The following is a 57,671-nucleotide window of genomic DNA, read 5'->3' as shown; positions in this document are numbered from 1 at the left end:
GAAGACGAAGCAAGGCCTGCCGCTCCCATATCTTGAATTCCTACGAGAGAATCCAACTGTACAAGTTCAAGACAGGCTTCGAGTAGCAGTTTTTCCATAAATGGATCGCCAACTTGAACGGATGGGCGCTTACTTTCTGATTCTTCGCTCAATTCCTCAGAAGCAAACGTAGCTCCATGAATTCCATCTTTTCCTGTGCTTGCACCTACGTACATAACCGTATTGCCGGTTCCTTCAGCGACACCTTTTTGAATATCTTTATGATCAATCAATCCGACACACATCGCGTTCATTAGCGGATTTCCTTCATAGCATGGGTCAAATTGAACTTCACCGCCAACCGTAGGCACGCCAACACAATTTCCGTAACCTGCTATACCTGCAACAACTTCTTCGAATAAATAACGTCCTCTTGCTGATTGAAGTTCTCCAAATCTTAAGGAGTTCATTAGTGCAATGGGCTTTGCTCCCATCGAAAAGACGTCACGTAATATGCCCCCGACTCCAGTGGCTGCTCCTTGATATGGTTCTATCGCAGACGGGTGATTGTGACTCTCCATCTTAAAAGCTACCGCCTGACCATCACCTATATCGACAATACCTGCACCTTCCCCTGGTCCTTGGAGAACTCTTTCACCTTTACTAGGGAATTTTTTTAATAGTACTTTTGAATGTTTATAGCTGCAATGTTCCGACCACATGACGGAAAAAACGCCCGTTTCTGTATAGTTTGGTGCGCGTCCGAGAATTTTTTCCACCATGGCAAATTCTTCGTCTTTTAAGCCCATCTCTTGATAAATTTTGTCATCTTTTATTTGCTGCGGTGATGGTTCAAGGAGTAAGGACATAAGATTCCCTCCAATGCTTTAACATGGATTTAAATAGCTTTAAGCCGTCTGCACTTCCTAACAGGTCTGATGTTGCTCGTTCAGGATGCGGCATCATTCCGAGTACATTGCCTTGTTCATTTACAATGCCTGCTATATTTGCTGTCGAACCATTAATATCGTTGCGGTACGTGAATACAATTTGCTTATTGCGTTGAAGTTCTTTCAATGTTTGTTCGTCACAATAGTAGTTTCCTTCTCCGTGAGCCACAGGAATCGTCACAGACTCCCCTATTTCATAGGCATTCGTAAATCCGGTTTGATCGTTTTCTACTATTAGTTCAGTCGGTCGGCAAATGAATTTTAAATCTTTATTCCGCTGCATGGCACCTGGTAGAAGACGCGCTTCAAGCAGCACCTGGAATCCATTACAAACACCGAGAACAGGCTTGCCTTTGTCTGCCTCTTCGATAACACTTTCCATAACAGGGGCAAATCTTGCAATCGCACCGGAACGGAGGTAGTCTCCATACGAGAATCCTCCCGGCAATAGAATAGCGTCGTATTTAGATACGTCCGTTTCGGTATACCACACTTTATCGATTTCTTCTTCTAGTCCTTCTTCGATTGCATAATACATATCGTTATCGCAATTAGATCCTGGAAAAACAATAACTGCAAATTTCATTATGAAACAGCCTCCCCAATCGTGTACGTGTAATCTTCAATAACCGGATTGGATAGTAGCTTCTCGCACATTTCTTCTACACGCTGTTCCAAGTTTTTTGTATTTTCTACTTCTAATTCAATGAATTTCCCTGTGCGCACGCTCTGTACTTCATCATAGTTCATCGTGTGAAGAGAATTGGTAATCGCACTCCCTTGCGGATCAAGCACTCCTGCTTTTAATGTCACGTAAACGTGGACTTTAATCATGAACAGAACCTCCCAGTCTTTTTAATATTTCTGTATAACCATCCTGCAGGGAACCAAGGCCATAACGAAAAACATCTTTATCGAATTTTTCTCTTGTTTTTTCATCCCAAAGGCGGCAGGTATCCGGCGAAATTTCATCGGCTAGTATCAATGTACCGTCCGCCGTTGTTCCAAATTCCAACTTGAAATCGACAAGGATAAGGCCACAGCTTTGAAAATGCGCCTTCAATGATTCATTCACCGCTAAAGCTTTTTCTTTCATGCTCTCTACCTGCTCAGGAACAGCTGCTTGAAGGATGCGTATGTGATCATGGTTAATCAGCGGATCACCTAATGCATCGTCTTTATAATAAAACTCAACAATGGGTTGGTGGAGCTCTGTTCCTTCTTCTATCCCTGTTCTTTTGTGAAGACTCCCCGCAACAACATTACGAACCACTACTTCCAAGGGAATAATGTCCGTTTTTGTCACCAATTGTTCTGTGCTGGACAGCTTTTTTTTAAAATGACTAGGAATTCCGTTTTCTGCTAGCTTCTCAAACAGCAAAGAAGATATTTCATTGTTTAATAGACCTTTTCCTGATAAAATTTCTTGTTTTTCTCCATTAAATGCAGTCGCATCATCTTTGTATTCGACCCACAATAATTCAGACTCATTCGTTTGATAAAGTTTTTTTGCTTTGCCTTCATACAACAGTGCTTGTTTTTCCATCCAGGATTGCCTCCCCTTTTCCTTATTCGAGCCCCGTTCTTTTGAAAACCGTATCAATCTGTTTCAAATGGTGATTGTAATCAAAACAGCTATCGATTTCCTGCTCTGTCAACGTTTCTGTAATACGTGGTTCTTGTTCAATAATAGAGCGGAACGATATTCCTTTTTCCCAAGCTTCCATAGCTTTTGGTTGGACAAGATCATAAGCCTGTTCTCGGGCCATTCCTTTATTAATAAGGGTGAGCAGCACTTGTTGAGAATACGTTAAGCCGAAAGTTCGCTCCATGTTCGACTTCATATTTTCAGGAAATACGGTCAACTTATCGACAATGTTGCCAAAACGATTCAGCATGTAATTCAATGCAATCGTTGCATCCGGCAAAATGATTCGTTCAGCAGAAGAGTGAGAAATATCTCTTTCGTGCCAAAGGGCAACATTTTCGTAAGCAGTCATCATGTGGCCTCGAATAACTCTAGCAATTCCGGTCATATTTTCTGATCCGATAGGATTTCGTTTATGTGGCATAGCAGACGATCCTTTTTGACCTTTTGCAAAAAATTCTTCCACTTCCCGTGTTTCACTTTTTTGAAGACTGCGAATTTCTACTGCCATTTTCTCAATCGATGTTGCTATCAAAGAAAGAGTGCTCATATAGTGGGCATGGCGGTCTCGTTGCAACGTTTGTGTAGAAACAGGAGCTGGTTCAAGTCCTAGCTTTTTGCAAACGTGTTCTTCAATAAACGGTGGAATATTAGCAAATGTCCCAACCGCACCGGATAGTTTTCCGACCCGGACTGTTTCAGAAGCTGCCTTGAAACGTTCAATATTACGTTTCATTTCTTCATACCATAATGCGAGTTTCATCCCGAAAGTTGTCGGCTCAGCATGTACTCCATGTGTCCGTCCCATCATGACAGTGTATTTATGCTCTATTGCCTTGTTTTTTAAAATGGCAAGAAAATTTTCAAGATCGTTTAGTAAAATATCATTTGCTTGTTTCAACAAATAGGACAAAGCAGTATCGACCACATCGGTTGAGGTCAACCCGTAATGAACCCACTTTTTTTCCTCTCCTAACGTTTCTGACACCGCCCGAGTAAAAGCGACAACATCGTGACGCGTTTCGGCTTCAATTTCGTTGATGCGATCAACATCAAACCCCGCGTTCTCTCGAATCTTCTGTACATCTTCTTTTGGAATGTCTCCATACTCTGCCCACACTTCACAGGCGGAAATTTCTACTTCTAACCAGGCATTAAAGCGGTTTTCTTCTGTCCAGATGGCTCCCATTTCGGGACGTGTATACCGTTCAATCATTTGATTTCCTCCACTCTTTATCTATCTTTTCTTTAAGACTGCGATGTCTTTATGTTCCAAATATTGTTTGTCTTTTTTATCGCTTCTGATTTCGTTGCAGCTAGAACGGTCCAATGGCCCATCTTTCTACCAGTTTTAGCTTCCTGTTTCCCATAAAAATGAACATGACCTATGCCGAAGTCTTTAAGATTATCCATCACAAACGGCACGTCCTGCCCTAAAATATTAGTCATAACTACTGGTTTTAATAGTTCCGTAGAACCAAGCGGCCAACCGCAGACAGCGCGGATGTGCTGTTCAAACTGCGACGTTTCACACGCTTCTATCGTATAATGACCAGAGTTATGGGGACGAGGCGCCAACTCATTAACATAGACCGTTTCTTCATCAACGACGAACATTTCTACCGCCAGCGTTCCGACAAGTTCGAGTCTTTCTGCTATGTTATAGGCCTTTTCGAGAGCTATTTGCTCTGTAGTAGAAGATATGGCCGCTGGAACAATGGTCTGATGCAGAATATTATTCTTATGTATGTTCTCTCCTACTGGAAAAGTTGAAATATCTCCGGTTGTGCTCCTTGTCACAATAACCGATATTTCTTTTTCAAATGGAATCCATGATTCAAGTACAAAATCGTCCGTGTTACTAGATACCTCACGAAAACAAGCTTCTGCCTCTGCTTCTTCATTAATTACCACTTGGCCTTTTCCGTCGTAGCCACCTTGGCAAGTCTTTAATACAGCAGGATACCCCAAGTCTTGAAGAGCTGTTTTTAACGATTGCAAGGAATGTACAGCACGATACGGCGAAACATCTACGCCAGCATTTTGAATGGCTTGTTTTTCGCGAAGGCGGTGCTGCGTTGTGTAAAGAAGGTTGCTTCCTTGCGGTAAATACATCGTTTCTTCTAAAAACGAAGCGGTATTTGAGTCAATATTTTCGAACTCATAAGTGAGCACATCACAATGTTCAGCAAGTTTCTCGGCAGCTTTTCGATCATCATACGGAGCTTCGACTGTAACATCGGCTATTTGAGCTGTTGGAGAATCGGCTTTTGCTTCAAGCACAGCAATGCGATAACCCATGGCTCTTGCAGCCAAAGCCATCATACGCCCGAGTTGACCGCCTCCTAATATTCCTATCGTTTTTCCTGGTGACAAAAAAGTAGTCATGATAAATCCCCCGTTTCAATGACTTTTTGACGTAAAGCTTCTCTTCTTTGCTCCAATCGACTTGCCAATTCGTCATCGAAAGCTGCTAAAAATTGAGCTGCTAATAATCCAGCATTCACTGCTCCTGCTTTTCCTATAGCAACTGTTGCAACCGGTACTCCTCCCGGCATTTGAGCAATAGATAAGAGAGAATCCATTCCGTTCAAAGCTTTTGATTGAATCGGCACCCCAATGACAGGAAGGGTTGTCTTTGCAGCAACCATACCCGGAAGATGGGCAGCTCCTCCTGCTCCCGCTATAATTGTTTTGAGCCCTCTCTCTTTTGCTGATTCTGCATATTCAAACATAAGATCAGGCGTCCGGTGCGCTGAGACTACTTTTTTCTCATAAGGGACAGATAACTCATCAAGCACTTCCGTCGCATAACTCATCGTATCCCAATCAGACGTACTTCCCATTATGACACCTACTTGAGCTTCCATCTTATCCTTTCTCCTTCCTTTACACATTAAAACACCCCGGCCTTGACAGTTTCCTCCTATAAGAGAAAGCTGCCAATTCGCCGGGGTGGAATGCACATTATACAGTCATGAACAGGCAATAACATTCAATTGCCTTTCCGGCTGGTCTACATATCCGGTTCCTTGCCATACTTCCCCTCATAGTCCGGTGATTTAGGGTCTCCGGGTAGAAACTGTTCAGGCCGTATTCCTGATAATATATGAGGTAAGAACATTTCACTTTTTTCTTTTGATTACATATACAGCTTAACAAGATGTCATGAAATCTGTCAAACAAAAATCGAACATTCTAATTAAACGAACTTATAATGTTCGGTTATTGTAAAGTTGCTTCAAATATGATCCGTTGTTTCAGCGGTATATGCTCTGTTTTTCCGTCTTTGGTTACTTCTTGAAAAACAGGTTCCTCCATTCGCCGCACAGGGATATACCCTTCAGCTGCTATTCTGTTTAAGCAGTCATCAATTGTTTCCTTTTCTTCCACTTCAAATTTTTTCTTTTTTTGTTTTTTTGACAACGATGATCTCCCCTATTTGTCCCTTGTGTTATTTTGTATAAGACTCTAGTGCTTTGGCTTCAATCGGAATCCTGACAAGCAATAGTAGCAATCCATTTAAAATAGTAAAAACAATAGCCGTTACCCATGCACCGAATATAAGTGGCAATATGGCTATTTCCAGTGCAACGACAAGATAATTTGGGTGTGGCATCCATCGAAACGGTCCCTTTTTCACTCGTTTAGAACCTGGAAGAACGATAATCTTTGTATTCCAAAAACGTCCTAAAGAGGCAAGAGTCCACACTCTTAGAAGCTGAACAAAAAGATAGACAGCTAATAAAATACCCCAGCCTGTCCCTAAGAACTCTGGTCGAATCCATACTTCGACTAAAAGGGATAGAAGAAATAACGTATGCAGTATTACAATCCACTTGTAATGAGAAACACCAGCTTCGATCGCCCCGTTTTCCTTCATTCTTTTTTCATTGTAACGAGCGTACGTTATTTCCCCCAACCTCTGTAAAACAATGATAACAAATAAACCGATAAATAAAGTCATGATTTTTCTGCTCCCCATTCAAGCCACAGCATCTCCGAACTGAACCCCGGACCCAAAGCTGTGACGAGCCCTTGTTCTCCAGAACTAGCCTCATGCTCGATAATATCTTTTAACACGTACAATACGGTTGGTGAAGACATATTACCATGACTTTTCAACACGTCTCTAGCAGGCCTTGTTTTATCCTCGGAAAACCCTAATGATTTCTCATAAGCTTGTAATACTTTCCTTCCACCAGGATGAGCGACAAAATGATCAATATCCGACGGTTGTCTTTGAAGTTTAGCTAAAAACTCTTCGACATTCGGCTTCAACCAGCTTTCAATAATGGAGGGGATGTCTCTCGAAAATATGACATGCAGTCCTTCATCCAGCACATCCCACCCCATCACTTCTTCAGAATGCGGCATTAAAGTGGAGTGACAATCGATAACACGAGGGCGGTTATTTTCTGGTTTCACTTCCTCTCCTGTCATCAAGACACAAGCACAACCGTCAGCAAAAAGCGAAGTGCCAATTAGGTTACTTTTTGATATATCTCCTCGTTGAAATGTAAGACTGCAAAGCTCTATACAAAGAACCAACACTTTCGCATGTGGGTAAGCTAACAAAAACTCATAAGCCCGACTTAAACTAGATGCCCCTCCTGCACAACCTAATCCCCACAGTGGCATTCTTTTCACATGAGTCGAAAAATGAAGCTCATTCATAATTCTCACGTCCAAAGTTGGAGTAGCCATTCCAGAGCTTGAAACCATGAAAAAGGCATCAATCTCCTCCGCAGAAGTTTCCGTTTCTTTTAAACATTGTTTCACTGCCTGAACTCCCATACGCACCGATTCTTTTATATATAAATTATTTTTCTCCGCTAAGCCATGTTCGGATTGAAACCAGTCCATAGGTGCAGCAAAATAACGATTCTCAATTTGACCATTTTTAAATATTTTTAATAAACGGTCAATATCAGAAAAATGATGACCAAATAATTCACGAACAACAACCTCCGTTTCCTCTTGTGAAACAGAGTATGGGGCATTTTGCGTTGTGACATGCTGAATATATGGCACACAATTCACCTTCTTTACAAAAATAGTTTCTCCATTTTCCAGAAAAACAAAACCAAGCATGATTTTTGTTTTCGTGTTCTACTTTTGCTAGGATTTAACTATACTCTACTACTTCATGCTCATAAGAAGGCACTCAATGCAAATTTCTGAAAAAGGAGTAATTCACATGGACTCAATCGGACTTGTACTTGAAGGTGGAGGAATGCGCGGTGTATATACTGCTGGCATATTGGAATATTTGCTTGAAAATGATATTTACTTCCCCTACGTACTGGGCGTATCATCTGGTGCTTCAGTGGCGTGTTCCTATTTATCAAGACAAAAAGGGCGTAATAGGAAAGTGAATATTGGTTTAATTGGGGATTCCCGATTTATTAGTCTTCGAAATTTGTGGCGTGAAAAAAGCTTGTTTGGGATGAACTTTTTATATGATGAAGTTCCGCGGCACCTCATTCCACTTGATATGAGTAAAATCAGTAACAGCAATCAAAAGTTTGTGATAGGTACAACAGACATCGAATCCGGCAAACCGTATTACATAAATCATGAACAAGAAGATGTACTAAAAGCCGTAAGAGCATCAAGTAGTCTTCCGATGCTGGCCCCGATTGTTGACTACAAAGGATATCAATTATTGGATGGAGGGGTTGCTGATCCAATCCCTGTTAACAAAGCAATCGCGGATGGCAACAAAAAAAATATCATCGTATTAACTCAAAAAAAGGGATACAGGAAAGAGCCATTTAAATTCAAACGTATTGCCCGTAAATACTACAAAAAGTATCCCAACTTTGTCCAAACTCTTATAGATAGACCTACCGTGTATAATCAAACCCTCGATCAAGTCGAAAACATGGAAGAGCGCGGGGAAATAAAAGTACTGCGTCCAGACCATTCATTAACAATCAACCGAACAGAAAAAGACCCTGCAAAACTGGAAGCGTTGTACAATGCCGGGTTTGAAGATGCCCGTTCTCTCCATTTAGAAGCACCGGAATGGTTTAACGTCAGTTACTCCTCTTCCTTGTCATAATTTGAACATGGTGATAGGCAGGAACTTATCACGATTCTTCCCCTATCGCCAGTAACGTTTCATGCAACATCGCTACTCCGTTAAGGCAATCACTTAATTCTGTAAACTCTTCGGGAGTATGACTTTTTCCATGAATACTAGGAACGAACAGCAACCCAGATGGAATGTACTTTCCAACAATCATCGCGTCGTGACCAGCTCCGCTAGGCATATGCATATAAGGCAGGTCTAATTTTTTCGCTGAGGCTTCCATTTTGTCTTGAATCCATTCTGGAACAGGGACTGGTTTTATACGAATTTGCAAGTGAGATTCAACATTTAGCCCTCTTTTATCAGCTATACGCTGCGTTTCTTTTTCAATAGCTTCCAACATCTTATCTCGATTGTCTTCTTTAATATCCCGTACATCTACAATCATTTCCGCTCGACCGCCTATGACATTTGAACCATTAGGATAGAAATTAACTTTTCCGACCGTCGCAACTGCTGTCGAACTTATTTCCCGGGGAATACTCTCTATAGATGTAATTAATTCAGCGGCACCTGCAACGGCGTCATGACGCATATCCATCGGAGTGTTTCCCGCATGATCTGTTTCTCCATCGATTTTTATTTCCAACCAAGAGGGACCAGCAATACCGTTCACAATGCCGATACTATCCTTATGTTGTTCCAGACGTTTTCCTTGTTCAATATGAACTTCTATAAACGCCTTAATATCTTCTTTATCCAACCAACATTGTTTTAATTTATTCGGTAACAAACCTTGACGTTTCATGGCTTCAGCAGCTGTCGTATCATAATCGTCACGTAGTTGAAATAAGTCCTCTTTTGTCACTTCTCCCATTGCAATACGACTCCCTAACAATCCACTCCCAAAACGCGAGCCTTCTTCATCAGCAAATACGACAATTTCCACCGGATGCGTCAAACGTCCTTGCTCTTGTATGATAGCTTCTACCGCCATCAACGAACTTATACAGCCAAGTGTTCCATCAAAAGCGCCTCCATTTGGAACGGTATCTAGATGAGAACCCGTAAGGATAGCTGGTAAATATGGATCAGTCCCTTCTAATCGTCCATATATATTTCCCGCATAGTCTTCACGGACGGCGAGACCCGCTTTTTCCATCCACGATTGAAACAACCGTTTCGCTTCTTCCTCTTCTTTCGTATAAACATACCTTGTAATACCCCCATCATCGGTTTTTCCGATGTTACTTAATTCAGCTAACCGGTCCGCCAATTTTTCAGAATCTAAATATAGGTATTTTTTACAATTATCCTGACCCTGCATCAGTCTCTCTTTTAACCATTCACTCATTTCTGTTCCCCCATTCTTATACAGAAATAATAAAATTCATCGCAAACGTTGTATCGTTTACCACAGTGTATTAAAAAGTTACCGAAAAGACAAAAGGTTTTTCCCGTTTTTTCCAAAATTCGGGATGGATTCCACAGAATCGTTCTCCCATCAATAAAAGAGGCTGATCTCTATTTGTTGGACCAGCCCCATGTCATATATTACAGTTCTACAATTTTACGGCCCCGAACTTGGCCTTCCAAAATTTGATCAAGCGTCTTTGGAAGTTCTTCGAGCGTCACCGTATCGGCAATGGTTTCAAGTAAATTGTCTACTTTCAAGTCTGAAGCGAGCCTGTCCCATACTTCTTTACGACGAGGAATTGGACAATACACCGAATCAATTCCCGTCAATGTAATACCTCTTAAAATAAACGGAAAAACAGTTGCCGGCACCTTCGTCCCACCAGTTAAACCACTTACAGCAACAGCCCCGTCATAAGCAAGACAACTTAATACATGAGCAAGTGTTTCTCCACCAACCGGATCAACAGCTCCAACCCAACGCTGGTTGTTGACAGGACGAAGTTTTTCCGGTTGTAGTTCTTCTCTGGAAATGATCTCGGTTGCCCCTAGCTGTTTCAAATACTCATGTTCTGATTGTTTGCCTGTACTTGCAGCAACATCATAGCCTAGTTGGGCAAGCATTGCTACAGCCATACTTCCGACACCACCAGTAGCACCGGTAACAAGTACAGTTCCATCTTCTGGTTTTATCCCTTCTTCTTGTAAACGCATAACAGAAAGTCCGGCTGTAAAACCAGCAGTTCCATAAATCATTGCTTCTTTTAAATCTATATTTTCAGGAAGGGGAACAACCCATTCAGCTGGTACCCTTGCGTATTCTGCAAATCCTCCGAAGTGAGAAACTCCAAGCTCATAGCTCGTAACGATTACTTTATCCCCTTTCGAAAAAAGAGAGTCTGATGAATTTTCTACAACTCCAGACAAGTCAATGCCAGGAACCATTGGATACTCGTTGACGATGTTTCCATTAGCCATTGCCGCCATTCCATCTTTAAAGTTCACGCTAGAGTAATGAACTTTCACTAGTACCTCTCCTTCAGGTAAATCAGAAAACGACAAGTTCCGAATTTCTCTTGATACACTATTATTTCCTGTTTCTTCGACCATTAATGCTTGAAATTGGCTCACTATATTCAACCTCCTGCTCATTTTTTTATTACGTTTCATATGTTATTCCCTTTGATTTCCTATTTCAATCAATCAGCCTAAAAGAGAAACAATACGTAAATACTACACTTATATTGTTCAACGGCTGCAAAAATGACCAACAGTCTTATCTTGACTTGACAATGTATTATCCATCCGTAATACTGTCAAAAGTTTCATTTCATATTAAAACAGGAGGTACAACATAATGATCAATTGGTTTCAAGGCATACGTCTCACAAACATCGCGATTATCTGTTTTGGGGCAGTCATTTTCGCATTTGGTATTATCCATTTTAATCTTCAAAATGGACTCGCACATGGTGGATTCACAGGGTTAAGTCTTATCATCTATTACTTACTCTCCATAGAACCTTCGGTGTCTAACTTACTTTTAAACGTCCCTTTATTCGTCATCGGTTACAAATTATTAGGACGAAGAGTATTCATATACAGCTTGTTTGGAACTATTATGGTTTCTGTCGCTCTTCATATTTTTGAAAACTATTGGCATGCAGAGGTCCTTTTGCAAAACGACATGATTCTTGTATCTTTGTTCGCCGGTGTGTTTGCTGGAACAGGTTTAGGAATTATTTTTCGAGCCGGGGGGACGACAGGCGGATCCGACATAATAGCACGGTTGGCTGAAAAATATTTAGGAATGGGTATCGGAACATCTATGTTTTTGTTTGATGCATTTGTCATCACTTTTTCCCTCGTTCACTTATCTCTACCACAAGCCATGTACACTCTTGTTGCAGTATTTATAGCAGCTCGGGTCATAGACTTTATTATCGAAGGTGCCAATGCCGCAAAATCCGCTATGATTATATCCAATCATACATCTTCTATTTCAGATGCCATTATTAAAAGAATGCGAAGGGGATCTACCGTCTTAACAGGAAAAGGAAGCTTCACCAAAGACGAACGTAACGTGTTATATTGTGTTGTCAATCGGAATCAGCTCATTCATTTAAAAACCATTATTTCTGAAGTCGATCCTTACGCATTTGTATCCGTTCATGATGTAAAAGAAGTAGCGGGAGAAGGATTTACATTTGATCCGGAAAAACATAGCACTCAAGAATAAGGCCAAATTTTCAACAATACGACTTTCTTCCAATATACCGAGTCCCATATCGGTCCTACAAGTTTAAATTTGTCGACTTCGCCCGTAGAAATATGTAAATAACTCGGGCGAATGTCGTATAAAAATTTAACGGTTTACATTGTGCGACTTGCCGTTCATTCTGATTGCCTGCTTCCTAGTCGTTTGACTAGGTTTAACACAAGCAGTACTTTCCTTTTTTCTTTGCACGCTATGCCATTTCGCCTCAAACCACAAGCCTATTTCACCAATCAGTGTGAAAAGCACAATCCATGCCCACCACGTCAAAAATTCCTCATGAAAATGATACATCGCGTTCATATAATAAGGATTCTCGTGCATTGTCATCGTAAAAGCATAGAACATGCCAAAAGTGAAATTCCGTGACCATTGACTAATATTATACGTAAATATTCCTTTTCTCCAACCGTACTCACGAATTCTTGTCACAGCTCTCATTATCTCTACAGTCTCCACCACAAGCAGTAAACTAAACACCATTACCCAAAATATCATGATAAACAAACTCGACATTAACTGCGTTGAAACGATAGCCAGTCCAGTAATAGATAAGGCGCCATGAATAATACAGTTCGTATTCGTCCAATCTTCTGTGAGGGTCCATTGTTTTTCCCTTTTATAACGAACCCCAATCAAGTAAACACCGCACAAGTAAAAGAAAAGACCAAAATACAGTACTGAAATGACCACCATGTCAGTTAAAAGAAAAGGCAGTGATTCCGACCAAACAATGACGAGAGACTGAGTAGCAACAGTTGATAGCAAAATAACCCCGTGGATGGAATAGCTTGCCTGCCATTTCCATAATTGTTGAAAATTATACACACAAAACCCTAAGAAAACGAACCAACACAATGTATTAACTACCGCTATCACTTGGACCCATACAATCACTTCAGGAAAATATTTAAGAATAACATTACACAAAACGGAAATACCAGCAATCCAAGCTCCCATCACAAAAGAGTTCACAGGATTACTTAAAAAAGGAAGCAGGAAATCCTTATGTAAAAACTGACGAGTAAGTGATGTATAAATGACCACACCTATTATTCCAAGCAGAATCGTTAATATTTCACCAAGCATTTGATCTAGCAACGGAAATGCTTCAATCCCAGCGTACAGGAAAATTCCAAGCGCCATCACAATAGCACCTGCCGCTGGATTGATAATTTTCACATTCTTCATACCGACTTCACCTGTTTCGAATTATTACACATTTCTACATTATATGACTAATTTCTTAACAGGAAAAGCCCTTAGATATATGAATTCGGGAAGCAAATTCTCGTTTTACTAGTAAGCAGCGTTTATTTTTTCCGATATTTCTATACGCGTACAGATTCAACTAAAAACCGGTTCTTTTTCAGCTAAACCAAGCGTCTCCGATGTGGATCTGTGAATGTCATCAAGAAGTTCTGGATTTTCCATTAGCGATTCGCCATAGGAAGGAATCATTTCTTTGATTTTCGGTTCCCATTCTTCCATATATTCCGGGAAGCACCTATGAAGTACATCAAGCATAACGTGGACGGCTGTAGAAGCTCCTGGAGAAGCGCCTAGTAATGCTGCGAGCGACCCATCCTCAGCTGTGATCACTTCCGTTCCAAATTGAAGTGTTCCTTTTCCTCCTGCCTCTGTATCTTTGATTACTTGCACACGTTGGCCCGCTACCACTAAGTCCCAGTCCTCGCTCTTGGCACTCGGCATGAACTCACGTAACTCTTCCATACGCTGTTCTTTCGATAACATCACTTGCTGAATCAAATATTTTGTTAATGACATTTCTTTGGCACCCGCGGCGAGCATCGTTAATACATTATTCGGTTTTACAGAAGTTAGTAAATCGAACATGGAACCAGTTTTTAAGAAATTTGGGGAAAACCCAGCAAATGGTCCAAACAATAAAGATTTTTTGTTATTAATATATCTAGTATCAAGATGCGGAACAGACATTGGCGGAGCACCTTTCTTCGCTTTCCCGTACACTTTTCCATGATGTTGTTCTATCACTTCTGGATTATTACATGCCATAAAGATTCCGCTTACTGGAAACCCGCCAATATGTTTACTCTCAGGTATGCCGGATTTTTGCAGTAAATGAAGGCTTCCACCCCCACCCCCGATAAATACGAATGTAGCCGAATGGTGTTCAACACTGCCATTGTCATTATTCTTTACTTTCAATTCCCACGAACCATCGCTGGCACGTTTCATATTCTCAACACTACGTTTGTATTGGACATCGACATTTGTAGCCTCTAAGTTGTCAAACAGCATACGTGTTAAAGCACCGAAGTTAACATCCGTTCCGGAATCGACTTTGGTTGCTGCTATTGCTTCATTCAGTGAACGATCCTTCATTATAAGTGGAATCCATTCCATCAGTTTTTCTGGATCATCGGAAAATTCCATTTCCTTGAATAAAGGATTGTTTGACATCGTTTCAAAACGCTTCTTTAAAAAAGCTACATTTTCTTCCCCTTGTACCATACTCATGTGAGGAAATCTTCTGATGAAGTCTTGCGGATTATGTATCAGCTTACTGTTTACGAGATAAGACCAAAACTGCATTGAAACGTGAAACTGTTCATTAATTTTTACAGCTTTATTAATATCTATCGATCCATCCTCTTTTTCGCTTGTGTAGTTCAATTCACATAGTGCCGCATGCCCAGTCCCTGCATTATTCCATTCGTTTGAGCTTTCTTCTCCTGCCTTTGAGAGGTTTTCAAACACTCTAATCTTCCAATCCGGTGCTAACTCTTTCAATAGTGTCCCTAAAGTCGCACTCATAATTCCTGCACCAATTAAGATGATATCTGTTTCCGTTTCTGTGTTGCTCATTTTTACCAACCTTTCCCCTAAAATTTACTAAAAAAACGTAGGTGTCACACCAAGTTAAGATACAACTTGGTCACATATTTTCTATCTCAATTATAAACTTATCATAGTATATTACAATTATTTTTAGATAATAAAATCTATCTCCTGTTCTATAAGATTTTCGAGCATGACATATATATAAGGAAAATTTGCATTGGAAAGGCAAACTTATCATTATTTATTTTCTCATTCATATACATTTTACAAAAATATCCCATATAACTTGCAATACGATGCACATCGTTTTACAATGGTTCCTATGAATACAGTGAAAGGGGTGAAATGATGGATCGAGAAATTATGAAAGGCAGCATCGATATCCTTATGCTCAGCTTAGTTTCTAAAAATGATATGTATGGTTATGAAATCGTCAAACATTTAAAAGAGCAAAGCGAAAATCTTTACAATATGAGTGAAGGAACCCTGTATCCTGCATTGAAGAGATTGGAGAAAAAACAATATTTTATTTCCTATTGGTCGGAAACGACAAATGGACGAAGGAAATACTACAAAATCACCGACGAAGGACGGACGATTCTCAATCAAAAGCTTGACCAATGGAAAAGTGTAAATGAATTGATTATGAGAACATCGGAGGACTTTTTATGAACCGTTTGGAAAAGCACATAAATCAAGTCTTGGATCAAATGCAAAGCCCTCCTGATGAACGGGAGGACATTAAAGAAGAACTAATGAGTCATTTAGAGTCAGCAAAACACCATTATATGAGTCAAGGAATCGCTGAAGAAAAAGCAGAAAAACAAGCGATAGAAGACTTTGGAAATTCCGACATTATCGGTCACGGTCTTCAAGAAACGATGTACCCACATCAGCGCAGCTTATTGTATTTCATTGGGATTGCTTCTTTGCTGTTCGGAGCCCTTTTCTATATAAATATGAGTTTCGTCTCCGGTGAGGACGAACCGATTTGGCTGTTGATTCAAATGATTATCGGGAGTGCCGTCACGTTATCTGCAATCAACATCGCCTTTATGGGACGTTATTACTGGTCATTAAATGTCATTGTACTTATCGCTGCTATGTGGAACGGACTAAATCTTAGTGTAGTAGAACAAACCCCCGGAAAACAAACGATTGTCTTCTGGGTCTATTTGGTAATCATGGTTCTTTTATGTATCTTTTTTGTCATAAGAAATTCTTACTACTCTGCTGGTCAAACACCCATTGCCAAAAAACGTAGGACCATCATGAAAGTGAGTTACACCGTAAACGTCACTTTCGGAATCATGATATGTGCAGCTGCCTTGTTTTTCATATATGCCATGATGATATTCGGTGGCTATGATTGGATCTTATTGATTCCCTTATCTAGTATCATCGCATGGCTGATTTTCTTTAAATTTCAGATGAAACTTATACAAAACCGTCCCTTAACTGCCATTGCCATCGGATTCGGCTTTTTAATCATTGCTGCAGTATCTCCATTTGCGATTGCTTCAGCAATATAATAAGAGGAATTATTTATACCAGAAAAGGTGATGACATGTCCTTGAAAAAGAAAAATACTATTTTTTTATCGATAATAGTCACTGCTTTCGCCTTGTTGTATTGGGCCGGCACATTTGCAGAGGAAAATCCCAATAAGCATACAGGGTTCGGTCGCTCTCCTGCCCTTTCTGCCAACGGGGAAGAAATGGCCTTTTCGTATTATAAAGAGGGAGAGTCCGGTCTCTATACTGCTCCTGCTTCCGGCGGAGAGGCGAAGCAGCTCCTTCCACCACAGACTGTTGGTTCTTATGCTCGACCAGCCTACTCTCCTGACGATACAAAACTATTGTACATCAAAGAATGGGAAGAAGAAGAAAAGCCTTACAATCAACTAATGATATATGATTTTGAAACAGAACAAAGCGAGCCTTTGAAGAGTCCTGATCACTACATTCAAGAAGCTGTATTTGCACCAGACGGGAAACATATTTTCTTAATTAAAGCTGGAAGCTACGTAGAAAATTACTATGGAGACGGTGAAAGCCCCCAGGATTTTGACATTTATAAAATGAATCTTGAAAATAAAGAAACCAAACGCATTACCAAGTTTAATTTTTACAGCCTATCATCCCTGCAAGTCACGGACGACGAAAAGTATTTAACGTACTCATTCTATAATGAAAAAGATGTCATACAACGACTAAATTTAAAAAATAAGAATACAGAGACGATTTCGTCCGAACCGCAATATGAATCAGATACAGGGGATGTCTCCGTTGTCGGTTCTCCTGCCATTTCTCCAGACGGGAATACTATCGCTTTTTCAGAAGTAGCAGATACATCAGACATAGGAACCTTCCAATATGAAGTCTTTACGATGAAAACGAATGGAAAAGATGTGGAACAAATCACGAATTTTCATGAACATGTAACAGAACCTGTATTCTTCCCTAATGGCGAAGAATTACTGGTTACGGTCGACCAGAATTTTGCTGGCCGCCAAACGGATTATGAATACTGGAAAATCAGCGATAATGGGAATGAACAAAAACAAATTATTATCGAGATACCTGACCACAGTCAGCAGGAGTAAATGAAATAATAAAAGCGCAAGCGCCCTGTAATGGAAGTTCGGCTAAGAACGCCATGTCCTGTGGCAACGCCGAACGGACCTGCATCCTGCCAGACCTCATATGGGCTCCGAGCGGCTGACGCTGAAGCTGGATCCCGAAAACGCTAAAATTTTATACCTTCTTATCTTTTAATAAAACACAAACCACGGACCAAACCATGGTTTGTGTTTTGATTTAACCTAAAAACGCAAAATATATAATAAAGACAAAGAATAACACATACATAATCGGATGGATTTCACTTCTTTTTCCTTTCAACAACATCGTAATCGGATAAAAGATAAACCCTAGTGCTATCCCTGTTGCAATACTGTATGTCATTGGCATTGCAACAACAGTTAAAAACGCCGGTAAGGCAATTTCTAGTCGGTCCCATTCAATCAATCGAAGGGAAGATGCCATCAGAACACCTACGATAATAAGAGCCGGAGCAGTAACTTGATCGGTGACGACGACAAGAAGCGGTGAAAAGAAAAGAGCCAATATAAACAACAGTCCTGTTACTACAGACGTAAATCCTGTTCGTCCGCCTGCCGCAACACCAGAGGACGATTCAATGTAAGCTGTTGTAGTCGAAGTTCCAAATATCGCACCAATGGATGTGGCCGAAGAATCAGCCAATAAAGATCTTCCGGCTCTTGGAAGTTTATCATTCTTTATAAAACCAGCCTGATTCGCCACAGCATACAAAGTTCCCGCTGTATCAAAAAAGTCGACAAATAAAAATGTCAGCACAACAATAAACATTTGCCCAAATAACTGTCCGGTCCAATCTACCTCCCCAAGGAACGTAAAGGCCGAGCCAAACGTCGGACTCACACTAGGAATCGAGCCGATAATCCCTTGTGGAAGACCGATAATCCCAACAATAATACCAGCTATTGCTGTAACCACCATACCGTAAAAAATACCACCGCGAAATCCAAGCACCATAAGCACAACAGTAACAACTAAGCCAAAGCAGGCTAATACTGTCGTCGGTTCTGTCATGTTACCTAATGCTACTGCTGTGTCTTCATTTGGAATAACAATACCAGCATTTTGCAACCCTACAAATGCAATAAACAACCCAATCCCGGCGGCCGATGCGTATTTTAACTGAGCGGGAATAGCGTTAATAATTTTTTCTCTAATGCCAAACAACGTAATAATAATAAAGATAATACCTGAGACAAATACACTGAATAAAGCCAGTTGCCACTCAATCCCCATATTCAAAACAACCGTGTACGTGAAAAAGGCATTTAACCCCATGCCCGGCGCCAGTGCGATAGGATACCTTGCTAAAAGTCCCATAATAAGTGTTCCTATCGCAGCAGACACAGCTGTTGCCGTAAAGACAGCACCTTCATCCATCCCCGCATCCGACAAAACACTTGGGTTAACAAATAAAATATACGCCATTGCGAGAAAAGTTGTTAACCCTGCCATACTTTCTTTTTTATAACCTGTGTTCCATTTTTTAAATTCAAAATAACGATGCAACAGTCATTCCCCCATTTTATATAAATAAAATGCTTCAGGTAGTATTATTACCACCTGAAGCATTAACTAAAAAAACAACACATCATCAACATGAAGCCAAGACTGGAAATACACCAGCTTCTTATTGATAGCGTTCCTTTTCGTAGTCAAGCTTTTTACGGTAGCCTGTAGAAACTAGTGGGCCCTATTCCCACTATTATACGAAAAAACATATTCATTTTTTGATTATTAGCGCTGAATAATTATTCCCACTCAATGGTGGAAGGCGGCTTAGATGTAACATCATACACCACTCGGTTCACATGCTGTACTTCATTGACAATTCTAGTAGAAATCTTTTCAAGTACATCATAAGGGATTCTTGCCCAATCTGAAGTCATACCATCAACAGATGTTACAGCACGAATACCGACCGTGTAGTCATACGTTCTTGCGTCACCCATTACTCCCACACTGCGCATATCCGGCAGCGCAGTGAAGTACTGCCAAATTTCACGATCTAAGCCTGCGTTCTTTATTTCTTCACGCAGGATAGCATCAGATTCGCGGACAATTTCTAGTTTTTCATCGGTAATTTCACCAAGTACACGAATACCAAGTCCCGGTCCTGGAAACGGCTGGCGCCATACAATTTCATCAGGAACACCGAGTTCTTTACCGAGTTGACGGACTTCATCTTTAAAAAGGGTATTCAGTGGTTCGATTAAATCTAAGTTCATATCTTCTGGGAGGCCACCAACATTATGGTGAGATTTAATCGTTTGCGCTGTGTCCGTGCCGCTTTCAATTATATCCGTATAAAGCGTTCCTTGTGCCAAGAAGTCCATATCAGTAAGTTTCCCAGCTTCTTCTTCGAACAAATAAATGAACTCATTGCCGATAATCTTACGCTTTTCTTCCGGATCTGATACTCCGTTCAATTTGTTCAAGAACCGATCTTGTGCATCTATCTTTACCATGTTCATGTTAAAGTCACCGGCGAAAGTCTGCATGACGCTTTCTCCTTCTCCTTTACGGAGCAACCCGTGGTCAATGAACATACACGTCAACTGATCCCCAATTGCACGGTGGATAAGAGCTGCGACAACAGAGGAGTCAACACCGCCGCTTAAGGCACAGAGGACATTTTTATCCGCTACTTGCTGTTGAATGAATTCAACCTGTTCATCGACAAAGTTACTCATCGTCCACTGTCCTGCGCATTCACATATAGCAAAAGCGAAGTTTTTCAACACGTCATCGCCATACTCTGTGTGGCGAACTTCCGGGTGAAATTGAACACCGTACATGTTGCGTTGATTATCACTCATGCCAGCTACCGGACAAGAAGGGTTGGTTGCATCGGTTTCGAAGCCTTCGGGCGGTTCTACGATTAAATCACCATGACTCATCCAGACAGATTGTTCCTTAGGCAGTCCTTTATATAACAAAGAGTCATTTCCTATTTGAAGGGTAGCCTTCCCGTACTCTTTTTGATTGGAAGCTTCGACCTTTCCACCAAAGTGTTGTGTTAAAAGCTGCATTCCATAACAAATGCCGAGAATGGGAACGTCTAACTCGTAAATTTTCGGGTCTGCCATTGGAGCTCCTTCGGCATATGCACTGCCGGGTCCACCGGAAAAAATAATTCCTTTTGGCTGTAACTCCTGCAGCTTTTCTGCGCTCGTTGAACCAGGATACAATTCACTGTAAACACCAAGATCCCTAATTCTGCGGGTAATCAGCTGATTGTATTGCCCTCCAAAATCGAGAACAACAATCATTTCATTGTCATTCGCCATGCTCTATTCCACCTTACTCTTCATAATCAAGATTACTTCCACAGGTTGTTCTATCCTTTAACAACTCATTATTTCTTCGTCCATTTGTTTTAAACATGCCTATAATTTTAGCAGTAGGCTATAAGGCGGTCAAGCCTTAATCCTGTTCACCAAGTTAGTCCAAGCCGTCAATGATTCCGACCAATTTGTGGAATCTCTTTGTCCATAATGCAGTCTCTCATATTCTTGAACCAAGTAACTCATGTCCTCTGTTTCAAATAAATAGTCTATTCGTTCCCCATATTCGCGCAACGTTTCTCCATCTTCACGACCAGCCCCTGCATATCGGAGAAACGTTAACAAGGAGTGAAATGCTTTTGTGAAAGAATGAGAATCTTGCAAATGCCTGAATCGATAAATCATGCCTTTTTTAATAAGAGTAAAACGTAGGCCATACAAGGTACCAAGGACAATAAAAACTGCCCCTAGGAAAATCGGCCACATCGGAAAATTAAAGCCCGCTGCATCCGTGTTATCTTCTTCCTCTTCTTCTTGTTCCTCTTCTGATTCTTCTTCCTCTTCTTCCTCTTCTTCTTCTGTTTCTGCTTCCATTTCTTCATCTGTCTCATCATTATTCTCTTCATTATAAGTGTAATCAAATTCAGAACCAAAACCTTTAGTAGGTTCAAAAGGAACCCAACCTACTTCCGGAAAATAGACTTCCACCCAGGAATGGGCATTGGCACTCGTTACCTCATACACTTGTTCCTCTCCATTTCTATCTACTTCTTCCCCCTTGGTAAAACCTTTCACCCATCGTACAGGAATATCAAGGGTGCGAAGCATCACAGCCATAGAGGTCGAGAAATTATCACAATAGCCGCGCTGTGTCTCAAATAAAAACTGTTCAACGTAGTCTTCCCCTTCTTCCGGAACAGCAATATTCGATGTATCATACGTGAAATCAGGTCCATTCAAATAACTTTCTACCGCTCGCACTTTGTCATAGCGGTTGTGTTCACCCTCTGTCAGTCCTTCTGCTAATTCACCAATAGAAGATGGCAAATCATCGGGCAATGATAGATAATGCTCTTCTATTTCCTCTGGGTCCTCTAGAGAGTCATCTTGCATCTTCTCAATAGGAAACTCAGGATTTTCATAAGTTAGGGTGTACGCATTTGCTTCGTAAGCGTCACTTTCTTCAAACATACTCGCTTTGCCGGAATAACGATCCACTTGTAACTCTATATCTTCTTCGGCTTCGAGGCTTTGTAAACTGCCAGGATAAAAAGCAAAAGCAAAATTTCTATCATCTGCTATTTCGACGTCGATATCTATTTCTTCCGTTTGCACGGAATCTTCAAAAAAATCACTTTGATTACTAGATTCTTCCGGGGTGTCGGATTCCCAGCCAAGTCCAGTGTATACATTTTTTGATTCACCGCGCCAATATCCGGCATCTTCCCCTCTTGCCGTCAAAACGGGAGTTTCATCCATCTCAAAGCCGCCACCCAGTCTTTCGTCATTGTCCCCGTAACCAATCTTTCTCACTCGATCTTCTGCATTATTTCCGTCTCTATCTATACCGGTAGCAGATTCTATGAATGGAACTGGGTCCTGCCATTGTGGTTCGGGTTTTGGCATCATCATCCCTATACCTGCAGCAATAACCAAAATAAAGATAGACAAAAAGGTCCACTTTATCCAAGTAAATTTTTGTTTTTTAACACCTGAAAAATGAATGGAAAGTCTATCCCAATGAAGCAGCGCCATCAATATAAAACCTAATAAAAAAACGCGTACCATTGCGAATCCACCATTATACGGAAGAAAAGTATCCATAACGGCTATATAAATAACCGTGAACACAAAGAAAAACGTTATTCGACGGGCATGGATAATCCAAAAAAAGATTAAATAACTCATAATCCCAAGCAATACTAAGAAAAGTAAACTACGAAATAAATCGCTTAATCCATACCACTCACCGTTCAACATATATTGAACATTTTGACTGAGATCCGTAAACAATACGGACCACCATTCTGTTCCCAAAAAAGGCACATCAAAAAATATAGTATGAATTCCAAATAATATCCCGCCTGTGAACAATAAAAGGCAGATCCACCATGAAAATTGCAAAAACATAACCAAAAAAAAGAATGCTGATGCTACCATGAACACAGTAACATAGCCGGTTTGCGTTACTTCAGGTAGAGGTATCAACCATTCCATTAGTATAAGATAACCGAGCATATAAGTTAGAAAGAGACGCGGGGTTTGTTCTTTAGAGCTTGCCATCAGAAACCTCCTTCTAAGAAGTCACGTCAAACACAGACGAATCCGACTGGATAAACACAATGTTTGCACCCTGTTTTTTCAATGTAAGTATCGAATCCTCTAAGCCTCGATTTGTAACGTCTTCATATAAACATAGCGCAATCACTAATTCGTTTCTATATTTTAAAAGAGATTCCAGTTCATTCATTCGTTCAGCCGTTATATCGGACGTAATATATACAATCGAGCGGTTTCGAACAGATTGTTTGATAAAGGAAAAAGTATCAGAATCCATATCAATTCTTTCTAATCTAGCAAGCTCACGATAAATGGTTTGAAAATGATTAAGTTTTGCCCCTTCTTCTACCAATAACGCTTCTCCCGTTGAAACACCAAATCCTACTGGTATGGCCTGTTTATAACAATCATCAATGAGAGATGCAGCAAATTCTATTCTCTCTTCAAACATCTTGTCCAATTCGAACTTGCCAGTGTTATCCAAAATCACTGTGTATCCTTTGCCTGATTGTGACTCAAATTCTTTTGTTACTAGTTTTCCAGCCCGTGCTGTTACCTTCCAATCGATGCTCGTCAGTTTGTCTCCGGGGACATAATCACGTACCCCCGCCACAGAAAAAGTATCTTCCATTAATTTTGCAGTAACGGGTGTTGTCTCCTGATTGTCATTCCACAATGTTTTCCATCGTTTCAAAGGACGCAAACGTGGTAAAACAGTCAGTGAATCTTCTATATCAACTTGGTATTCTTTATGAAAAAAACCAAATAAATCTCCAGTCTTTAACGTAATCGGAGAAAACCAGTACTCTCCACGTTTACCGCCCCGAATATCGTATGCATACGAAAACTGCTTAGCACCAGTAAAGAAAAAAATCGTTCCAGGGGTCTTCCCCATTCCTTCCAAACCTGAAGGTACTGTATCCATAACGCTGATATACAGTAAAGGAAAGGGGATTTTCTTTTTTAACAGTAGGGTAATTTCTATTTTTTCATCGTACGAAAGAAGTTTTTTATCAAACCGGCGCTCCACTTCAATCCAACGTAATGGATAGAGCATAAAAAGCATATTACAGATTATAATGCTTGCGACACTATAAAACAAAAACCAGCTGACAAATCCTCCCTGAAACATAGCATAAGCGTACAACGTCCCTATAACAATAATTAAACTTAGGAGTTTTCCGGCTTTCACGAACAGACGGCCGACACTCATTTATTGCACCGCTTCCTTTTTTGTCAAAGGAACGCGTAACGTCGACAATACGTCACGAATGACATCTTCTCCATCCTTTTCCACAACCTGCATGTCAGAGCGCAGAATCACCCGGTGAGACAAAGTGACAGGGGAAAGATGTTTAACGTCATCTGGAATGACATAATCCCGCCCTTTTAAATAAGCAAATGCTTGGGCAGCTTTCATTAATGAAATCGAACCACGTGGACTTACACCTAGTTGCACGTCACGATGCGTCCTTGTCTCATTTACAATGGAAATAATGTACTGCTTGACCGCATCATCCACATAAACAGACGTGACGTCCTCCTGCATTTTCAAAATTTCTTCTAAAGAGAGAACTTCCTCTAATGCCTCAATTGGATGCTTTTGTTCCACACGTTTTAACACTTCAAGTTCTTGATCGTACGAAGGATATCCCATTTTTAGTTTAAAGAGAAAACGGTCCAGTTGCGCTTCCGGCAAAGGATACGTCCCTCCATATTCAATTGGATTCTGGGTAGCCATCACGAAAAAAGGATCCTCCAACGTTCGAGTCTGTCCGTCTATAGTTACACTTCCTTCTTCCAAGGCTTCTAACAACGCAGATTGTGTTTTAGGTGACGTTCGATTAATTTCATCGGCAAGGACGACATTCGACATTACAGGTCCAGGACGAAAATCAAATGATTGTGTTTTTTGATTATATATAGAAATACCGCTGACATCGGATGGCAATAAATCAGGAGTGAACTGAATCCGTTTAAATTCAGCACCGACAGAACGAGCGATAGCCCGAACCATCATCGTTTTCCCTACTCCTGGCACATCTTCAAGTAAAACGTGACCTTTTGCTAGTAGAGCGGTTAAACTTAATTCTATTTCTTCGCGTTTTCCAACGACGACGCGTTCAATATTTTCAATTACATCATGTAAGGCAGAACGTTCCTTCTCCACTGCTATTCCCCCTATACCTACTCTTTCTGCTACTGTTCCATTCACTCCATTTCATATTATCATATATTGTCTTCGTTTGTGTGAATGGCACGTTCATTCCATAACTTGTCTTTATTTTAAGACAGGAACCTGTTTCATCAGGTACATTTTTATGAATTTTTTTATCTTATAAAAAAAATTAGTGCCCCTAAAGGTCACTAATACATTATCAATATAATCAAGAAACACTCGTTATCGGAGTATTTCTTGATTATATCACTGTTACTATTTCACGTTTTTAATCACCATAAATTTCTTCTTCGGTGAGGTGACCTTCTTCAATAATTGTTTCTTCAATGTTGTCTTCTGTTACAGCAATAGGTTCCAACAAAGTTGTCGGAATGTCACCTTGCCCGTTATCAATAGTTGTCTCTGTCGATATGTCTTCACCAGTAGCAACATCCATGGCAAGTTCCGCTGCTCTGTTTGCAATGAGATTCATTGATTTATAAACCGTCATTGTTTGCGTGCCTTCTACAACACGACGAACACCTTCTAGTTCGGCATCTTGTCCAGAAACTTCGACGTCACCAGCTTGATCACCAAGAGCTTCAATCGCTCCTCCAGCTGTTCCATCGTTGGCGGCCACTACTGCGTCGAGATCTACATCATTTGAATTGATAAACGAACTAAGCTCATCTCTTGCAACCTCTGGATCCCAGCCTGTTGTATAATTGTCATACACAAGATCAATAGCACCCGATTCAATATGCGGTTCTAGTACATTCATAGCGCCTTGACGAAACAAAATAGAGTTATTATCGGACTCTGCGCCCCCGACATAAGCAAACTCGCCTTCGTCCACGTTGTTAAGAATTTCTTCTGCTTGTAATTCCCCAACTTTTTCATTATCAAATGACAAATAATAGTCTACATCAGCGTCAGTGATAAGACGGTCATAGGAAATAACCTTCACGCCTGCTTCATGAGCAAGCTTAACAACCTCTCCTGCTCCACTCGCATCGGTCGGTACGACTACAAGAACATCTACTCCTTCATTTATCAAAAGCTGTGCCTGCTGAATCTGCACATCTTGATTACCATTGGCAGCCAACGTCTTTACCTGTCCACCCTGTTCTTCTACCGCGCCTTCAAAAGCTTCTTTATCACGGTACCAACGCTCTTCTCGCAACGTATCAATCGCAAACCCTATATAAGGATCTTCTTGGTTCGAACGAAGTTTTTCATCCACTGTTTCTTCTGCTTCATCCGATGAATTCGCCGACTCAGACGACGATTCTTCCGAACTGCAAGCCGCTGTAATCATAAGCAGCAGAATTGTCAGTGCTATCGTAAGTCCTGTTTTTGTCGAAACCCTCATTCGTCTTCCTCCTTCCCGTCTTCATCCTTTTCCGACTGTATTGTTTCTATTGTCTTATTTGGTTGATTGGATTCCTCATCAATTTTAAAGTGTTGAATTAGCCCGTTCATTCGTTCTACCATTTGTGTCAGTTCAACTGCTCCACTTGATACTTGATTTATCGACTCTTGCTGGTCGTTGACAGAAGCTGAAATCTCTTCTGATCCAGCTGCGGATTCTTCTGAAATGGAAGCAATATGCTCAACCGACTTACTGATTTCCTGGCTCGTCACATTGAAGGTAGAAAGGGAATTAGAAATTTCTGTAACCCGCTCCACCATGTTCGAAACCTTATCTTTAATTTCAGAGAAATACGCACCAGAAGTCTCGATTTGATCTTTTCCTTTATTAACCTCTTCGTAGCCTTCCGTTAAGTCCGTGACCATTTTTCCTGTTTCACCTTTAATCGTATCCACAATTTCTGTAATACTTTCCACAGATGATGTCACTTGCTCTGCCAGTTTTCGTACTTCATCAGCAACAACAGCGAACCCTTTGCCTGCTTCTCCAGCTCGTGCTGCTTCAATCGAAGCATTGAGAGCTAGTAGATTTGTTTGTTCAGCAATGGAGCGAATAACGCTAACAAATTCAGAAATCGAACTTGTTTGCTCCTCCAATTGATTAATTTTCGTCACAGATTGTTCAACCATATCATTTATTTTCGTCATTTGATTCAGTGATTCTTTCATTTGAGAATCCCCGTCTACCGAAACGCTTAGAACATCCTTAGAGAAAGTCGCCAACTGCTCTCCATTGTCGCTCGCTTCAATGATTTTTTTATTAAGATCTTGCGTGCGCTCGGAAATACTGGTTGCCTCATTCGCTTGATTGGTCGCACCGGTCGCAAGTTCCTCAATCGTAACAGCCACTTGTTCACTACTTTCTTTCACTTCACCTGACGTAGTCCTAAATGTTTGAACTTGGGAATCAACAGAATTTGATAAAGTCGAAACTTCAACAATCATTTCTTTTAGGCTTGCTCCCATTTCATTAATCGATTTAGATAACATACCAATTTCATCTCGGCTGTCATATTCAAGACTGTCCACATTTAAGTTGCCACGCGCAATCTGATCACTTGTTTCTACAACTTTTGTCAAACTCTTTCGTATAGACCGGCTGATAAAGAAAAGAAGCGCGGTAGAAATAATGATAGATATAATCACAGATATAATAAGAATAAGAATTGTCGTATTAATACTACTCTCTGCGTTTTCTATCGAAGACGCATTAGATGTAATAGCTTCTTCCTTAAGAGAGTCCCCTAAAGCCATCGTTTCGTTTTTTAATTCATCGGCATTGTCTTGTAATTCCGTAAAAGTGTCGGTGTTGATTTGTTGTACGTTTGGTACAATTTCACTAAAGTAATACTCGTCCAAGGCATGATTATTAGCGATGATTTGGTTTAATACAGACATCTGTTCTTCCGTAGCTAAATTTCCCCGCAGTCTCTTTGCCGTCTCAACAAACTGCTCACTTAGCGATAAGTAGTTCTCTAACCGCTCATCGTCCTCAATAATTATGTATTCAGGAATATTTAAATACTTTTGTTGATATAAAGACATTAACTCTGATGCATCATTGACGACATCGTTTTTAACACTCGTCTCTTGGACAGAATCGTTGGTATTGGAAAGCAGCCAATACGTAACAATTAATGACAAAACAAAAGTCAAAATAACGACCGCAAAAACACCTGCGTACTTTCCCCCAATCGATCGATTCCGCCATATATCTTTTATCATCACATCGAACCTCCATTCATAACGTCCCTCTTAAATCTTTAGACCCATACTCGTAAAACCACAGTAGTTATATCGTCATATTTCATCACATGTTGATATAAAATGTATAATAGGCTGAATAAATCTTTGGACAGTAAAAATGCAGGTTTGGACAGTAACTACTGGTTTGGCTAGTAAAATAGCAAATTTGGCTAGTAAATAATAGACTTTGGCCAGTAAAAGGTGTCATTCCGCTAGTAAAAAAAAGATTGACCACAAAAATGTGATCAACCTCTTCTTCTATTGTTTTTGCCCGCTTACCATTCTCAAAAATCAGTTTCTTTTCTCTAATTACACGAATGAATTTCGCTGTTTTCCAAGTTAATATTTCGAATATTAATATTTTCTCCGCATGGTGATTCATTGATAGCTGAATTTCGTAAAGTGAAGTTTTCTAAAGTAATGTTTGATGTGTTGGCAAATTCATCGCGAGCCGCTATGCGGATATCTCCGGGACCTTCAACGATACCTCCTTCTTCTCCAATATTAATATTGTGACAATTTTCAATTAACATAGCATTACTTCCAGTTCCAGAAATATTAACGCTTTCAATATTGGCGCCGCCGCTTTCAGAAACACAGAAAATACCACGCCCACCGCCACGAGCTTTCACTTCACCTACGTTAATGTTCGTAGAATAGTTACTGTCTATTTGCCCGTTCCTATTAGCCATACGAAATGCAGCATAACCAGTACCTGTCCCGGCACCTTCGCCGTCAACTAAGTCCACTGTCGCATTAATCGTATCGTTCAGCAGCAAACCCGAATAGCCAGTATCTCGAGCTGTTACGGTTCCGATGTTGATGCCGTCCACGCCATAAGTTTCAACGCCATGGCTACTCGTACCAGAAACGTAAACATTAATGTTTGGAAAAATAAAGGGGATTTATCATCAAACGAATTATATATTAAAAATATTCACGTACCACAAATCACACAATGGTTCAATAACATAATAATACATAAGTAATAAAACCCTTGTCATGGTTGTATTTAAACAGTACACTAACACAATAATACTAAAATGTGCGTAAGGGGGCATTCTGCATGAATGAAAATGAAAAAAAGTTAGCTGAAAAGTATGAAAACATGACTGAAGAAGAAATAGATGAACGAATCGAAGAGTTATTAGAGATTAACAGAAAACAAGAAGAGATATTAAGGAAACAAGGGCAAGGACGTCCAAAACTCGAAATGGAAGACGGAAAAATTGTAATTGATATCAACGATCCAAAGCAGCGAAAAATATGGGATGAATGATGATATATGAGCAAAGCAAATTATCCTGAAATAAGAGATATTCTATTAGTAGATATAACGTTTAAAGATAACAAAACTGGAAACGTCCGTATTAGTCAGAAACGTCCTTGCGTTGTTTTGAAAAAGAATGATGATGAGATAGCTTTGCAAACAATCACATCTCTATATTTTTCTGCTGGATTTATACATTTACTCAGCTTCTACTCATGAACATTTTTAATAATAAATTAATAAACAACAGCGAGAAGAAGCCGATAATTATATACACTATATTATCATTAAAAACTCCTAATGCTATAAAAGTTAATATAACTATATGTTGGGCTACGTCTTTAAATTTAGAAAGGTTATGTTGCTGCATAGAGACAAATAACTCTACAAAGAACAAAAGAGTTATCCCAACGATGAATAATATCATCTTATTCCAAATCAATAATAGTGATAAAATCATCATTATAAGAAAGCTCCTGCCCTTCTGATCTTTTAACACACTAATCATCTCTTCCTCCTTTCTTACTTTACTGGAATTTACATTTCCAAAAAATTACTCCCCATTACTAAAACAGCTCCGATGTATAAGTGTTATGTCGATGAAGATTATCACTCTGGCAGCCTATTAAAATGAAAGCAAATAAAAGCAATAAAGAAACCCATTTCATTTTAACATGGAAGAACTAAATTCTTTCCTTTAGTAGTCGTTATATACTCTTTCTAAGTTTCCTGCGGACCACCAAAACAAAAAGGTACAACATAGTAGTTGCACCTTTATCTTCTTTATATCTTTATTTTAACAAATTTTCGTTTCCCTACTTGCACAATTAAATCATTAGTCAGAATGATTTGCTGGTTTGTGTCCTCTATTCTTTTTTCATCTATTTTGACTCCCTTATTTTCTATCATACGTCGAGCTTCACTTTTGGAAGTTAGTAGCTTTAGATGAACAAGCAAATCTACAATAGACACTTCTTTGTCCCCTTCCCATTTAAATTCTGGGATATCATCCGGCATTTTCCCTTTTTGAAAGACGGAGATAAAGTTCTGTTCCGCTTGTTCAGCCGCTTCCATACCATGGTACATCCGTACAATTGATTTTCCTAATAACATTTTGGCATCTCTTGGATTCTGTTCACCTGATGCTATTTGAACTTGTTCCGGAGATAAATCTGTAACTAATTCCAAGTACTTGCTGATTAACTCATCTGGAATGGACATCGCCTTTCCGTACATTTCATTAGGACTTTCATAAATTCCGATGTAGTTATTCTTTGATTTAGACATCTTTTCCACACCGTCGACACCTTCTAATAAAGGCATTAGCATTGCTACTTGCGGTTCCTTATCATATCTCTCTTGAAAATGCCTCCCCATTAAAATATTAAAGTGTTGATCCGTTCCACCAAGTTCAATATCACTCTCTAACGTAACGGAGTCATATCCCTGCATAACGGGGTAAAAGAATTCGTGTAGGGAGATAGGCTTGCTGAAAGCCATACGTTCTTCAAAATCATCTCGTTCAAGAAGCCTTGCCACGGTAACCTTTCCAGCCAAATTGATCACATCTTCAAAATGTAATGGATCGAGCCATTTCGAGTTGTAGTGAAGCTCTACTTTCTCCATATCTATTACTTTTCCAAATTGATCAAAGTAAGTCTTGGCATTTTGCATAACTTCCTCGTTAGTCAACTGCTTTCTGGCAATGGACTTTCCTGTTGGATCTCCAATTTTTCCAGTAAAATCCCCGATTATTAGTTGAATGGTATGACCGTTCTCTTGAAATTGTCTCATTTTATTCAGTACAACCGTGTGACCTAGATGAACATCTGGGGCAGAAGGGTCTAGTCCTAGCTTAATTTTTAAGGGCCGGCCTTCCACAATAGATTTTGCCACTTTATTTTCTAACTCTTCCGTCGGTATGATCTCTTGAGCTCCTTGGCTGTAAATATCCACTTGTCTTTGTACCTCTTTTATCTGTTCGTCTGATAATTGCTCCATAAATGTGCTCATATAACATTCCTCCAATGAAAAATTTAAAAACCACGCCCCCTTCAAAAAGGGACGTGGTTGTATTTTTTGTACGCGGTACCACCCTTATAGAAGAATACAGTCCATTCTTCCACTCGTTTAGATAACGGCATGCCCGTTCTTTGCTACTGAACGTTCACAAAGACATCTCAAGAAGGTAATTCATAGCTATCTTTATATCGGTTCCCACCACCCACCGACTCTCTCGAAAAGGGAGATAGGCTACTACTGGATTTCTTTCATCGATTTTTATATTCATTTTTACACATGAAATTAGAACTTATTCTCTTTAATTATTCTTCTAAGCAATCCCGAGATTTGTTTTTTTTCTTCTATGCTCAAACCGCTGACAATCTCGACCTCTCCTTGGTGAAATTGTGGATATAAATCCTGCATGACTTCCCTTCCTTTTTCTGTAATGGAAAGATACGTAATTCGCCGGTCACGATTGTCAGTACTCCGCTCGCATAGTTCTTTTCGTTCTAACGTTTTCGTAATATTGCTTACGGTTGCTTTGGTTATTGCTGAGAGCTCCGCTAGTTTTTTAGTTTCTACCGTTTTCCACACCCATAAATCATAAAGGATCGAAAAGGAAGTCCAAGACAAACCATAGTCAGCGAGAACTTCGCGCTCCATTTTATTTCGCAAGCCTTGTGCTATACGGTACATATTGGTGACAACCGCAATAGCATCTAAATTTAAAGAGTCTAAAGGCATTTTCGTCAAAAGGTTTATCGTATCCATTTCTTCTGGAAGTAATTCACTATCATGATTAAACGAATGAACGGAAACCACCTCATTATTTTCAGAATCGTTAGCTATGAAATGAGTTTATCAAAAAAAAGAATATAACACAATATATACTCACTGAATCAAATGTATAACCGCCATATTATACGAGCCCCACGATCTTGGCGCTAGTACTTTTTTTACGATTCATGAAACTTTCTTTTTCAGTACAGATCTCTCTTACTTCCCCAAGCTGTTCGCTTTTTTTAGCGCCTTTATCGTCCCCACATGCAATCCTTCATGATACGTCGTGAAATTCAAAATTTCGCCGACGGTTGATAGTGATTGAAATGGTTTTGCTGCTTTTTCATCCATCTCGCCGATTAAAGCCTCTTTTAGCTTTGTCGGTTGTTCTTCAAGATGTTGTTTCAACTCATCGAGTGACGGCACCTCACCTTGCCACTCATCTGGTCTTGTTCCTGGGACGAACAGTTCAAGATACCGAGAAGGAGTATCGATATTTTTCCCGCCAAAATGTGAAAGCATAACATTTTGAACCGTGTAGATATGGCCTAGATTCCAACGAATCGTGTTCGGGAATATTTCCGGCCTTTGGTCTGCTTGTTCTTCTGATAAATGTTCTATCTCTTTCAATGTATTTTGCCTAATTAAGTTAACTTGCTGGAAAATCATTTCTTCATTCATCTTTGCATCGTGTCCTTTCCTTCATTATATTTTACAATGTGTACCAATTATTTCAAATTCTCACCTAACATACAATGAGTTTTAATTATAAGTGTCTGTTAAATCAGTACTAAACGGATTCCCCTCTTTTCAGAAACACTCTTTTTACATCTATACGTGAAAGCAGTACACCCGTCAATACGAGGGCCGCTCCTATATATGCATTTGCTGTAAATTTCTCGTCGAGGACAAGAAATGCAAAAACCGCAGCAAAAACAGGTTCCAATGAAAAAATAAGGCCAGTATTGGTCGGTGTCGTGTATTTTTGCGAAATGGTTTGTATCGTAAAACCAATAGCGCTACAGAAAATTCCTAGGGAAATAATTGCGAACCATGATCCTGCTGTGTCAGGTAGAACAGTGGTTTCTGGAGCCATGAAGGATGAAATCAGTCCGAACAAGCTAACAAAACCGAGCTGGATAATCCCTAAGCTAAGAGAATCAACATTTTTGGTCAGTGATCCTGTAACTAGAATATATGTGGCATAACTTAAAGCTCCCAACATACACAGTACATCCCCCGGATTCATTTGTAATTGAGGGTTCAAAGTCAATAATCCGATACCAAGCAATGATAAAAAGATGCCGGTAAATACACGCGGCCCAATTTTTTGTTTTAAAAACAGAGCAGACAAAACAGGTACAAAAATGACGGCCAGACTGACAATGAAACCTGCATTGGATGCTGACGTTGTTTTCACACCAAATGTAATAAACGTAAATACAAGATATAAAATAAATCCTAAAATCATCCCGTACTTCACGGTTTTCAAGTCTACCTTTATTAATCGTTTATAAAAAAGCAACCCTGCAAAAAGAAAAGCAATACCAAAGCGTAAAGCAACAAGGTTGAAAGCTTCTATAGAGCCAAGACCCATTTTCATAAACACATAAGAGGTGCCCCAAGAAACCGTAACTAATATCATCATCATATCTGCTCTTAGCTGCATACTCATTGATTCAGATACCTCCATTTCGGTTTGTGTCATTTACATTTTAAAGGTACAATTTATATAAATAAAACGAATGTTTATCATACCTTACATGAATAAAATTAATGTAAATGGAGGTATCCTATGTCACTGGTAAAATACGAGATTTTTAGCAAAGTCGTAGAACGAGGAAGCCTCACAAAAGCTGGCGAGGAAATGAACCTGACCCAGTCTGCTGTCAGCCATGCAATTAACGGTCTCGAAGCAGAATTTGGGTTTTCGTTATTAAACCGGGGACGATCCGGCTTAACGCTAACGGTGAATGGGGAAAGTATATTAGCATACATACACGAGATTTTAAACCTAAATGAAAAGATGAACCAGGAAGCGAATGCTATTCAAGGATTGGAGATTGGCACTATAAGAATAGGTACCTTTACGAGCGTCTCTTCCCACTGGCTACCCAGTATTTTTAAAGAATTTAAATCAGCATATCCGAGGATTACGATAGAAGTTTACGAAGGAGATTATGAAGAAATCGAGGACTGGATTATTAGCGGAAAAATAGATTGCGGCTTTGTGAATCAAGTAAGGTCCGAGCTTTTGGATGTCGTTTTCTTAAAACAGGAAAAGCTGCTCTCTATTGTTCCGAAAAATCACCTTATTTCCCAGCAGGACAACGTGTTATTTGACCAGATTGAACAAGAGCCGTTTATTATGCCAAGGTACGGAAGCTACAAGTATGAAGGCTATCATGATGTAAAGAGATTCTTCAAAGCAAATAAAGTGAAGGCAAACGTTGTATTTGAACTATTGGATGATTATGCAATCATATCGATGGTACAAAACAAATTGGGGATTAGCATTCTTCCACAAATGTTACTGACAAATCTGCCACCAGACGTGAAAAGTCTCGATTTAGAAAAGGACTGCCACCGCACGATAAGTATAGCCGCAAATTTCGATAAGTCACCAGCAACGCGAAAGTTTATTGATCATGTGACTCAGTGGGTGGCGACTAATTATACATCTTAAAAAGTCACTTATATAAAAGTGTCCAGGCAGAATACTAGAATATCCATCCCTTAAATCAGAAAAGGTAGAGAACACCATACTTTCCCGCAAACTGTTTTAGGCGATGGATTGATCTTTTCCTTGTTTCATATAATTTTCAATCACTTCATTTTCTTCTAATTTCGTTACTCTTGATGCAGCCACTTGTCCAGTTAAATGCACTTTTTCTCCCAGTTATTCAGCTATTTTTGCACCTTTTCTCACCCTAAGCATCCTAACAATATTCAACAACCTTAGCGCGCGTTTCCTGAAGATTAACATTATTTCACTGAGTCCACGATTTTTTTCGCATCTAACAAAGACAAGCCATGCTTCTCTCTTAATGATTTAACGGTATTCACCTCTGTTGATGTGCTTAATATTTCTTTTGCTTCGCTTTTTATATCTTCATATTTCCCCGTTTCCTCTAATAGTTTGATGTTTTCTCTTTTTAAAGCATCGTTTTTACGCATTAAACTAAAACACCAACCTAGAAGTACGAGTATTATAATTAATGAGCTTATATCTGACCACGGCATTTTCAATGTCTCCTTTAACCATTAAAATTTTAACATCTCCTATTACGAAAATTGCCCATCCTCAAAGAAAAGGAGACATTTCTTATTCCGGAATGGCGCCCTTTAACGGATAACATGGTTCATGTCCAGACATATTATCTAGCCTTATTAAAAAAAACTCATATAGTTCTTCAACCTTATTAGTTTTAAAAACAAGTTCTTCACTGTTAAAAACAAGAATAACAGGGAATTTTTTAATATTTAATTCTTCTTTATAATCTATAACATAATCTTTTTGATACGGTCTCCACGTCATAACTGTTTCTTGCTCTATCTTCTCCATTAACTGTTCATCCATTTGGGGCGGGGGCGTTTCTCCTTCTTCATACATAACAACTATATTTAATGTATCTTCTAAATGCGATAGAAGCCCTCTATATTTTTCTTCACTCGTCATGTCTAACAGGATGAATTCCTCAGCTACTCCTTTAAACCCATCTTCTTTTGGAGGGTTAATTAATACTTTTTGTCCCTTTTTTATATCATGAAGCGAGGCTTCCGTTGTATCTTCATATTGTAAAATGGTTTCATCTGTTATTTCAGCGGAGATACCATATCCTTCATCTGTTGTGACGTTTCCCCGGTCGCGCTTTTCCCACCGAGAAATATCAACAGTTACCACGCTATTCTCAGTATCGACTTCTCTAACAAGTCCAATCATTTTGTCATCTTCATATTGTTCTTGAGATTTTTCATCAGTATTTTTCGTATCTTGACATGCTGTAATTAACAATGAACTCATTATTAAAATTGTTACTCCGACTATATTTCTTCCCACAGTACCCCACCTTCCAATAGCCATTCTCCTAAAACATAGACGATGTATAGTCTGAATTTCTATCGAGATTTTGAAAAATGTCATTAGGAGTGAAAGGCAAAAGCAGAACTAAAGGCTAGCATGTGAGCCAATATGGCTGCCTTATTAAAATTATCAAGGAATAAATTCATCCCTTAAGTTGTCTAAATCTCTTTCTAATTTAGAATGATGAGATGTTATGTACTTTTACATTGCCATAATCACTAGTGAAGTTCACGAATGACTTCATCATTAATTTTCTTTAAATGATCAATTGCTGAGTCTTGATCGATCACCCATACTTTGTGATTCTGAATTAATCTTTCTGAGAAGTTTCGAGCCCACCTAGCATTTGCTTTTTCATTGCTTGATAGTTTCGTATAAATATCAATCACTTTTGATCTTAATAAAGGAACATTTACTTCCCAATCTTTCGTAACATTCTTTTCTACAATTGTCGCGACTTCATCTGGGCTGTAATCAGGAAAAATGATGTTATTCGGAATACGTGAACGTAAACCTGGATTGACTTTTAAAAATTCATCCATCTCATTAGTATATCCTGCTAGAATGACAATAAACTTATCGCGATGATTTTCAATATAAGTTAATAAAGTTTCAATCGCTTGTTTTCCAAAATCATTATTAGATTTCCCTGCTAGTTGATACGCTTCATCAATAAATAACACACCGCCCATAGCTTGCTCCAAAATTTCCTTCGTTTGCTTCTCTGTATGACCAATATATGAACCTACTAAGTCTGAACGATCTACAACTTTGACATTGGATGTAGGCATAATATCTAAATGGTAAAAAAGCTGAGCTATAATATTAGCTACCGTTGTTTTGCCGGTGCCAGGATTCCCTGAAAAAATCATATGGTAGGAAGGTTTGTTAGATAAATTCCCTGCATCCATTAGCATACGATCGACCTTTACTTCCTTAATTAAACGATGAACATATTTTTTAATATCATCTAATCCGATTAAATCGTCTAATTGATTTAATAGCTCTTTAATCATTTCATCTTTATTAAGATTTTGGTTACCCTTTAATACTGCTAAGTCCTTATCAAGGATCGTTTGAGTATCATCTGTATCACTTTCCACTACTCGGTTGGCATGTGCGACAAGCAGCTTTTCATTCTTATTTCTAACCCATCTTGCATTACTTTTATCCACACTATGATTATATAACCACTTGATAATATCTTTATACTTTTCCTCATTCACAATATATTCTTGTTTAATAATATCTAAATATCCGATTTCTGCAATTTCTTCTGGTGTGTAATCATCGAAGTAAAACTCATTTGGAATTCTTGATTTAAGTCCACTATTCATCTTTAAAAATTGATTCATTTCATCTGTATAACCAGCAAAGATAATCATCATATTATTGCGATTCTCTTCCATAAATGTAATGAGTGTATCAACCACTTCTTTACCATAATCCATTGTTGATTCACTATATAGAGAATATGCTTCATCGATAAATAAAATTCCATCTTTACTTTCTTTAAGAACCTCTTGGGTAATCATGGCTGTTTCACCAATGTTTGGACTAACTAAGTCTTTTCGGGTTACTTCAACAAATGTATCCGTCGAAATGACACCCATTTCATATAAAGTACGACCTAATATACGAGCTACAGTCGTTTTACCTGTTCCTGGATTTCCCATAAATAACGAGTGTAATGTGACTGGTAGCGTAATTCTGCCTTGTTCTTGTCTGCGTTGATTAAATTTCACCGTATTTATAAATTGATAGATTTGTTCTTTCAAATCGTTTAAACCGTAAAGCGAATCCAATTCTTGTAAACCAGATTGCTGTTCTTCACCCCCTTGGTAATTGTTTTCTTCATAAATTTCCTCATCTGTAGAACTATCTGACGTGGCATCGAAATAGAACGTATCATCCATTTCTTCATTCTGATTAGCATACCCGCTTGTTTTTTGCATTTCTCCTTCAATTCCTTCAGTAAATACGTCTACTATCCGTTTTGGCACATCAACAGTAGATTGTTTGTTATGAACAACATTAAAAATAGAAGCATCTTTCCCTTTTACTTCTTTTAACGTTAGTACTGCATGTTTAACCACAAAGGATATAACGCCGTCATCAACATTGATCAAATCGAATCTTGCTCTAGCACCCGACAACACGTTAATTTCATCTCTCTGCATTCCGTCTGTTGTAAAATCTAATACACCGGTTGAATTCACTATAGAATCATTCTCTATAGACATAGCTGTATTAATCTGGTTATTATGCAACTGAACATTTGATTGAAGGATAGCAATAGAACTTATAATCGAAGAACGAATTTGTGCTTCTGATTGTTCGCAAATGTAAAAACCATAGTTCAGTTCTGAAAAATAAACTTCGGTAGCTTCCATTTTTACATTTGATTCTTCACACCAAATCGCTGGATACTCTCCAGTCAATTCTCCGGTTACAACTACCCTATTAAGCTTTAATGTTGCACCTTCTCTAATATTCAATGCATTTTTTTGATTTGGAGCATTGAACGTTAAATTTGATATTGATATTTTTATCGCACCACTTATTCCAAAGAAACCGTTAATGACTACATCACTTGGGTTTTTCCCAATTCCTCTAATCTCCACTTCTTCCCTTTTATTAAAAAGTAGGCCTTTAGGGAAATAGTACTCACCAGGAGGTAGTAAAATGATATCTCCTTTTTCACATATACTTAAAACATCCTCAAGTTTCCTTTTTCTACCTTGTTTAACCTTCCAAATATTCTTCATCTGCCTACACCTACTTGTCCAATGTTCTGGCATTATTAATAGTAATAATCAAACCCGCAATACCTAAAATAAAAGTATATCTCCATAAAACAATGTAAATAAAAAATTTAATGATATTTGTAATAATTAACATTACTTTATTTTGATTATTTGATAAACTATGTTTATATGTCGGATACATTAATCTGTACACTAACGATATGGATAACACAAATTGATTTGCAACAGTGCCTACAATAATTACAGTAAATGGGAACAAGATAAAATTGACAGAATTTATAAGTATTATATGCGAGCTAAAAAACTCAAAAATAATAAATGATACTAGGTATGTAAGCAGCCAAAACTTAACATTTTGTAATGTAAAAAAATTTTTCACTACTGATAAAAATTTAAACTCCGAGTCTACTGCTTTTGTTCCGAATAATTGCTCCTTATTTTCCAAAAATCACACCTTCTTTGTATACTTTTACTATTCTCATCCAGAGTACCATATATTGGATGTGAAGTCGAGTTGACCCCGATTAACGCACCCTATATACACATTATTTTTTCTAAAAATTTCGAATCCTTTTAGCATCTATTTTTGTTACATTTATGTTAATACGTAGTATAGGTCTACTACGTATTACAAAAGTTACTCCACAGTCTATTCCGTTTAGAGAAACTAATCTTATTGAAAATCAGCAAAGGTGGTACTATAATCAAAGGGAAATGGTAAGTAGATTAGCCATTACGGATTTGAATTTAACCAGAAATAGCAATAAGAATAAATCATGGAGTAGATGTTAGATCATTAGGTGATTATTATTAATATGTATCACCTATAACGTCAGCAAAAGAAAGAGGCTTTCTCAATAGTTTAATCAACTAATGAGAAGCCTCTTTTAATAATCCTCAATATTAGCAAAATGTTAGCATTTTGCTAATATTCATCGTTCAAATAAATTAAAACTGAGTTTTCATCAAACCTTGCCATTCAATGAAAATCTCAACCGTGTAAAATCTTTTAAAATTGAAATGAAGAATAGCAAAAAGAATTCTATTCGACAACTTCATTAAAATAGGAATAGCGGTTTTTCCCATTATTTTTTGAGTAATACATAGCATAATCGGAATTTTGTACCAATTGATCAATGTTCTGATGTTTATTTGTCTCTATGCTAATACCAATGCTTACGGACAAAGCTATTTCATCATCTTTTATTATAAAAGGTTTGCCAAATTGATTAATAATCGATTCTGAAAGGGATTGAGAGTATCCGGCATTATCATCACCTTGTAATAATATGACGAATTCATCTCCCCCGTACCGACTGAGTATATCTTGTGATCTAATACACTCTTTTATCCGTTCCGCAGACTGAACCAAGATAGCGTCCCCTTCCTTATGTCCATAACTATCATTAACTGATTTAAAATTATCTAAATCTATAAAAAGAGTGGTAATTTGAGCTTCCTTTGGTAAAGTATTTATATATTGTGTTAGAAACTCCCTATTATTTAATCCTGTTAATTGATCTTGATGTGCTACGATATCTAATTCAATGGAATGCGTTAAAAAAATAGCCATCGTTTGTAAAAATTCGGTTTCCCTTTCTGTAAATGTGTATGGTTCAGTATCCATAGCACATAAATTCCCAAATAATATTCCATTACTTAGAACAATAGGAACGCCTAAAAAACTCTTAATGCCCTTGTTTTTGGTAGGCATTAGGTTGGTTGCTATCGGATGATTACTTGTATCATTTATGATAAGTGGATCACGTCCACTTTGAAGGATAATATTTCAGTAAGAATCTTCGATAAATAAAGTGACTCCTGCATCAAATAAGACTTTATTTCGATTGAATACATGGGTAAGGATAGAATGATACTTGTCGGTTATTTGAGTTACACAAAAGGTATTTGTGCCAATATACTCACTAACTAATTTAAGCATACTTTTAGAAGCCTCATTTAATCTTTCATAACTATTTCCCATTAAAAAATCCATTTACTCACCCCTACATATAGTTCTAAAGAGCTTGTTCAGAAAGTCCGAAAAAATTTACTTAAAATAAAAATGCACCTTGCGGAAAATGGTGAAATGGAAGTAACGAAACGGTCAAAAATACCAATTTGTGAAGTACATTTTTATGGATATGCAGATAATTCTGCTAATTCTGCTACCTTACCACAACGACTTTATCTTTGCAAAAACCGAACGACAATACGGCTATCCGATAATTAGAACCGTTCAACTTAGAATGGCACGGCTATTAGCCAATGCAGGGTGCAGCTCTAAACCCAGACTTAACCCTACATTCTTTGCGACATACACACACGTTGCTTCTGGCAGAAGTTGATGTAGCGCTAGAACAAATGATAGACAGACTTGGCCATTCGGATGATTAATTAACGAAAAATGTGTGTCTCCATGTAACACACAAAAAAAGAAGCCTCCCAAAAGTTCAGTGAACTTATGAGAAGCCTCGATTAATAATCCTCAATGTTAGTTAGCATTTCACTCTCTCATCTTACTAACAAATCCTCTTATATCAGGGGGATTAAGCGGATCTCGGACTAAAACCGCGACGTCACGCGCACAACGTCCGAGTGATCAACATCCTGGATAAAGGAACTTAGGCTAAACCCGCAACGTCCTGTTGCAACGCCTAAGCCACCACATCCATGTGGAAGTTACATCATGCCGCCCATACCACCCATGCCGCCCATGTCAGGCATTCCGCCGCCGGCAGCACCGCCGCCGTCGTCTTCACCTGGCTTATCTGCGATTACGGCTTCTGTTGTTAGGAACATAGCCGATACAGAGGAAGCGTTTTGAAGTGCGGAACGAACTACTTTTGTCGGATCTACAATTCCTGCGTCAATCATGTTAACCCATTCGCTGCTTAGAGCGTCGAAGCCATTACCTACTGGCTCGTTCTTCATACGCTCAACGATAACGGATCCTTCAAGACCTGCGTTATGAGCGATTTGACGGAGCGGCTCTTCTAGGGCACGAAGAACGATGCTTGCACCTGTTGCTTCGTCTCCTTCAGCCGAAATGTTGCTTACAGCCTTGTATACGTTCATAAGAGCTGTTCCACCACCGGATACGATTCCTTCTTCAACACCGGCGCGAGTGGAGTTCAACGCGTCTTCAATGCGTAGTTTACGCTCTTTCATTTCTGTTTCAGAAGCAGCACCGACTTTTACGACAGCTACACCGCCTGCAAGTTTAGCTAGACGCTCTTGCAATTTCTCGCGGTCAAAGTCAGATGTTGTTTCTTCCATTTGTGTTTTAAGCTGGTTCACGCGGCCTGTAATGTCTTCTGGTTTACCGGCACCTTCAACAATCGTTGTATCGTCTTTGTTAATAACAATCTTGCTGGCGCGGCCTAGTTGATCTACTGTCGCAGATTTCAAGTCAAGACCGATGTCTTCGGTAATAACTTCCCCGCCAGTAAGAAGGGCGATATCTTCAAGCATTGCTTTACGACGGTCCCCAAATCCTGGTGCTTTCACAGCTACTGCGTTAAATGTTCCGCGCAGTTTGTTCACAACCAACGTAGCAAGAGCTTCGCCTTCTACGTCTTCTGCGATAATAAGGATTGGTTTATTTTGTTGAACCACTTGTTCAAGCAAAGGCAATACTTCTTGGATGTTCGTGATTTTCTTATCTGTAATAAGAATGTACGGATCATCCAATTCTGCTGTCATTTTATCAGAGTCTGTCACCATGTAAGGAGAAGCATATCCGCGGTCGAATTGCATGCCTTCTACAACTTCAAGCTCTGTATCAAGTCCGCGGGATTCTTCTACGGTAATAACTCCGTCGTTTCCAACACGATTCATAGCTTCAGAAATAATTTGACCTACTTCATCACTTGAAGCAGAAACAGAAGCAACTTGTGCGATGGATTCGCTGCTTTCAATCGGCTTAGAAATTTTCTTCAATTCTTCTACCGCTACTTTTGTAGCTTCTTCAATCCCTTTGCGGATAACCATTGGGTTAGCGCCTGATGTAACGTTTTTCAGACCTTCCTTAATCATAGCCTGAGCAAGAACAGTCGCAGTTGTTGTACCGTCACCAGCGATATCGTTTGTTTTGCTTGCTACCTCAGATACTAATTGAGCACCCATGTTTTCATAGTTGTCTTCCAATTCGATTTCTTTAGCAATCGTTACACCGTCGTTTGTGATAAGCGGGGATCCGAACTTTTTCTCCAATACGACGTTACGACCTTTTGGACCTAGTGTAACTTTTACGGCATTAGCAAGTTCATCTACACCATTCATCATTGCGCGGCGAGCATCCTCGCGGAATCTAATATCTTTAGCCATCGTTTCGACCTCCTATAAAATAGAATATGTAGGGGACTTCCCCTATTTATTAACCAATTACTGCTAGTACATCACTTTCGCGAAGGATGAGATATTCATTTCCTTCAAACTTCACTTCTGTGCCCGCATATTTTGAGAAAATAACCGTTTCTCCTTCATTCACTTCTAGAGCAACACGTTCTCCATTATCTGTTACGCGGCCATTCCCAACAGCAATAACCTTACCTTCTTGTGGTTTTTCCTGCGCAGAATCCGGTAATACGATTCCACTTTTCGTCTTTTCTTCTGTTTGAACCTGTTCAATTATGATTCGATCACCAAGAGGCTTTAACAAGGTAAACACCCTCCTTTAGTTTTAGTACGGTTTCCCATTCTTCTTTTTGAAAGGGAGAACCGACATGATTCGATATTATTAGCACTCGTTTCTGTTGAGTGCTAATACCAATTATTATGATAATCATTCCAGCCCGATTTTGCAAGGGGGATTGCTAAATTTTTTTCATTTCCTTACATGTTGGTTATTTCCCTTGTTTCATTTATCTATCCCCATATAGAAAGTTCCCTATCTAGCGTCTCTTTAAAACTATAAATTTTCTTCACAATAACTTCACATGCGTTTCGTGTCACGTATGAGAATGCATTATGATACAATACGTACATATGATGTGAAAGACAGTATCACTCACGCTATTACCTTTATGCTTACATACTTTTCGTGATTAGGAGATGACACTTTTGAACATACGCTATTGGTTGATTTTAATTGTATATTTACTTATGCAGTTGTCAGGACCTATTGTTATTGAACTCGGATGGATTCAAGAAGAGAGTATATTTGTATGGACGATGGGAAGTTTTTTTGTTGCCCTAATCCTTTTTTCCCTTTTAATTTATCCAGAACGTAGATTGTCAGGACATCCTCGGTTATCAAAAACATCTGCTGGTTATTCAATAAAGTGGACTGTTTTCGGTGTGTTTATGGTGTTTATTGCTCAATATATAGCCATTCTTATCGAAAAATATGCTCTTGGTATTGAACCCGGGTCGCAAAACACGGAAGACATTTTGTCCATTGTGAAAGCTATTCCTTTCTTTGCGTTTATCGTTGCTATCATTGGTCCAATTCTAGAAGAGATTGTCTTTCGTAAAGTAATATTCGGCGCTTTCTATAAGCGATTTAATTTTGTCATTTCGGCGCTTCTTAGCGCATTGATTTTCTCTGTCGTGCATTTTGATTTCACGCACATTTTAATTTACACTGCGGTTGGCTTCACCTTTTCCTACTTATATGTGAAAACAGGTAGAATTATCGTTCCAATCGTTGCCCATGTCGCAATGAACAGCTATGCAGTACTAATTAATGTACTCTTAGGTGACAAACTTCAAGAACTACAAGAGGATCTCGAACAGTTAAACTTTATTCTAGGGGGATTAGTATTATGAGGATTTCCCCAAATGTAATGATGGGTATACTATACTTTGGACTTGCGGCGGTATTCGTTTATTTTGCTGTCGCCAGTGTAAATGCCTCTTCATGGACGTTTTGGACGTATCTTTTTGCAGGGCTCGCCGCTATTGATATTATGGTGGGGATTCGCTTTTTTCGTAGTAAATCAAAAAACAGTACTAAGAAATAAATAAAACTGCCTGGTGAGCTGTATTGATACAGCCTGCCAGGCAGTTTAATATTACTTGTGATTTTCCTTGTTTTTTGCCCATTCTTCCATGTCTTCCTGCTCTGCTTTTAACACTTTTCGATAAGAAAACCTGGAAATAACAATGCTAACCTCATATAACAGTAACAGCGGAACCGTCACCATGAGATGAGATACAATTTCCGGCGGTGTAATAAACCCAGCCAATACAAGCAGACCGAAGTAAGCATATTTGCGTATCTTTCGAAACCAAGCTGGTGTAACCAATCCTAATCGCGTCAGAAACATAACAACAACGGGCAACTGAAATAAAAATCCGAAAGGAATCGTCAACTGAAACAAAAACGAGAAATAATCATTAACACCGTATTGTTCTGTTAAGTTAAGCCTCTCGGATAAATTACTTAAAAACTGAATCACATTTGGAAATAGAATAAAATAAGCGAAAGCCAGTCCTCCCAAAAACAAGAGCGTTGCAATCGGGATATAACCAAGCGTTACCTTCTTTTCTTTTTCCCTAAGACCGGGAGCGATAAAAGCCCAAAGCTGATATAAAAGAACAGGAAAAACGATAATTATTCCAATAAGAAAAGCAGCATTCATATACAGCTTAAGTGAATCAGTTAATTTAAAAACGTTCATCGGAAAGCTTTCTGCTTCCGGTATATTTTGCAAATACGTAATTAAAACGGGAGCAACAAACAACCCGATTATCATGGCAACGAGAAAGTACAGCGCCACAATAATGATTCGTTTTCGCAGTTCTCCAATGTGATCGTATATTGACATTTGATTTTGAGCCATGACTTGTCCCGTCCTACTCTTTACTTGTCAGCGTCGGATGTATTTTTATTCTTTTTCTTTTTATCTTCGTCCTCATCGTCCTCAGCTAATCCTTTCGTCGCGTGTTTAAATTCACGTAACGTATTGCCGGCTGCTCGGCCAAGTTCCGGCAATTTCTTTGGACCAAAAATCAACAACGCTGCAACTACGATAAGACCAATACTCATGGGACCTAAACCACCCATAATGAACACCTCCACTTTCCCTTATAGGGGATAATTTTTTAGAAAGTAAACTAACGTTTGCAATTCTACAGAAAGATCAATGTGATGCACCCTGATATTATCCGGCACGGTTAATCTTGCAGGGGTGAAATTCAATATCCCCGTTATACCAGCTTCGACTAATTTTTCTGATGTTTGTTGAGCTGAAAAAGCCGGAACGGTCAAAATAGCTATAGAAGCATCTATTTTTTCCTTCATTTCAGGAAGTTTGTCCATGTGAAAAATATCCACACCACTTATTTCATTCCCGACAATCGCTTCATTTACATCAAAAGCTGCAATGATCTGGGTGTTATCACTTTTAGAAAAATTATATTTTAATAACGCAGTCCCTAAATTCCCAACACCTACTAAGAACACTTTTGTTACTTCATCTTGATCGAGGGTTTTTCGAAAAAAGGACAACAAGTATTGAACATTATAACCATATCCTTTTTTTCCAAGTGCGCCAAAGTAAGAAAAATCTCTTCGTATCGTTGCGGAATCAACTTTGACTGCTTCACTCAATTCTGTTGATGATACTCTTTGTTTACCAGACCCGTGTAAATTTTCAAGAAAACGGTAGTACAATGGCAAACGTTTTGCCGTGGCTTGTGGTATTTTTTGTTGATCTATGTTCATAGCAGCCTCCAACTATTCCTTCGCGGTTCTATAATCGTCAAAATATAACTTTGATCACGATGAAGTATGCGTTGCCATTCGCCAGGTTGGATCTGCTTCTACTTCTTTTCCTATTGTACACTAATAGTGAATTTTATGTAATAGGAAGATGTATATCTATAACCCGTTCACGATTTTGCCATAAATCGCCGACTTAGGAAAGTCAGCTTATTCTTTCTCATTTATCGCGTTTTTACGCGAAATAAGATACACTTGCAGTTAAGGAAGTTTATAAAAAAGGATGAACGATAGATATGATAGTTCTGCAATGTTCTAATATAACAAAATCATACGGTGTAGAAACTATTTTGGACCAAGTAAAGCTTGATATAAAAGCTAATGAAAGGGTTGCCCTAGTTGGTCGCAATGGTTCCGGGAAATCAACCCTTCTCAAAATTATAGCCGGCCAATTAACGTACGATTCTGGTGAAATCATTACTCCAAAAGGAACCAGACTCGGTTATCTTGATCAGCATACGGGACTTCACTCCGATCGTACAATTTGGAACGAGATGTTAACTGTTTTTGAGGAACTAAGACAAATGGAGAAAAACCTGCAAACGTTGGAAGAAAAAATTGCAGACCCCGACATATACAATGATCAGCGTATGTATGAAAAAGTATTAGCAGAATACGAAAACTTGCAATATGCTTTTCGCGAGCAAGGGGGCTACCAGTACGAAGCAAATATTCGCAGTATATTGTCAGGTTTGAAGTTCGGAAACTTTGACTACAACACTTCCATCTCTTCTTTAAGCGGCGGGCAAAAAACAAGACTCGCTCTCGGTAAGTTACTTTTGTCAAAGCCAGAAGTTTTAATACTCGACGAACCTACTAACCACTTGGATATTGATACGTTAAGATGGCTTGAGAATTATTTATCTAATTATGACGGTGCCGTGTTAATTGTTTCACACGACCGCTACTTTTTGGATAATATCGTATCAAAAGTATATGAAATAGAACGCACAAAGGCATCGCTTTTCTACGGAAACTATAGTGCTTATCTTGAAGAAAAAGCAAATCGGTATGAGCAAGAACTCAGAGAATACGAAAAGCAGCAAAAAGAAGTGGCTGAACTTGAAGATTTTATTGCACGTAATATTGTTCGCGATGCAACGTCTAAAAGAGCCCAAAGCCGTCGCAAAAAGCTGGAAAAAATGGAACTGAAAGATAAGCCAAAAGGATCAGAGAAGTCAGCTAACTTCTCATTTGATATTGAACGCCAAAGCGGTAACGAAGTCTTGAATATCGAGGACCTTAGCGTTTCTTATGACAAGAAACATTCTGTCATCCAAAACATGAGCCTTTCTATCAAAAAACAAGAGAGTGTCGCCCTTATTGGTCCGAACGGGATTGGAAAGTCTACTCTTCTAAAAGCGATTGCCGAAAAGATAGAAGCCGCTTCCGGTACCATTCAATATGGCAGCAAGGTCACTGTCGGCTATTATGATCAGGAACAAGCCGATCTTCATTCTAATAAAGACGTCTTGAATGAACTGTGGGACGACTATCCTTTAACACCAGAAAAAGATATACGTACGGTTCTTGGTAATTTTCTCTTTAGTGGAGAAGATGTGCTCAAACCAGTTTCAAGCTTGAGCGGGGGCGAAAAATCCCGGCTTGCTCTAAGTAAACTGATGATGAAGAAGGCGAATCTGCTTATTTTTGACGAGCCAACGAACCATCTAGACTTAGATAGTAAAGAAGTGCTTGAATCAGCTTTGATTGATTATCCGGGCACATTGTTGTTTGTTTCTCACGACCGTTACTTTTTAAATCGAATGGCAACAAAAATTGTAGAGTTAACAGAAAATGGACTCGAAGAATTCCTCGGAGATTACGATTATTATTTGATGAAAAAAGATGAAGAACGACAACGTGAACTGCTTCGAGCAGAGGAAAATAAACAAACTGGCACACAATCTCCACAAAACGAGAGTGCTGACAAAGAAGCATATATGAACGAGAAGGAAGCTAAAAAGCAAGCGAGAAAAAGACAACGAAAAATTGATGAGACAGAGCAGCACATTAGTGTTTTAGAAGAAGAGATTGAACAACTCGAGCAAGACATGGTTTCTCCCGATGTATACGAAGATCATCAGAAAGCGACAGAGATTCAAAAAAAGATAACGGACGCCAAAGAAAATCTCGACCATTACATGGAGAAATGGGAAGAGCTGCAACTTGAAGAAGTGTAATGTAGATACATGAACCTCCTAGCATCTATTGCCAGGGGGTTCAGCTTCCCTCTTTATGAGACCAGACGTATCGAGCGCATAACAAATAAAACATCGACGTTGAAGCAGCCACCGCTCCAGAATCATTAAATACTAACAAACATATAGAACCAACTGTCCCCGCTTTTAATACAAGCTGTTGCGAAGTTATCATCGTATTATTCTTTTCAAACAATAGATATAATACAGCTAATACATAACTAGTCAGCAGCAACTTCGTCCAATTGGAATGCAAGATGATTTTGGCATTCATTTGTAGTTTACGCGTGATAACATTTCTTATTTCCGCCCACTCGCCATTTATGAGCTCTTGAAAAAAGTGACCAATATGCGATGTTTCCCCCACTTGCTGAATCAACCACAATAATCCAAGTAACCCCAGCAATCCTGCGAATGCACTCCACATCATTTTTAACATATTCCAACGTCTATTTTTTTCTGACCACCATAACAATACAATATACATGCATCCAGAGGCTAATGTGACCCCCGCATTTTGACCGAACATACTACTTCCTAATAGGACAATAAAGAGTAAAATAAAAACAAACACAATCCATTTGTTCTGTTTTATAAAAGGTTCCAAGAAAAGAACAGAAGCTGCTACAAAAAAACCACCTAATTCATTACCTATCCCCTCATAACGTGCTCCAATTAATGGATCATATCCAAGATAAGAACGCTGCATCAATGGCGTACCTACCAGAAGATCAGTGCTTAACACGATCAACAATAAACAAGAAATCATCCATACCATTCGTTTGGCGCCAACCCAAACACCTACAGCTCCGATCAATACAGAAAAAATAGTTACAGCAGTACAATACAAAGGTACATCAACCTGGGCTCTTCCAAACAAAACCGGGGCCAGTTCAAAGGATAGTGGGGACGTCATTCCCGCAAGGACCGCTCCATTTATCCAAATGGAGGCCAACCGTCTCGGGTTTCTATTTCTTTTCCAAAAGAAGTATCCAACAATAAGCAAGACGACTAAAATAGATATATATGTCGAAAGAATAGGACCCCTCGTAACATAAACGGCAGCGGCACCGTCGATTTCTTTTTTCATTTTGCCCAGGCTCGCCGGTTCACCTGTAATAAGCGGTTCTCCTTGCCATCGCGAAGGTGGTGATAAATGAAACGCTCTTAAAATAGTAGGAGCTATATCAAGACTGCTGCCTAAAAATGATTGATTCACGGTTGCAGAATCGAGTTTTTTTATAGATGAGGGGGATGACGTATCTTCCCATTTCACAAACGGATTCATGCGATAGCCCTTCTCCATCGTTTCTTCAGGAGGATGAACACCAAGAAGGAATACCGTTTGATTTTGTTCTTTTAGTTGAAATAAAAGTTTTTTCAATGGCTCCACAAGTTCATCTGAAGTAGTGGAATCCGGATCTTGATTGTATCTATAAATATCTCCCCATTCTACAACGGTCCAAGTAGCAATGTTACGATTTTGTAACTTACCTACCGCTTGTATTGTTTTATCAACATTCATTTTGTAGCCACCAGGTTCCTTTTGCTTTTTCTCCACAGGCATTTCCCGCTCAGCTACCGTTTCCCCTGTGTCATCTACCGTTAAGTACGAAGCAAATTGGTATGTCTTTTCCTTCACATCACTGTGTCCAACAAAACTAGGGAATACACCTGCGTTAGAAAGAGTTTCCCCTATTGAGCCTGGACGGGCTTTATATGTCGTTTGTTTGTTTTTCTCCACCATTTCTTCAAAGTTGAAAATTTTATATTTCTGCATCCTTTCGCTTGTGGACGACCTTTCCACGGACAAGCCGTACTCCTCTCCCAACGAAGAAGCTTCAGCTGGCAAACCAGAACTTAACGTCAGCATTTCGTTCACTGGTCCAACAGCACCAGCAGTGATACGGTTAAGAGCAATGACAGAAGATCGGGATTGCATCTGTTCCTTTTCCATCAATAAAAAAAAATTATCCATAGAAAGGCCGGGAACAAGGACAAGGACGACATGTTGATTTTTTGTTTGCGCTTGACTAGAAAAAGGTGTCCCTAGCATACACCCTATAACCATACACACTATCATCAACATTTTAATAATCATCACGCATTTTGTCCTTTCTTCCCACATACTCGTCCACACTATCCACAGATTTATTAACAGTTACATACTATCACTTCAAATATTTATGCACTTATTAACAATATAGCTTACTTATCCACAAATATATTGTTAACATCCTCAAAAGTTGTTTTATAAGTTTTCCATAGTCTTATCCACATTATCCCCAAGATAGGTTGTACACATAAGAAAGACACTCGCATAAAAAAAGACTTGACCTTTAATAAAGAGTCAAGTCCGGTACACCGTTTAAATCCCAGTCAGCGGTTATATTTTTCTTCCATTGCACATGAGCAGCAGCACCTATCATTGCAGCATTATCTGTACAAAATGAAAAAGGTGGAATGGTTAACTCTACTGATGACGACGCAAACATGTTTTCCATCGCGTGTCTTAATCCCTGGTTCGCTGCGACTCCGCCTGCCAGAACGACTTGTTTAACCTGGTACTGTTCTGCGGCACGTTTTGTTTTCTCCGTTAGAACCTCGATGACACTTTGTTGAAAACTCGCTGCTACATTCTCAGGTGGAATGACCTCTCCTCGTTGTTCAGCATTGTGGAGAGTGTTAATAACGGCTGACTTTAATCCACTAAAACTGAAATCATAAGAATCAGGCTCAAGCCAGGCTATCGGTAGTTTCACATCAGGAGTTCCTTCTGCAGCTAACTTATCCACTTGCGGTCCTCCTGGATAAGGAAGCCCCAACGTACGAGCAACTTTGTCATACGCTTCTCCAGCTGCGTCATCTCTTGTTTGTCCAATAACTTCATATTCCCCATCTGCCTGGAGAATAACCAGTTCCGTATGGCCTCCTGACACGACTAATGCTAATGCAGGATAGTCCCATTCCCTTTCCAATCTAGCTGCTTGAATATGTCCCGCAATATGATGAACAGGTAGCAGAGGAAGTTGATGAGAGAATGCAATCGCTTTAGCCGCATTCACCCCTACTAACAAGGCACCAACTAATCCAGGTCCCTCTGTCACCGCAACCGCATCAAGATCAGAAAATGAAACATCAGCCTTTGTCATTGCTTCCTCTAAAATGCCTGTGATTGATTCAGTATGATGACGAGAGGCAATCTCTGGAACGACTCCTCCAAAACGCTTATGGCTTTGAATCTGAGAGGCTATTACATTTGATAAAACCTGGTTGCCTCCTTGAATGACAGCAGCTGCCGTTTCATCACAACTCGTTTCAATAGCTAGTATGATTTCATTATCTTTAATATCTGTTTTTATAGTCATCTATATTCACCCACATTACTAAAGCATCCTCACGATTATCTGTATAATAATTTTTTCTAATACCGCCCGCTTGAAATCCTAGCTTTTTATATAACGACTGTGCAACAAAGTTACTAACCCTTACTTCCAGTGACATTGATTTTGCCCCATAAGCGTGAGACATATCCAAAGCATTCATCATCAAGATTTCTCCAATGTGTTGACCTCTAAATCTCGAATGTACGGCAACATTTGTTATATGAGCTTCATCAATAATAATCCAAACACCACAGTATCCTATAATCTCATAACCCCATTCCGCCACTAAATAATGGGCGAATTGGTTATTGGTTAGCTCATTAAAAAAAGCATACCGTGTCCACGGCATTTGGAAGGAATCATGTTCAACTCTCATAATTCCATCTAAATCTCGTTCTTCCATAAATCGTATAGTTGGAAAACTATTCATACCCTCTTCCCTCTTTTGAAGCAAGCCATTTCTTTTCAGCTTCAGCCATTTGTGCATACTCAGGTACAATCGAATGAGCCGGCTGTGCTTGTTCTTGTTCATATGCAAGTGCCAACAGAGATTCAGGATGGGGTTGGTTCATCGAAAAATCGCCTGTTCTTACTTGATCTCCCAAGGTATCATGAATCATACCTTTATGTTTATTCCATTCTTGACTCAAAAATAACACCGGCTTTTCTTTTTCTTTCACAATCGAAAGCCAGTCTTCTAGTAAAATAATTTGATCCTTCTCTTCTGTTTTTAAATAAGTCCCATCAAATGTGTATAAACCTGTATAGATCCGATCTCTTCTTGCATCCATAAAAGGACAAATCAAACCTTGAAAATTTCTACCGTTTCTCGCGAGCATCTGTAAGCTTGAAATGCCGTACACGGGAATACCGAGGGACCATGCCATCGTTTTTGCAGTCGTAACTCCTATTCTTACTCCTGTGTAAGAACCAGGACCTTTAGCAACAGCAATAGCATCAAGCTGCTTTGGATCTATTTCTAATTCTGTCAGCATTTGATTTATCGCCGGCATCAAACGCAACGAATGATTCTTTTTAAAGTTGGTCGTATACTCTGCTAACAGTTTATCATCTTCGGCAAGAGCAATACCCATTACATGGGTAGACGTATCAATCGCTAATATTCTCATGTCTTTGCAGCTCCTTGCATAACGCATGAAACCTATCACCTATCGATTTAAGGTAAAGGTCCCTATTCGTTTCATTTTCTCTTGTAATCGTTATTTCCAACCTGTCTTCTGGAAGGATGTCTTTTATTTTTTCCGGCCATTCAATCACACATATACCTTCCGATTCTAAGTACTCTTCTATCCCCAATTCTTCTGCTTCTTCTTCATCTAAACGATAAACATCCATATGGTATAGAGGAAGTCTTCCGTCATATTCTTTAATAATCGTGAAAGTGGGGCTGTTCACAATACGTTCAACACCTAAAGCTGCGGCTAATCCCTTAGTAAAGTGTGTTTTGCCGGCGCCAAGGTCACCGGTGAGCGTTAAAGTATCTCCACTCTCCAAGTGACGACCGATTATCCCAGCTATTTTTGCCGTATCTTCAGGAGATGTACTTTTGTAATGAAGCATTTTTTTCACCTTGCCTTCATTCACCTGTATAAACTATTTAAAGTGATTATACCCTTGTTTTTCTAATATGATTTCTTGTTCCCCATCCATCAGTGTAACCGAAGCAGGACCTTCTTTCACACGTCCAATTTGATAAATACTCAATCCTTTTTCTTGTATCTTCTCTTGCAAAACCTGCCAATCCGTTTCCCTAACCGTCCCAATCAACTCAAAATCTTCTCCACCATAAAAAATCCAATCCCAATACTGATTTTCCGAAAACAATGTCAGTTCTTCCGCTATTGGTATTTTAGATTTCACCAACTCTATAGAGATGTTACTCGCTTCCGCCAATTCATTTGCTTCACTTGCCAATCCGTCACTTATGTCATTTAAGGAAGCAGGAAGCTGTAATCCCGATATAATTCGCCCTTCTTCCACACGCGGAACGGGTTTTTGATGGTATGACAATAATTTTTGTTCCTGCTTCGTATAATCTGCCCATCTCCCTTTATCTAATAAGAGATGCAATCCCGCGGCTGATCTTCCTGTTGGATTTGTAAGAAAAACAATGTCTCCAGGTGCGGCATTTCTTCTTACCACATGACATCCTTTTTCCACACGTCCATGAACCGTTACTGATATCATTAACTCATGAGGAGAAGATACCGTATCTCCTCCTATCATATCCATGTCGTATAAATCTGCTAACGTGTTCATCCCTTCATAGATTTCCGATAATTCCTCATCAGACCAGTGCTTTGGTAAAGCTATTGAGACCATGAAATAAACAGGAATACCACCCATTGCTGCAATGTCACTAATATTCACAGCCAACGCTTTATGACCAATATCCTTGGGACTCATCGTCTGTTTTTTAAAATGAACCTCTTCAATCATCATATCTACACAAAGAATGTCATCATAATTCGATTCATAAGTATAGACAGCCGCATCGTCCCCAATGCCTTCCACTAATCCATCTTGATGATGAGTTTTAGGGGTATGTTTATTTATCCATTCGAATTCATTTTCAGGCATGGTATTCATCCTTTTAACAAAACGTATATCATTAGTGTAACGCATTCTTTTAGAAAAAGCATAGAAATAACGAGGGTAAAATAGATATAAAAAAAAAGCCCTGACTAGGCTTTATATTTGCTTTATTATTTTAATTGGTTGCGGGGGAAGGATTCGAACCTACGACCTCCGGGTTATGAGCCCGACGAGCTTCCAGACTGCTCCACCCCGCGATTTGGAGTATTTGCGTTCGTGTCTCTCAACGCCACGTATATAAATATACCACACACTCCGTCCCCTTGCAACCATATAATTAAATAATCTTCTTATTATAATATTACAATTATGTTACATTAATTAAACGCTGCAAACGAGACGCTTTCCACGGGTGTGGTCACATCCCTATTTTCACACAAAAAGCCTTACGCTTTATACATTCTTATCTTGTAAGAAAAACGGATCTTGGGAAAAGGACCCAGGATCCATTTTTTATCGTATGTGATTGCTGAATCGCCTGCGCTGCAGGGGAACGTTTCTGTTCCCGCACACCGAAGGGAAACAGCAACAACATGGCTTGTCTCCATGATTCAAATATCCACTACTAATCGTCTTCTTTCCTATGACTTCTTAGCGTGTTCTAGCGCTTTGGAAAATTGTTCGATAATATCCTCAGAGTCTTCAATTCCTACAGAAATTCTCGCTGTTCCAGGGGTTATGCCCAATTGCTGTCTTATTTCCACTGGAACCGTCCGGTGTGATGTATTCAAAGGATAAGAAACTGTCGTCTCTACTCCCGCAAGCGTTGGTACTATCTTTATCCATCCCAGCGATTCAAAAAAGGAATAAATATCATAATCATCCCCAAGATCAACACTCACCATTGCTCCATTTCCCTTTTCTGAAAGGTTTTCTGGATAATACACAACAGCTGCTCCTGTATTCTTTTTAAACCAACGTGCAAGCTTTTCTGCATTTGCTGATTGCTTTGCCATCCTTAAACTTAATGTTTTTAAGCCTCGACATCCAAGCCACGCTTCAAATGGACTTAAATTAGCACCTATATTTATCATTTTCTTCTTTGCTTTTGCTATCAATTCTTCCGTTCCAACTAAAACCCCAGCACTCACATCACTGTGACCGCCTATGTATTTCGTAGCACTATGAACAACCAAATCAGCACCATCTGTAAATGGTTGAATTAAATAAGGACTTGGAAACGTATTATCAATCATCACATGTAATTCATGGTTTCTAGCAAACTTGGTTAACGCTTCAATGTTTTCTTGACGCAACAACGGGTTTGTCACTGATTCGGCATAGAGTAGTTTTGTATTCGATTGAATAGCTTCCTCTATATTCTTATAATCTTTAAAATCGACAACAGATACTTGTAGTCCCCATTCCTGTATCTCTTGCTGAAACAAGGAATACGTTCCCCCGTAAAGATCTAATGGTACAATCATATGATCCCCCGGTGATGCGATGGAAAGAACGCCAACCAATATTGCCGACATTCCTGATGAAGTGGCGAGTCCTGCCGGTGCTTCCTCAAGCTGAGCTACTCCGTGTCCAAGATCATCCGTATTAGGATTGGAATAACGAGTATACAAATGATCTTTTCCACCTTGAAAGTATTCTTCCATATCGTTTAAATCGTTAAAAGCAAAAGATGATGTTTGATATATAGGCTTCGTTTTACTCTTATTTTTTTCTCCATCATTTTCTTGAAAATGTACGGTTTTTGTATCAAAACGCTTTGTCATTACTTCTCCACTCCTAAACTTTATATTGTCCCCTATCATAGCATGTTCCCCAATTAAAAATCTAAAATTTCTCTCGCTTCATACCAATGTGTGTCGATTAAGAACAGGGAAATCTTAAAAGTAAGAGTATATGTATCTGAGAATAGGATAAGACGAAAGGAAAATGCCCCTAAAATCATTGTTTATGAGAAAATACATACGGAAAGGCTCCTAACTAAATGTAGAGGATGTATCTATGCCATTATAAAATATGAAGGACAAATCTTGTAAAAGCCTTTTAAGATTCGTCCTTCTTACACGTTGAAACCGTTATTCTATCTAATAAAAAAAGGTTGCCAGATGATATATCTGACAACCTTTTTGGTATGGCCTGGCGACGTCCTACTTTCACAAAGGGTTGCCCCTTCATTATCATCGGCGCTAAAGAGCTTAACTTCCGTGTTCGGCATGGG

The 57,671-nt window shown here is 39.2% G+C and carries 55 protein-coding genes, 1 tRNA gene, 1 rRNA gene, 1 pseudogene, 2 riboswitches and 1 other annotated feature (1 of these 61 running past the window's edge); of the genes and pseudogenes, 11 read left to right on the top strand and 47 right to left on the bottom strand.

Features of this window, described 5'->3' with window-relative positions; all coding sequences use genetic code 11:
- The 10 genes from purL to J2S78_RS14445 form a co-directional block, all read right to left on the bottom strand.
- Window positions 1-848: the start of a phosphoribosylformylglycinamidine synthase subunit PurL gene (gene purL / locus J2S78_RS14490; RefSeq protein WP_306899713.1), read on the bottom strand. Its footprint begins 1,381 nt before the window's first position; 848 of the gene's 2,229 nt are visible here — the first part of the coding sequence; the start codon lies at window positions 846-848; the stop codon falls past the left edge of the window.
- A complete protein-coding gene (gene purQ, locus J2S78_RS14485; protein ID WP_306899712.1) occupies window positions 832-1,515 on the bottom strand; it encodes a phosphoribosylformylglycinamidine synthase subunit PurQ in 684 nt (227 codons plus the stop codon). The genes purL and purQ overlap by 17 nt, the downstream gene beginning before the upstream one ends.
- Window positions 1,515-1,763: a phosphoribosylformylglycinamidine synthase subunit PurS gene (purS, locus tag J2S78_RS14480; protein ID WP_306899711.1), complete on the bottom strand. Its 249-nt coding sequence runs from the start codon at window positions 1,761-1,763 to the stop codon at window positions 1,515-1,517. The genes purQ and purS overlap by 1 nt, the downstream gene beginning before the upstream one ends.
- Window positions 1,756-2,475, bottom strand: coding sequence for a phosphoribosylaminoimidazolesuccinocarboxamide synthase (gene purC, locus J2S78_RS14475; protein ID WP_306899709.1), 720 nt, complete (start codon window positions 2,473-2,475; stop codon window positions 1,756-1,758). The genes purS and purC overlap by 8 nt, the downstream gene beginning before the upstream one ends.
- A gap of 22 nt (window positions 2,476-2,497) precedes the next feature.
- Window positions 2,498-3,793, bottom strand: a complete 1,296-nt coding sequence (purB, locus tag J2S78_RS14470) for an adenylosuccinate lyase (RefSeq protein WP_306899707.1) — start codon at window positions 3,791-3,793, stop codon at window positions 2,498-2,500.
- 32 nt (window positions 3,794-3,825) lie between these two features.
- On the bottom strand, window positions 3,826-4,965 hold the full coding sequence (gene purK / locus J2S78_RS14465; RefSeq protein WP_306899706.1) for a 5-(carboxyamino)imidazole ribonucleotide synthase: 1,140 nt from the start codon (window positions 4,963-4,965) through the stop codon (window positions 3,826-3,828).
- A complete protein-coding gene (gene purE / locus J2S78_RS14460) occupies window positions 4,962-5,447 on the bottom strand; it encodes a 5-(carboxyamino)imidazole ribonucleotide mutase (protein ID WP_306899705.1) in 486 nt (161 codons plus the stop codon). Before purE ends, purK begins: the two co-directional genes overlap by 4 nt.
- Before the next feature lie 160 nt (window positions 5,448-5,607).
- A riboswitch (purine riboswitch) is annotated at window positions 5,608-5,710 on the bottom strand.
- A 92-nt stretch (window positions 5,711-5,802) separates the two neighbouring features.
- Window positions 5,803-6,003: an NETI motif-containing protein gene (locus J2S78_RS14455; RefSeq protein WP_306899703.1), complete on the bottom strand. Its 201-nt coding sequence runs from the start codon at window positions 6,001-6,003 to the stop codon at window positions 5,803-5,805.
- 28 nt (window positions 6,004-6,031) lie between these two features.
- Entirely contained in the window at window positions 6,032-6,544 is a 513-nt protein-coding gene (locus tag J2S78_RS14450; protein ID WP_306899701.1) for an isoprenylcysteine carboxyl methyltransferase family protein, read from the bottom strand.
- On the bottom strand, window positions 6,541-7,611 hold the full coding sequence (locus J2S78_RS14445) for a type III polyketide synthase (RefSeq protein WP_306899700.1): 1,071 nt from the start codon (window positions 7,609-7,611) through the stop codon (window positions 6,541-6,543). The genes J2S78_RS14450 and J2S78_RS14445 overlap by 4 nt, the downstream gene beginning before the upstream one ends.
- A 166-nt stretch (window positions 7,612-7,777) precedes the next feature.
- On the opposite strand from J2S78_RS14445, the gene J2S78_RS14440 reads away from it, so the two are divergent.
- The gene (locus tag J2S78_RS14440) at window positions 7,778-8,644 is read left to right on the top strand and encodes a patatin-like phospholipase family protein (protein ID WP_306899699.1); all 867 of its coding nucleotides are present in this window, start codon (window positions 7,778-7,780) and stop codon (window positions 8,642-8,644) included.
- A 28-nt stretch (window positions 8,645-8,672) separates the two neighbouring features.
- On the opposite strand, the gene J2S78_RS14435 is transcribed toward J2S78_RS14440, so the two are convergent.
- Window positions 8,673-9,968: a Zn-dependent hydrolase gene (locus J2S78_RS14435; protein ID WP_306899697.1), complete on the bottom strand. Its 1,296-nt coding sequence runs from the start codon at window positions 9,966-9,968 to the stop codon at window positions 8,673-8,675.
- Window positions 9,969-10,168: 200 nt separating this feature from the next.
- Entirely contained in the window at window positions 10,169-11,161 is a 993-nt protein-coding gene (locus J2S78_RS14430; protein ID WP_306899695.1) for an acrylyl-CoA reductase family protein, read from the bottom strand.
- Between the two features lie 226 nt (window positions 11,162-11,387).
- Here J2S78_RS14430 and J2S78_RS14425 point away from each other — a divergent pair, with 226 nt between their 5' ends.
- Window positions 11,388-12,269: a YitT family protein gene (locus tag J2S78_RS14425; RefSeq protein ID WP_306899693.1), complete on the top strand. Its 882-nt coding sequence runs from the start codon at window positions 11,388-11,390 to the stop codon at window positions 12,267-12,269.
- 126 nt (window positions 12,270-12,395) lie between these two features.
- Here the strand turns inward: J2S78_RS14425 and J2S78_RS14420 are convergent, their stop codons facing one another.
- Window positions 12,396-13,496 carry a TDT family transporter gene (locus J2S78_RS14420; protein WP_306899691.1) on the bottom strand — a complete coding sequence of 367 codons (1,101 nt, stop codon included), beginning with the start codon at window positions 13,494-13,496 and terminating at the stop codon, window positions 12,396-12,398.
- 156 nt (window positions 13,497-13,652) lie between these two features.
- Window positions 13,653-15,155 (bottom strand): malate dehydrogenase (quinone), encoded by a 1,503-nt coding sequence (mqo, locus tag J2S78_RS14415; RefSeq protein ID WP_306899689.1) that lies wholly within the window; start codon window positions 15,153-15,155, stop codon window positions 13,653-13,655.
- 324 nt (window positions 15,156-15,479) lie between these two features.
- On the opposite strand from mqo, the gene J2S78_RS14410 reads away from it, so the two are divergent.
- From J2S78_RS14410 to J2S78_RS14400, 3 genes are read left to right on the top strand one after another with little or no spacing between them, the layout of a single operon-like run.
- Entirely contained in the window at window positions 15,480-15,803 is a 324-nt protein-coding gene (locus J2S78_RS14410; protein WP_306899687.1) for a PadR family transcriptional regulator, read from the top strand.
- On the top strand, window positions 15,800-16,663 hold the full coding sequence (locus J2S78_RS14405) for a permease prefix domain 1-containing protein (protein WP_306899685.1): 864 nt from the start codon (window positions 15,800-15,802) through the stop codon (window positions 16,661-16,663). The genes J2S78_RS14410 and J2S78_RS14405 overlap by 4 nt, the downstream gene beginning before the upstream one ends.
- 41 nt (window positions 16,664-16,704) lie before the next feature.
- Entirely contained in the window at window positions 16,705-17,736 is a 1,032-nt protein-coding gene (locus J2S78_RS14400; RefSeq protein ID WP_306899684.1) for a TolB family protein, read from the top strand.
- A gap of 214 nt (window positions 17,737-17,950) precedes the next feature.
- Here J2S78_RS14400 and J2S78_RS14395 read toward each other — a convergent pair whose 3' ends face one another.
- The 8 genes from J2S78_RS14395 to J2S78_RS14360 all read right to left on the bottom strand — a co-directional run bounded on the left by J2S78_RS14395 (window position 17,951) and on the right by J2S78_RS14360 (window position 29,487).
- Window positions 17,951-19,261, bottom strand: a complete 1,311-nt coding sequence (locus J2S78_RS14395) for an NCS2 family permease (RefSeq protein ID WP_306899682.1) — start codon at window positions 19,259-19,261, stop codon at window positions 17,951-17,953.
- Window positions 19,262-19,384: 123 nt separating this feature from the next.
- A riboswitch (purine riboswitch) is annotated at window positions 19,385-19,485 on the bottom strand.
- Between the two features lie 18 nt (window positions 19,486-19,503).
- On the bottom strand, window positions 19,504-21,042 hold the full coding sequence (gene guaA, locus J2S78_RS14390; protein ID WP_306899680.1) for a glutamine-hydrolyzing GMP synthase: 1,539 nt from the start codon (window positions 21,040-21,042) through the stop codon (window positions 19,504-19,506).
- A 129-nt stretch (window positions 21,043-21,171) separates the two neighbouring features.
- On the bottom strand, window positions 21,172-23,322 hold the full coding sequence (locus tag J2S78_RS14385; RefSeq protein ID WP_306899679.1) for a transglutaminase TgpA family protein: 2,151 nt from the start codon (window positions 23,320-23,322) through the stop codon (window positions 21,172-21,174).
- A 13-nt stretch (window positions 23,323-23,335) separates the two neighbouring features.
- Window positions 23,336-24,532 (bottom strand): DUF58 domain-containing protein, encoded by a 1,197-nt coding sequence (locus tag J2S78_RS14380; RefSeq protein WP_306899678.1) that lies wholly within the window; start codon window positions 24,530-24,532, stop codon window positions 23,336-23,338.
- The gene (locus J2S78_RS14375) at window positions 24,533-25,489 is read right to left on the bottom strand and encodes an AAA family ATPase (protein ID WP_306899677.1); all 957 of its coding nucleotides are present in this window, start codon (window positions 25,487-25,489) and stop codon (window positions 24,533-24,535) included.
- Window positions 25,490-25,766: 277 nt separating this feature from the next.
- Window positions 25,767-26,849, bottom strand: coding sequence for a sugar ABC transporter substrate-binding protein (locus tag J2S78_RS14370; RefSeq protein WP_306899675.1), 1,083 nt, complete (start codon window positions 26,847-26,849; stop codon window positions 25,767-25,769).
- Window positions 26,846-28,633, bottom strand: a complete 1,788-nt coding sequence (locus tag J2S78_RS14365) for a methyl-accepting chemotaxis protein (protein WP_306899673.1) — start codon at window positions 28,631-28,633, stop codon at window positions 26,846-26,848. The genes J2S78_RS14370 and J2S78_RS14365 overlap by 4 nt, the downstream gene beginning before the upstream one ends.
- Window positions 28,634-28,959: 326 nt before the next feature.
- A complete protein-coding gene (locus J2S78_RS14360) occupies window positions 28,960-29,487 on the bottom strand; it encodes a hypothetical protein (protein ID WP_306899671.1) in 528 nt (175 codons plus the stop codon).
- 233 nt (window positions 29,488-29,720) lie between these two features.
- Between J2S78_RS14360 and J2S78_RS14355 the strand changes: the two genes are divergently transcribed.
- Entirely contained in the window at window positions 29,721-29,933 is a 213-nt protein-coding gene (locus J2S78_RS14355; RefSeq protein ID WP_125557952.1) for a hypothetical protein, read from the top strand.
- Between the two features lie 6 nt (window positions 29,934-29,939).
- Window positions 29,940-30,143, top strand: coding sequence for a hypothetical protein (locus tag J2S78_RS14350; protein ID WP_306899667.1), 204 nt, complete (start codon window positions 29,940-29,942; stop codon window positions 30,141-30,143).
- Window positions 30,144-30,707: 564 nt separating this feature from the next.
- On the opposite strand, the gene tyrS is transcribed toward J2S78_RS14350, so the two are convergent.
- The 4 genes from tyrS to J2S78_RS14330 form a co-directional block, all read right to left on the bottom strand.
- On the bottom strand, window positions 30,708-31,937 hold the full coding sequence (gene tyrS / locus J2S78_RS14345; RefSeq protein ID WP_306899666.1) for a tyrosine--tRNA ligase: 1,230 nt from the start codon (window positions 31,935-31,937) through the stop codon (window positions 30,708-30,710).
- Window positions 31,938-31,981: 44 nt separating this feature from the next.
- Window positions 31,982-32,207, bottom strand: a binding site (T-box leader).
- 21 nt (window positions 32,208-32,228) lie between these two features.
- The gene (locus tag J2S78_RS14340; protein WP_306900265.1) at window positions 32,229-32,699 is read right to left on the bottom strand and encodes a MarR family transcriptional regulator; all 471 of its coding nucleotides are present in this window, start codon (window positions 32,697-32,699) and stop codon (window positions 32,229-32,231) included.
- Between the two features lie 225 nt (window positions 32,700-32,924).
- Window positions 32,925-33,389, bottom strand: a complete 465-nt coding sequence (locus J2S78_RS14335; RefSeq protein ID WP_306899665.1) for a DinB family protein — start codon at window positions 33,387-33,389, stop codon at window positions 32,925-32,927.
- Between the two features lie 109 nt (window positions 33,390-33,498).
- Window positions 33,499-34,383 (bottom strand): DMT family transporter, encoded by an 885-nt coding sequence (locus J2S78_RS14330; RefSeq protein WP_306899663.1) that lies wholly within the window; start codon window positions 34,381-34,383, stop codon window positions 33,499-33,501.
- Window positions 34,384-34,503: 120 nt separating this feature from the next.
- Here J2S78_RS14330 and J2S78_RS14325 point away from each other — a divergent pair, with 120 nt between their 5' ends.
- Window positions 34,504-35,394, top strand: coding sequence for a LysR family transcriptional regulator (locus tag J2S78_RS14325; RefSeq protein WP_306899660.1), 891 nt, complete (start codon window positions 34,504-34,506; stop codon window positions 35,392-35,394).
- Window positions 35,395-35,523: 129 nt separating this feature from the next.
- Here the strand turns inward: J2S78_RS14325 and J2S78_RS14320 are convergent.
- The 9 genes and pseudogenes from J2S78_RS14320 to groES all read right to left on the bottom strand — a co-directional run.
- Window positions 35,524-35,607: pseudogene (locus J2S78_RS14320) on the bottom strand (Lrp/AsnC family transcriptional regulator); the annotation flags it as partial.
- An 86-nt stretch (window positions 35,608-35,693) separates the two neighbouring features.
- Window positions 35,694-35,951 (bottom strand): hypothetical protein, encoded by a 258-nt coding sequence (locus tag J2S78_RS14315; protein ID WP_306899658.1) that lies wholly within the window; start codon window positions 35,949-35,951, stop codon window positions 35,694-35,696.
- Between the two features lie 82 nt (window positions 35,952-36,033).
- Window positions 36,034-36,768, bottom strand: coding sequence for a hypothetical protein (locus tag J2S78_RS14310; protein ID WP_306899656.1), 735 nt, complete (start codon window positions 36,766-36,768; stop codon window positions 36,034-36,036).
- Window positions 36,769-37,010: 242 nt separating this feature from the next.
- Window positions 37,011-39,560, bottom strand: a complete 2,550-nt coding sequence (locus tag J2S78_RS14305) for an AAA family ATPase (RefSeq protein ID WP_306899653.1) — start codon at window positions 39,558-39,560, stop codon at window positions 37,011-37,013.
- A 1,042-nt stretch (window positions 39,561-40,602) separates the two neighbouring features.
- Window positions 40,603-41,316 (bottom strand): diguanylate cyclase domain-containing protein, encoded by a 714-nt coding sequence (locus J2S78_RS14300; protein WP_503167832.1) that lies wholly within the window; start codon window positions 41,314-41,316, stop codon window positions 40,603-40,605.
- 33 nt (window positions 41,317-41,349) lie between these two features.
- Entirely contained in the window at window positions 41,350-41,556 is a 207-nt protein-coding gene (locus J2S78_RS14295) for a hypothetical protein (RefSeq protein WP_306899652.1), read from the bottom strand.
- Between the two features lie 243 nt (window positions 41,557-41,799).
- Window positions 41,800-41,988 (bottom strand): hypothetical protein, encoded by a 189-nt coding sequence (locus J2S78_RS14290; protein ID WP_306899650.1) that lies wholly within the window; start codon window positions 41,986-41,988, stop codon window positions 41,800-41,802.
- A 254-nt stretch (window positions 41,989-42,242) separates the two neighbouring features.
- Window positions 42,243-43,889 carry a chaperonin GroEL gene (groL, locus tag J2S78_RS14285; protein WP_306899648.1) on the bottom strand — a complete coding sequence of 549 codons (1,647 nt, stop codon included), beginning with the start codon at window positions 43,887-43,889 and terminating at the stop codon, window positions 42,243-42,245.
- A 49-nt stretch (window positions 43,890-43,938) separates the two neighbouring features.
- The gene (groES, locus tag J2S78_RS14280; RefSeq protein WP_125560061.1) at window positions 43,939-44,223 is read right to left on the bottom strand and encodes a co-chaperone GroES; all 285 of its coding nucleotides are present in this window, start codon (window positions 44,221-44,223) and stop codon (window positions 43,939-43,941) included.
- Window positions 44,224-44,624: 401 nt separating this feature from the next.
- Here groES and J2S78_RS14275 point away from each other — a divergent pair, with 401 nt between their 5' ends.
- Window positions 44,625-45,332 carry a CPBP family intramembrane glutamic endopeptidase gene (locus J2S78_RS14275; protein WP_306899646.1) on the top strand — a complete coding sequence of 236 codons (708 nt, stop codon included), beginning with the start codon at window positions 44,625-44,627 and terminating at the stop codon, window positions 45,330-45,332.
- Window positions 45,329-45,526: a YdiK family protein gene (locus J2S78_RS14270; protein ID WP_306899644.1), complete on the top strand. Its 198-nt coding sequence runs from the start codon at window positions 45,329-45,331 to the stop codon at window positions 45,524-45,526. Before J2S78_RS14275 ends, J2S78_RS14270 begins: the two co-directional genes overlap by 4 nt.
- A 51-nt stretch (window positions 45,527-45,577) precedes the next feature.
- On the opposite strand, the gene tatC is transcribed toward J2S78_RS14270, so the two are convergent.
- From tatC to J2S78_RS14255, 3 genes are read right to left on the bottom strand one after another with little or no spacing between them, the layout of a single operon-like run.
- Entirely contained in the window at window positions 45,578-46,348 is a 771-nt protein-coding gene (tatC, locus tag J2S78_RS14265; RefSeq protein WP_306899642.1) for a twin-arginine translocase subunit TatC, read from the bottom strand.
- Between the two features lie 20 nt (window positions 46,349-46,368).
- On the bottom strand, window positions 46,369-46,572 hold the full coding sequence (locus J2S78_RS14260; RefSeq protein WP_125561590.1) for a twin-arginine translocase TatA/TatE family subunit: 204 nt from the start codon (window positions 46,570-46,572) through the stop codon (window positions 46,369-46,371).
- 21 nt (window positions 46,573-46,593) lie between these two features.
- A complete protein-coding gene (locus J2S78_RS14255; RefSeq protein WP_306899640.1) occupies window positions 46,594-47,232 on the bottom strand; it encodes a redox-sensing transcriptional repressor Rex in 639 nt (212 codons plus the stop codon).
- Window positions 47,233-47,525: 293 nt separating this feature from the next.
- Here J2S78_RS14255 and J2S78_RS14250 point away from each other — a divergent pair, with 293 nt between their 5' ends.
- Window positions 47,526-49,472, top strand: coding sequence for an ABC-F family ATP-binding cassette domain-containing protein (locus J2S78_RS14250; RefSeq protein ID WP_306899638.1), 1,947 nt, complete (start codon window positions 47,526-47,528; stop codon window positions 49,470-49,472).
- Window positions 49,473-49,512: 40 nt separating this feature from the next.
- On the opposite strand, the gene J2S78_RS14245 is transcribed toward J2S78_RS14250, so the two are convergent.
- The 9 genes from J2S78_RS14245 to rrf all read right to left on the bottom strand — a co-directional run.
- Window positions 49,513-51,591 (bottom strand): hypothetical protein, encoded by a 2,079-nt coding sequence (locus tag J2S78_RS14245; RefSeq protein WP_306899636.1) that lies wholly within the window; start codon window positions 51,589-51,591, stop codon window positions 49,513-49,515.
- 238 nt (window positions 51,592-51,829) lie between these two features.
- Window positions 51,830-52,858 (bottom strand): tRNA (adenosine(37)-N6)-threonylcarbamoyltransferase complex transferase subunit TsaD, encoded by a 1,029-nt coding sequence (gene tsaD / locus J2S78_RS14240; protein ID WP_306899634.1) that lies wholly within the window; start codon window positions 52,856-52,858, stop codon window positions 51,830-51,832.
- Entirely contained in the window at window positions 52,836-53,306 is a 471-nt protein-coding gene (gene rimI, locus J2S78_RS14235) for a ribosomal protein S18-alanine N-acetyltransferase (protein ID WP_306899632.1), read from the bottom strand. The genes tsaD and rimI overlap by 23 nt, the downstream gene beginning before the upstream one ends.
- The gene (gene tsaB, locus J2S78_RS14230) at window positions 53,299-54,006 is read right to left on the bottom strand and encodes a tRNA (adenosine(37)-N6)-threonylcarbamoyltransferase complex dimerization subunit type 1 TsaB (protein WP_306899631.1); all 708 of its coding nucleotides are present in this window, start codon (window positions 54,004-54,006) and stop codon (window positions 53,299-53,301) included. The genes rimI and tsaB overlap by 8 nt, the downstream gene beginning before the upstream one ends.
- Window positions 53,987-54,457: a tRNA (adenosine(37)-N6)-threonylcarbamoyltransferase complex ATPase subunit type 1 TsaE gene (gene tsaE / locus J2S78_RS14225; protein WP_306900263.1), complete on the bottom strand. Its 471-nt coding sequence runs from the start codon at window positions 54,455-54,457 to the stop codon at window positions 53,987-53,989. The genes tsaB and tsaE overlap by 20 nt, the downstream gene beginning before the upstream one ends.
- 33 nt (window positions 54,458-54,490) lie before the next feature.
- A complete protein-coding gene (thiL, locus tag J2S78_RS14220) occupies window positions 54,491-55,477 on the bottom strand; it encodes a thiamine-phosphate kinase (protein WP_306899629.1) in 987 nt (328 codons plus the stop codon).
- A gap of 135 nt (window positions 55,478-55,612) precedes the next feature.
- Window positions 55,613-55,689, bottom strand: a tRNA-Met gene (locus tag J2S78_RS14215).
- Between the two features lie 384 nt (window positions 55,690-56,073).
- A complete protein-coding gene (locus J2S78_RS14210) occupies window positions 56,074-57,219 on the bottom strand; it encodes a trans-sulfuration enzyme family protein (protein ID WP_306899627.1) in 1,146 nt (381 codons plus the stop codon).
- Window positions 57,220-57,587: 368 nt separating this feature from the next.
- Window positions 57,588-57,671: ribosomal RNA gene (rrf, locus tag J2S78_RS17140) — 5S ribosomal RNA — on the bottom strand; the annotation flags it as partial.

This window comes from Salibacterium salarium (assembly GCF_030813635.1).
Classification (GTDB): domain Bacteria; phylum Bacillota; class Bacilli; order Bacillales; family Marinococcaceae; genus Salibacterium; species Salibacterium salarium.
This window is presented reverse-complemented; position numbering and strand designations above follow the sequence as displayed.

Excerpts from the sequence above, each read along its gene's own strand:
- purE (WP_306899705.1), bottom strand. The coding sequence starts at position 5,447 with ATGGAAGCTCAAGTAGGTGTCATAATGGGAAGTACGTCTGATTGGGAT.
- tatC (WP_306899642.1), bottom strand. The coding sequence starts at position 46,348 with ATGGCTCAAAATCAAATGTCAATATACGATCACATTGGAGAACTGCGA.
- purC (WP_306899709.1), bottom strand. The coding sequence starts at position 2,475 with ATGGAAAAACAAGCACTGTTGTATGAAGGCAAAGCAAAAAAACTTTAT.
- J2S78_RS14355 (WP_125557952.1), top strand. The coding sequence starts at position 29,721 with ATGAATGAAAATGAAAAAAAGTTAGCTGAAAAGTATGAAAACATGACT.
- guaA (WP_306899680.1), bottom strand. The coding sequence starts at position 21,042 with ATGGCGAATGACAATGAAATGATTGTTGTTCTCGATTTTGGAGGGCAA.
- J2S78_RS14350 (WP_306899667.1), top strand. The coding sequence starts at position 29,940 with ATGAGCAAAGCAAATTATCCTGAAATAAGAGATATTCTATTAGTAGAT.
- J2S78_RS14335 (WP_306899665.1), bottom strand. The coding sequence starts at position 33,389 with ATGAATGAAGAAATGATTTTCCAGCAAGTTAACTTAATTAGGCAAAAT.
- purK (WP_306899706.1), bottom strand. The coding sequence starts at position 4,965 with ATGACTACTTTTTTGTCACCAGGAAAAACGATAGGAATATTAGGAGGC.
- J2S78_RS14245 (WP_306899636.1), bottom strand. The coding sequence starts at position 51,591 with ATGATTATTAAAATGTTGATGATAGTGTGTATGGTTATAGGGTGTATG.
- J2S78_RS14370 (WP_306899675.1), bottom strand. The coding sequence starts at position 26,849 with ATGAGGGTTTCGACAAAAACAGGACTTACGATAGCACTGACAATTCTG.
- J2S78_RS14295 (WP_306899652.1), bottom strand. The coding sequence starts at position 41,556 with ATGGATTTTTTAATGGGAAATAGTTATGAAAGATTAAATGAGGCTTCT.
- J2S78_RS14380 (WP_306899678.1), bottom strand. The coding sequence starts at position 24,532 with ATGAGTGTCGGCCGTCTGTTCGTGAAAGCCGGAAAACTCCTAAGTTTA.
- J2S78_RS14315 (WP_306899658.1), bottom strand. The coding sequence starts at position 35,951 with ATGCCGTGGTCAGATATAAGCTCATTAATTATAATACTCGTACTTCTA.
- J2S78_RS14325 (WP_306899660.1), top strand. The coding sequence starts at position 34,504 with ATGTCACTGGTAAAATACGAGATTTTTAGCAAAGTCGTAGAACGAGGA.
- J2S78_RS14365 (WP_306899673.1), bottom strand. The coding sequence starts at position 28,633 with ATGATAAAAGATATATGGCGGAATCGATCGATTGGGGGAAAGTACGCA.
- tsaB (WP_306899631.1), bottom strand. The coding sequence starts at position 54,006 with ATGAGAATATTAGCGATTGATACGTCTACCCATGTAATGGGTATTGCT.
- J2S78_RS14270 (WP_306899644.1), top strand. The coding sequence starts at position 45,329 with ATGAGGATTTCCCCAAATGTAATGATGGGTATACTATACTTTGGACTT.
- rimI (WP_306899632.1), bottom strand. The coding sequence starts at position 53,306 with ATGAATAGTTTTCCAACTATACGATTTATGGAAGAACGAGATTTAGAT.
- J2S78_RS14440 (WP_306899699.1), top strand. The coding sequence starts at position 7,778 with ATGGACTCAATCGGACTTGTACTTGAAGGTGGAGGAATGCGCGGTGTA.
- purB (WP_306899707.1), bottom strand. The coding sequence starts at position 3,793 with ATGATTGAACGGTATACACGTCCCGAAATGGGAGCCATCTGGACAGAA.
- J2S78_RS14425 (WP_306899693.1), top strand. The coding sequence starts at position 11,388 with ATGATCAATTGGTTTCAAGGCATACGTCTCACAAACATCGCGATTATC.
- purQ (WP_306899712.1), bottom strand. The coding sequence starts at position 1,515 with ATGAAATTTGCAGTTATTGTTTTTCCAGGATCTAATTGCGATAACGAT.
- J2S78_RS14250 (WP_306899638.1), top strand. The coding sequence starts at position 47,526 with ATGATAGTTCTGCAATGTTCTAATATAACAAAATCATACGGTGTAGAA.
- J2S78_RS14435 (WP_306899697.1), bottom strand. The coding sequence starts at position 9,968 with ATGAGTGAATGGTTAAAAGAGAGACTGATGCAGGGTCAGGATAATTGT.
- purS (WP_306899711.1), bottom strand. The coding sequence starts at position 1,763 with ATGATTAAAGTCCACGTTTACGTGACATTAAAAGCAGGAGTGCTTGAT.
- J2S78_RS14305 (WP_306899653.1), bottom strand. The coding sequence starts at position 39,560 with ATGAAGAATATTTGGAAGGTTAAACAAGGTAGAAAAAGGAAACTTGAG.
- J2S78_RS14420 (WP_306899691.1), bottom strand. The coding sequence starts at position 13,496 with ATGAAGAATGTGAAAATTATCAATCCAGCGGCAGGTGCTATTGTGATG.
- mqo (WP_306899689.1), bottom strand. The coding sequence starts at position 15,155 with ATGAGCAACACAGAAACGGAAACAGATATCATCTTAATTGGTGCAGGA.
- J2S78_RS14255 (WP_306899640.1), bottom strand. The coding sequence starts at position 47,232 with ATGAACATAGATCAACAAAAAATACCACAAGCCACGGCAAAACGTTTG.
- J2S78_RS14210 (WP_306899627.1), bottom strand. The coding sequence starts at position 57,219 with ATGACAAAGCGTTTTGATACAAAAACCGTACATTTTCAAGAAAATGAT.
- J2S78_RS14385 (WP_306899679.1), bottom strand. The coding sequence starts at position 23,322 with ATGGCAAGCTCTAAAGAACAAACCCCGCGTCTCTTTCTAACTTATATG.
- tsaD (WP_306899634.1), bottom strand. The coding sequence starts at position 52,858 with ATGACTATAAAAACAGATATTAAAGATAATGAAATCATACTAGCTATT.
- J2S78_RS14330 (WP_306899663.1), bottom strand. The coding sequence starts at position 34,383 with ATGAGTATGCAGCTAAGAGCAGATATGATGATGATATTAGTTACGGTT.
- J2S78_RS14340 (WP_306900265.1), bottom strand. The coding sequence starts at position 32,699 with ATGGATACGATAAACCTTTTGACGAAAATGCCTTTAGACTCTTTAAAT.
- J2S78_RS14410 (WP_306899687.1), top strand. The coding sequence starts at position 15,480 with ATGGATCGAGAAATTATGAAAGGCAGCATCGATATCCTTATGCTCAGC.
- tsaE (WP_306900263.1), bottom strand. The coding sequence starts at position 54,457 with ATGCTTCATTACAAAAGTACATCTCCTGAAGATACGGCAAAAATAGCT.
- J2S78_RS14450 (WP_306899701.1), bottom strand. The coding sequence starts at position 6,544 with ATGACTTTATTTATCGGTTTATTTGTTATCATTGTTTTACAGAGGTTG.
- J2S78_RS14260 (WP_125561590.1), bottom strand. The coding sequence starts at position 46,572 with ATGGGTGGTTTAGGTCCCATGAGTATTGGTCTTATCGTAGTTGCAGCG.
- J2S78_RS14405 (WP_306899685.1), top strand. The coding sequence starts at position 15,800 with ATGAACCGTTTGGAAAAGCACATAAATCAAGTCTTGGATCAAATGCAA.
- tyrS (WP_306899666.1), bottom strand. The coding sequence starts at position 31,937 with ATGAGCACATTTATGGAGCAATTATCAGACGAACAGATAAAAGAGGTA.
- groL (WP_306899648.1), bottom strand. The coding sequence starts at position 43,889 with ATGGCTAAAGATATTAGATTCCGCGAGGATGCTCGCCGCGCAATGATG.
- thiL (WP_306899629.1), bottom strand. The coding sequence starts at position 55,477 with ATGCCTGAAAATGAATTCGAATGGATAAATAAACATACCCCTAAAACT.